This is a genomic window from Sedimentimonas flavescens, from assembly GCF_025154035.1.
In the GTDB taxonomy this organism is placed as follows: Bacteria; Pseudomonadota; Alphaproteobacteria; order Rhodobacterales; family Rhodobacteraceae; genus Rhodobacter; species Rhodobacter flavescens.
In genome coordinates, this window is record NZ_JAOALJ010000001.1 from 169917 (window position 1) to 225470 (window position 55554).

54 protein-coding genes and 1 riboswitch (1 of these 55 cut by a window edge) are annotated in these 55554 nt (G+C 63.9%); of the genes, 28 read left to right on the forward strand and 26 right to left on the reverse strand.

The genetic code is table 11. The annotated features are described in order from the left end of the window. The 4 genes in view from gyrA to gluQRS are tightly spaced (at most 51 nt apart) and all read left to right on the forward strand, a layout consistent with a single transcriptional unit that may run on beyond the window. Positions 1-589, forward strand: partial view of a DNA gyrase subunit A gene (gene gyrA, locus N3C64_RS00805; RefSeq protein ID WP_375546084.1) — the 3' end only. It extends 2147 nt beyond the left edge of the window; 589 of the gene's 2736 nt are visible here — the last part of the coding sequence; its start codon lies beyond the left edge, outside the window; its stop codon occupies positions 587-589. A 51-nt stretch (positions 590-640) separates the two neighbouring features. Further along, positions 641-1345 (forward strand): porin, encoded by a 705-nt coding sequence (locus tag N3C64_RS00810; RefSeq protein WP_260010797.1) that lies wholly within the window; start codon positions 641-643, stop codon positions 1343-1345. 42 nt (positions 1346-1387) lie between these two features. Next, the gene (gene trmFO, locus N3C64_RS00815) at positions 1388-2725 is read left to right on the forward strand and encodes a methylenetetrahydrofolate--tRNA-(uracil(54)-C(5))-methyltransferase (FADH(2)-oxidizing) TrmFO (RefSeq protein WP_260010800.1); all 1338 of its coding nucleotides are present in this window, start codon (positions 1388-1390) and stop codon (positions 2723-2725) included. 1 nt (position 2726) lies between these two features. Continuing rightward, complete coding sequence (gene gluQRS / locus N3C64_RS00820) at positions 2727-3563, forward strand: tRNA glutamyl-Q(34) synthetase GluQRS (RefSeq protein WP_260010811.1); 837 nt, start codon at positions 2727-2729, stop codon at positions 3561-3563. Here gluQRS and hisI read toward each other — a convergent pair. Continuing rightward, entirely contained in the window at positions 3560-3922 is a 363-nt protein-coding gene (gene hisI, locus N3C64_RS00825) for a phosphoribosyl-AMP cyclohydrolase (protein ID WP_218629112.1), read from the reverse strand. The two genes, gluQRS and hisI, sit on opposite strands and share 4 nt — an antisense overlap. 58 nt (positions 3923-3980) lie before the next feature. On the opposite strand from hisI, the gene N3C64_RS00830 reads away from it, so the two are divergent. Next, entirely contained in the window at positions 3981-4409 is a 429-nt protein-coding gene (locus tag N3C64_RS00830) for an iron-sulfur cluster assembly scaffold protein (RefSeq protein ID WP_218629113.1), read from the forward strand. A gap of 131 nt (positions 4410-4540) precedes the next feature. On the opposite strand, the gene N3C64_RS00835 is transcribed toward N3C64_RS00830, so the two are convergent. The 5 genes from N3C64_RS00835 to sciP all read right to left on the reverse strand — a co-directional run bounded on the left by N3C64_RS00835 (position 4541) and on the right by sciP (position 10116). Then, positions 4541-4663: a hypothetical protein gene (locus N3C64_RS00835; RefSeq protein ID WP_260010821.1), complete on the reverse strand. Its 123-nt coding sequence runs from the start codon at positions 4661-4663 to the stop codon at positions 4541-4543. Between the two features lie 79 nt (positions 4664-4742). Then, positions 4743-6833 (reverse strand): ATP-dependent DNA helicase RecG, encoded by a 2091-nt coding sequence (gene recG / locus N3C64_RS00840; protein WP_260010823.1) that lies wholly within the window; start codon positions 6831-6833, stop codon positions 4743-4745. Next, the gene (gene ligA / locus N3C64_RS00845; protein ID WP_260010824.1) at positions 6830-8959 is read right to left on the reverse strand and encodes an NAD-dependent DNA ligase LigA; all 2130 of its coding nucleotides are present in this window, start codon (positions 8957-8959) and stop codon (positions 6830-6832) included. Before ligA ends, recG begins: the two co-directional genes overlap by 4 nt. Positions 8960-9028: 69 nt before the next feature. Then, positions 9029-9742 carry a response regulator transcription factor CtrA gene (ctrA, locus tag N3C64_RS00850; RefSeq protein WP_218629116.1) on the reverse strand — a complete coding sequence of 238 codons (714 nt, stop codon included), beginning with the start codon at positions 9740-9742 and terminating at the stop codon, positions 9029-9031. Positions 9743-9837: 95 nt separating this feature from the next. Next, positions 9838-10116, reverse strand: a complete 279-nt coding sequence (gene sciP / locus N3C64_RS00855; protein ID WP_218629117.1) for a CtrA inhibitor SciP — start codon at positions 10114-10116, stop codon at positions 9838-9840. A 125-nt stretch (positions 10117-10241) separates the two neighbouring features. Between sciP and mnmA the strand changes: the two genes are divergently transcribed. Further along, positions 10242-11381 (forward strand): tRNA 2-thiouridine(34) synthase MnmA, encoded by a 1140-nt coding sequence (gene mnmA / locus N3C64_RS00860; RefSeq protein ID WP_260010825.1) that lies wholly within the window; start codon positions 10242-10244, stop codon positions 11379-11381. 29 nt (positions 11382-11410) lie between these two features. On the opposite strand, the gene N3C64_RS00865 is transcribed toward mnmA, so the two are convergent. The 3 genes from N3C64_RS00865 to bluB all read right to left on the reverse strand — a co-directional run bounded on the left by N3C64_RS00865 (position 11411) and on the right by bluB (position 14665). Continuing rightward, a complete protein-coding gene (locus tag N3C64_RS00865; protein ID WP_260010826.1) occupies positions 11411-13168 on the reverse strand; it encodes a PHA/PHB synthase family protein in 1758 nt (585 codons plus the stop codon). 221 nt (positions 13169-13389) lie between these two features. Further along, the gene (locus tag N3C64_RS00870) at positions 13390-13761 is read right to left on the reverse strand and encodes a phasin family protein (RefSeq protein WP_260010827.1); all 372 of its coding nucleotides are present in this window, start codon (positions 13759-13761) and stop codon (positions 13390-13392) included. A 184-nt stretch (positions 13762-13945) separates the two neighbouring features. Further along, a complete protein-coding gene (bluB, locus tag N3C64_RS00875) occupies positions 13946-14665 on the reverse strand; it encodes a 5,6-dimethylbenzimidazole synthase (protein WP_260010828.1) in 720 nt (239 codons plus the stop codon). 48 nt (positions 14666-14713) lie between these two features. After that, a riboswitch (cobalamin riboswitch) is annotated at positions 14714-14893 on the reverse strand. Positions 14894-15195: 302 nt separating this feature from the next. Here bluB and thiC point away from each other — a divergent pair. The 7 genes from thiC to thiD are packed head-to-tail and all read left to right on the forward strand — an operon-like array spanning position 15196 to position 21160. Continuing rightward, a complete protein-coding gene (thiC, locus tag N3C64_RS00880) occupies positions 15196-16986 on the forward strand; it encodes a phosphomethylpyrimidine synthase ThiC (RefSeq protein WP_260010831.1) in 1791 nt (596 codons plus the stop codon). Next, positions 16983-17930 (forward strand): glycine oxidase ThiO, encoded by a 948-nt coding sequence (gene thiO, locus N3C64_RS00885; protein ID WP_311201854.1) that lies wholly within the window; start codon positions 16983-16985, stop codon positions 17928-17930. The genes thiC and thiO overlap by 4 nt, the downstream gene beginning before the upstream one ends. After that, a complete protein-coding gene (thiS, locus tag N3C64_RS00890) occupies positions 17920-18117 on the forward strand; it encodes a sulfur carrier protein ThiS (protein WP_260010834.1) in 198 nt (65 codons plus the stop codon). Before thiO ends, thiS begins: the two co-directional genes overlap by 11 nt. Before the next feature lies 1 nt (position 18118). Further along, a complete protein-coding gene (locus N3C64_RS00895; RefSeq protein WP_260010835.1) occupies positions 18119-18877 on the forward strand; it encodes a thiazole synthase in 759 nt (252 codons plus the stop codon). Then, the gene (locus N3C64_RS00900; protein ID WP_260011783.1) at positions 18877-19467 is read left to right on the forward strand and encodes a thiamine phosphate synthase; all 591 of its coding nucleotides are present in this window, start codon (positions 18877-18879) and stop codon (positions 19465-19467) included. Before N3C64_RS00895 ends, N3C64_RS00900 begins: the two co-directional genes overlap by 1 nt. Next, entirely contained in the window at positions 19464-20426 is a 963-nt protein-coding gene (locus N3C64_RS00905) for a ThiF family adenylyltransferase (protein ID WP_260010836.1), read from the forward strand. The genes N3C64_RS00900 and N3C64_RS00905 overlap by 4 nt, the downstream gene beginning before the upstream one ends. Further along, positions 20423-21160: a bifunctional hydroxymethylpyrimidine kinase/phosphomethylpyrimidine kinase gene (gene thiD, locus N3C64_RS00910; RefSeq protein WP_260010837.1), complete on the forward strand. Its 738-nt coding sequence runs from the start codon at positions 20423-20425 to the stop codon at positions 21158-21160. The genes N3C64_RS00905 and thiD overlap by 4 nt, the downstream gene beginning before the upstream one ends. Before the next feature lie 3 nt (positions 21161-21163). On the opposite strand, the gene N3C64_RS00915 is transcribed toward thiD, so the two are convergent. The 7 genes from N3C64_RS00915 to recA all read right to left on the reverse strand — a co-directional run bounded on the left by N3C64_RS00915 (position 21164) and on the right by recA (position 30224). Continuing rightward, on the reverse strand, positions 21164-21934 hold the full coding sequence (locus tag N3C64_RS00915; RefSeq protein ID WP_260010838.1) for a squalene/phytoene synthase family protein: 771 nt from the start codon (positions 21932-21934) through the stop codon (positions 21164-21166). Continuing rightward, a complete protein-coding gene (gene cimA / locus N3C64_RS00920; RefSeq protein ID WP_260010839.1) occupies positions 21931-23553 on the reverse strand; it encodes a citramalate synthase in 1623 nt (540 codons plus the stop codon). The genes N3C64_RS00915 and cimA overlap by 4 nt, the downstream gene beginning before the upstream one ends. 14 nt (positions 23554-23567) lie before the next feature. Continuing rightward, positions 23568-24956 carry a cysteine--tRNA ligase gene (cysS, locus tag N3C64_RS00925; protein ID WP_260010841.1) on the reverse strand — a complete coding sequence of 463 codons (1389 nt, stop codon included), beginning with the start codon at positions 24954-24956 and terminating at the stop codon, positions 23568-23570. 166 nt (positions 24957-25122) lie between these two features. Continuing rightward, on the reverse strand, positions 25123-25917 hold the full coding sequence (locus N3C64_RS00930) for a class II glutamine amidotransferase (RefSeq protein WP_260010843.1): 795 nt from the start codon (positions 25915-25917) through the stop codon (positions 25123-25125). 81 nt (positions 25918-25998) lie between these two features. Continuing rightward, complete coding sequence (locus N3C64_RS00935) at positions 25999-26289, reverse strand: DUF1330 domain-containing protein (protein ID WP_218629132.1); 291 nt, start codon at positions 26287-26289, stop codon at positions 25999-26001. Next, on the reverse strand, positions 26289-28943 hold the full coding sequence (alaS, locus tag N3C64_RS00940; RefSeq protein ID WP_260010844.1) for an alanine--tRNA ligase: 2655 nt from the start codon (positions 28941-28943) through the stop codon (positions 26289-26291). Before alaS ends, N3C64_RS00935 begins: the two co-directional genes overlap by 1 nt. Before the next feature lie 222 nt (positions 28944-29165). After that, positions 29166-30224: a recombinase RecA gene (gene recA, locus N3C64_RS00945; protein WP_218629134.1), complete on the reverse strand. Its 1059-nt coding sequence runs from the start codon at positions 30222-30224 to the stop codon at positions 29166-29168. 211 nt (positions 30225-30435) lie between these two features. Between recA and N3C64_RS00950 the strand changes: the two genes are divergently transcribed. Beyond that, complete coding sequence (locus N3C64_RS00950; protein ID WP_260010845.1) at positions 30436-31029, forward strand: sulfotransferase family protein; 594 nt, start codon at positions 30436-30438, stop codon at positions 31027-31029. A gap of 6 nt (positions 31030-31035) precedes the next feature. Here N3C64_RS00950 and N3C64_RS00955 read toward each other — a convergent pair whose 3' ends face one another. Together N3C64_RS00955 and N3C64_RS00960 are read right to left on the reverse strand one after the other, a co-directional pair. Continuing rightward, a complete protein-coding gene (locus tag N3C64_RS00955) occupies positions 31036-33348 on the reverse strand; it encodes a hybrid sensor histidine kinase/response regulator (protein WP_311201855.1) in 2313 nt (770 codons plus the stop codon). A gap of 101 nt (positions 33349-33449) precedes the next feature. Next, positions 33450-34604, reverse strand: coding sequence for an RsmB/NOP family class I SAM-dependent RNA methyltransferase (locus N3C64_RS00960; RefSeq protein ID WP_260010847.1), 1155 nt, complete (start codon positions 34602-34604; stop codon positions 33450-33452). A gap of 280 nt (positions 34605-34884) precedes the next feature. Between N3C64_RS00960 and N3C64_RS00965 the strand changes: the two genes are divergently transcribed. Together N3C64_RS00965 and N3C64_RS00970 are read left to right on the forward strand one after the other, a co-directional pair. Next, on the forward strand, positions 34885-35283 hold the full coding sequence (locus tag N3C64_RS00965) for a TadE/TadG family type IV pilus assembly protein (protein WP_218629137.1): 399 nt from the start codon (positions 34885-34887) through the stop codon (positions 35281-35283). 3 nt (positions 35284-35286) lie between these two features. Further along, entirely contained in the window at positions 35287-36579 is a 1293-nt protein-coding gene (locus N3C64_RS00970) for a TadE/TadG family type IV pilus assembly protein (RefSeq protein ID WP_218629138.1), read from the forward strand. A gap of 191 nt (positions 36580-36770) precedes the next feature. Here N3C64_RS00970 and guaB read toward each other — a convergent pair whose 3' ends face one another. Beyond that, positions 36771-38219, reverse strand: coding sequence for an IMP dehydrogenase (gene guaB, locus N3C64_RS00975; RefSeq protein WP_260010855.1), 1449 nt, complete (start codon positions 38217-38219; stop codon positions 36771-36773). A 69-nt stretch (positions 38220-38288) separates the two neighbouring features. Next, positions 38289-39254, reverse strand: coding sequence for a TDT family transporter (locus N3C64_RS00980; RefSeq protein ID WP_260010857.1), 966 nt, complete (start codon positions 39252-39254; stop codon positions 38289-38291). 105 nt (positions 39255-39359) lie between these two features. Here N3C64_RS00980 and speB (N3C64_RS00985) point away from each other — a divergent pair, with 105 nt between their 5' ends. After that, positions 39360-40334 carry an agmatinase gene (speB, locus tag N3C64_RS00985; RefSeq protein ID WP_218629141.1) on the forward strand — a complete coding sequence of 325 codons (975 nt, stop codon included), beginning with the start codon at positions 39360-39362 and terminating at the stop codon, positions 40332-40334. Here speB (N3C64_RS00985) and N3C64_RS00990 read toward each other — a convergent pair. Beyond that, positions 40310-41206 (reverse strand): GNAT family N-acetyltransferase, encoded by an 897-nt coding sequence (locus tag N3C64_RS00990; RefSeq protein WP_260010860.1) that lies wholly within the window; start codon positions 41204-41206, stop codon positions 40310-40312. The two genes, speB (N3C64_RS00985) and N3C64_RS00990, sit on opposite strands and share 25 nt — an antisense overlap. Positions 41207-41268: 62 nt before the next feature. Between N3C64_RS00990 and N3C64_RS00995 the strand changes: the two genes are divergently transcribed. From N3C64_RS00995 to N3C64_RS01015, 5 genes are all read left to right on the forward strand, one after another. Then, positions 41269-41394, forward strand: coding sequence for a hypothetical protein (locus N3C64_RS00995; protein ID WP_260010863.1), 126 nt, complete (start codon positions 41269-41271; stop codon positions 41392-41394). 168 nt (positions 41395-41562) lie between these two features. Beyond that, the gene (locus N3C64_RS01000; RefSeq protein ID WP_375546085.1) at positions 41563-42708 is read left to right on the forward strand and encodes an outer membrane protein transport protein; all 1146 of its coding nucleotides are present in this window, start codon (positions 41563-41565) and stop codon (positions 42706-42708) included. Between the two features lie 105 nt (positions 42709-42813). Then, on the forward strand, positions 42814-43716 hold the full coding sequence (locus N3C64_RS01005) for a DMT family transporter (protein ID WP_260010869.1): 903 nt from the start codon (positions 42814-42816) through the stop codon (positions 43714-43716). A 47-nt stretch (positions 43717-43763) separates the two neighbouring features. Beyond that, entirely contained in the window at positions 43764-44618 is an 855-nt protein-coding gene (locus N3C64_RS01010) for an ATPase (protein ID WP_218629145.1), read from the forward strand. Between the two features lie 56 nt (positions 44619-44674). Beyond that, a complete protein-coding gene (locus tag N3C64_RS01015; protein WP_260010871.1) occupies positions 44675-45595 on the forward strand; it encodes a homoserine O-succinyltransferase in 921 nt (306 codons plus the stop codon). A gap of 233 nt (positions 45596-45828) precedes the next feature. Here N3C64_RS01015 and N3C64_RS01020 read toward each other — a convergent pair whose 3' ends face one another. From N3C64_RS01020 to speB (N3C64_RS01035), 4 genes are all read right to left on the reverse strand, one after another. Next, positions 45829-47442 (reverse strand): FMN-binding glutamate synthase family protein, encoded by a 1614-nt coding sequence (locus N3C64_RS01020; protein WP_260010874.1) that lies wholly within the window; start codon positions 47440-47442, stop codon positions 45829-45831. Between the two features lie 153 nt (positions 47443-47595). Continuing rightward, positions 47596-48630 (reverse strand): DUF475 domain-containing protein, encoded by a 1035-nt coding sequence (locus N3C64_RS01025; protein WP_218629148.1) that lies wholly within the window; start codon positions 48628-48630, stop codon positions 47596-47598. A 99-nt stretch (positions 48631-48729) separates the two neighbouring features. After that, complete coding sequence (locus tag N3C64_RS01030) at positions 48730-49152, reverse strand: DUF1499 domain-containing protein (RefSeq protein ID WP_260010876.1); 423 nt, start codon at positions 49150-49152, stop codon at positions 48730-48732. After that, on the reverse strand, positions 49149-50117 hold the full coding sequence (speB, locus tag N3C64_RS01035; protein ID WP_260010878.1) for an agmatinase: 969 nt from the start codon (positions 50115-50117) through the stop codon (positions 49149-49151). Before speB (N3C64_RS01035) ends, N3C64_RS01030 begins: the two co-directional genes overlap by 4 nt. A gap of 197 nt (positions 50118-50314) precedes the next feature. Between speB (N3C64_RS01035) and N3C64_RS01040 the strand changes: the two genes are divergently transcribed. The 3 genes from N3C64_RS01040 to N3C64_RS01050 all read left to right on the forward strand — a co-directional run bounded on the left by N3C64_RS01040 (position 50315) and on the right by N3C64_RS01050 (position 51533). After that, positions 50315-50827: an RrF2 family transcriptional regulator gene (locus tag N3C64_RS01040; protein WP_260010880.1), complete on the forward strand. Its 513-nt coding sequence runs from the start codon at positions 50315-50317 to the stop codon at positions 50825-50827. A 162-nt stretch (positions 50828-50989) separates the two neighbouring features. Further along, positions 50990-51124: a hypothetical protein gene (locus N3C64_RS01045; protein ID WP_255697076.1), complete on the forward strand. Its 135-nt coding sequence runs from the start codon at positions 50990-50992 to the stop codon at positions 51122-51124. Positions 51125-51185: 61 nt separating this feature from the next. Next, complete coding sequence (locus N3C64_RS01050) at positions 51186-51533, forward strand: TfoX/Sxy family DNA transformation protein (RefSeq protein ID WP_260010882.1); 348 nt, start codon at positions 51186-51188, stop codon at positions 51531-51533. Here the strand turns inward: N3C64_RS01050 and ndk are convergent. Next, complete coding sequence (gene ndk / locus N3C64_RS01055; protein ID WP_218629153.1) at positions 51530-51952, reverse strand: nucleoside-diphosphate kinase; 423 nt, start codon at positions 51950-51952, stop codon at positions 51530-51532. The genes N3C64_RS01050 and ndk overlap by 4 nt on opposite strands. 247 nt (positions 51953-52199) lie before the next feature. On the opposite strand from ndk, the gene N3C64_RS01060 reads away from it, so the two are divergent. From N3C64_RS01060 to N3C64_RS01070, 3 genes are all read left to right on the forward strand, one after another. Continuing rightward, entirely contained in the window at positions 52200-52496 is a 297-nt protein-coding gene (locus tag N3C64_RS01060) for a hypothetical protein (RefSeq protein ID WP_260010883.1), read from the forward strand. 41 nt (positions 52497-52537) lie between these two features. Then, the gene (locus N3C64_RS01065) at positions 52538-54391 is read left to right on the forward strand and encodes an ABC-F family ATP-binding cassette domain-containing protein (protein ID WP_260010885.1); all 1854 of its coding nucleotides are present in this window, start codon (positions 52538-52540) and stop codon (positions 54389-54391) included. Between the two features lie 138 nt (positions 54392-54529). Further along, entirely contained in the window at positions 54530-55534 is a 1005-nt protein-coding gene (locus N3C64_RS01070) for a Fe(3+) ABC transporter substrate-binding protein (protein ID WP_260010887.1), read from the forward strand. The last annotated feature ends 20 nt before the right edge of the window (positions 55535-55554 follow it).

Genomic DNA, 55554 nt, shown 5'->3' on the forward strand with positions numbered 1-55554 from the left:
GACCGAGGTGCGCGTCTTCAAGGGCCGTGACTCGACCGGTGTGCGCGGTGTGCGTCTGGCCAGCGGCGACACGGTCGTGTCGATGTCGGTCATCCGCCACTTCGAGGCCGAACCCTGGGAACGCGCCGCGTTCATCAAGCGCTTCCGCGCCGAGATGGGTGGCGAGGAAGAGGCGGAGATCGAAACCGATGACGAGGCTGAAGAGGTTTCGGCCGAAGGCTCGCTGAGCGAGGAGCGTTACGCCGAGATGCTGGCCGCGCAGGACCTGATCCTGACGATCACCACAAAGGGCCTCGGCAAGACCTCATCGAGCCACGACTACCCCGTGCGCGGACGTGGCGGCCAGGGTGTCGGCGCCTTCAAGATGACCGATCGGGGCGGCGCCCTTGTGGCCTCCTTCCCCGTTGAGACCAGCGATCAGGTGATGCTGGCCACCTCGACGGGCCAGTCGATCCGCTGCCCGGTCGCGGGGATCTCGTTCCGTTCGCGCTCGGCGGGCGGAGTGAAGGTGTTCAACACGGGCACCGATGAAGAAGTCGTCTCGGTCGCGCGGGTCGCCGACCAGGGCGATGAAGAAGCAGAGCAATAAAAAACGATAACTCCGCGCATTCCGCGCGGAGAAAAAACCTGAGGCAATACGATGCAGAAACTCCTGCTCCTCTCGATCGGGGCGGCGCTTGCGCTGCCGCAAACCGGTCTGGCGACCGAAGTGACCGGCGCCGAGATCGGCCTGTCCTACTCGACGCTGGCGGACGGCAATGCCCGCGACGTCAACAAGACCACCCTCGGAGGCGCGATCGAGCTGGGCTTCGGCCCGCAGTTCTCGGTCCAAGGCGATATCGCCACGCGCTACTTCGACGGGATCGACGAAACCGGCAAGAACGCGACCGCGCACGCGATCTACCACCTGCCGGGCGACATGGCGGTTGGTGCCTTCATCGGCAAGGACTGGCTCGATGGCCAGTCGGTCGAATACACTGGGCTTGAGACCGCGGGCGCCATGGGCCAGATCAGCTACGAGGCCGCCTTCACCCATATGGATGCGGACGGCGCGCATGGCAATCAGCTGGGCCTTCAGGCGAATTACGCGCTGAACCCGCAGCTTGACCTTGGCGGGCGCTTCGACACGCTGCACGCCGAAGGCGACGACATGAGCCGCCTGAGCGCGACGGCGGGCTACCGCATCAACCCGGGCACCATGCTGACGGGCGAGCTTGGCTTCGTCGATGGCGACGGCATGGATGCCGAAAGCTTCGTCGGCATCGGCCTCAAGGCCACCTTCGGCGCAACCGGCGGCGTGACCTTCGGCGGCCGTGGCCTGCAAGAGTTCCTCCCAGGCCTCTGAGGCGGATTGCAACAATCCGGGCGCGGCGTTAAACCCGCGCCCATGGAAACGCTACACATCATTGGCGGCGGCATGGCCGGATCCGAGGCTGCCTGGCAGGCGGCTGAGGCAGGCGTGCCCGTCGTGCTTCACGAAATGCGCCCCCACGTGGGCACCTTCGCGCACCGCACCGGCGACTTCGCCGAGATGGTGTGCTCAAACTCGTTCCGTTCGGACGATCATGAGCGCAACGCCGTTGGCCTGCTGCATTGGGAAATGCGCGCGGCTGGTGGGCTGATCATGCAAATGGCCGAACAGCACCGTCTTCCGGCCGGTGGCGCGCTTGCCGTTGATCGCGATGCATTCTCGGGTGCAGTGACTGCGGAATTGCGCGCGCATCCTCTGATTTCCTTTAGTGAAGAGGAAGTTACAGAACTTCCTTCAACCGGCCATTGGATCGTGGCAACCGGGCCGCTGACCTCTGGGTCTCTGGCCGAAAGCATCCGCGCCGCGACCGGCGCCGAGAGCCTCGCCTTTTTCGACGCGATCGCTCCGATTGTCTATGCCGACACGATCGACATGGATGTGGCCTGGCGCCAGAGCCGCTATGACAAGGGCGAGACCGAGGAAGAGCAGAAGGCCTACATAAACTGCCCAATGAACCGCGAGCAGTATGAGACCTTCATCGACGCGCTTCTGGCGGCAGAGAAGACCCAGTTCCACGAGGGTGAGACCGCCGGCTATTTCGACGGTTGCCTGCCGATCGAAGTGATGGCGGAACGTGGCCGCGAAACCCTGCGCCACGGGCCGATGAAGCCTGTCGGGCTGACGAATTCGCATAAGCCCGAGGAAAAAGCCTACGCCGTCGTGCAGCTGCGCCGCGATAACGCGCTTGGCACGCTCTATAATATCGTGGGTTTCCAGACCAAGATGAAATACGGCGCGCAAACTGCTGTTTTCAAGATGATTCCTGGCCTCGAACAAGCGAGCTTCGCGCGTCTTGGCGGAATCCATCGCAACACGTTCATCAACTCACCCACGCTGCTCGACACGCAAATGCGGATGAAGTCGCGTCCCAATATTCGGTTCGCGGGGCAGATTACCGGCGTGGAAGGCTATGTTGAAAGCGCCTCGATGGGTTTGCTGGCGGGCCGAATGGCGGCGGCGGAGATCAAGGGGGGGGCGTTGCCGCCCCCGGGCATCGAGACGGCCATGGGTAGCCTGGTCAATCACATCACCGGCGGTGCCGAGGCCAAGACCTTCCAGCCGATGAATGTGAACTTCGGGCTCTTCCCGCCGATTGACGCGAAAGGCGGGCGGCGCGGCCGCAAGGACCGCTACAAGGCCTATACAGATCGCGCGAAAGAGTCGTTTACTCAATGGCTTGCGGATCATAGCTAAGATGATCACCCGGTTCGCGCCATCGCCCACCGGGCCGCTCCACCTTGGCCATGCCTATAGCGCGATCCTGGCGCATGATATGGCGCGCGCGGCGAGCGGACGCTTTCTGCTGCGTATTGAGGATATCGACCGGCAACGCTCCCGCCCGGAATGGGAGGCGCAAATCTACGATGACCTCGCCTGGCTTGGCCTGACATGGAAAGAACCCGTCATGCGTCAGTCAGATCGCCTGAATATCTACCGCCAAACGCTTGCGAAGCTTTGGGAAAGTGATCTTCTCTATCGCTGCACCTGCACCCGCCGCGATATCGAAGCGGCAACCTCCGCCCCGCAGGAAGGCGTCAGCCTTGGGCCAGATGGCCTCATCTATCCCGGCACCTGCCGCGAGTCCGGCGCGCGTACGGCGGGAGAGCCTCTGCCCGACGCAGTGCTGCGGCTTTATATGGATCGCGCGGCAGCCCATTGTTCATTCGATGAGATTGGCGAGGCACACTGCGGTACGCACAGCATCACGCCCGAACAGATGATCCAGAACGTCGGCGATATCGTCCTTGCCCGGCGCGATATGGGAACCTCTTACCACCTGTCGGTAGTGCTAGACGACGCGGCGCAGGGCATCACGCATGTCGTGCGCGGCGAGGATCTGTTTGACGCCACTCAGATCCACGTCACGCTTCAGAAATTACTGAAGCTTTCAACGCCAACCTATTGTCATCACAATCTTATTCGAGACAAGAACGGCAAGCGCCTTGCAAAACGCGATGACGCCCGTGCGATCGCGAAATACCGCGCCGAAGGGGCTACACCCGCCGATATCCGTCGCCTCGTCGGGCTTTAATCCGCCATCGGCACGAGGATCTCGACCTCTTCGCCACTCCGCACCGCCGTGTAGAAACAGCTGCGGCGGTTGGTGTGACAGGCCGGACCGATCTGATCCACAAGCATCAACAGGCAGTCGCGATCGCAATCGACGCGCAACTCGACCAGTTTCTGCACATGCCCCGAGCTTTCACCCTTCGCCCAGAAGCTCTGGCGGGAGCGCGACCAGTAGGTGACCTGTCCAGTCTCGAGCGTGCGCGAAAGGCTTTCGGCGTTCATCCAGGCCATCATCAGAACCTCACCCGTCTTGTGATCCTGCGCGATCGCGGGGATCAGGCCGTTCGCGTCGTATTTGAGCGTGCTGGGATCGAAGGTCATGACTTTTCTCCTTGGGCGTAAGGCACTATCTATCGCGGGACGCCTGCGGGGGAAAGCCATGAGCGATACCGACCTGTTCAAACTCTATTCGTCGCGCATCCTCGCGCTGGCGGCGGATATCCCGCATACCGAACCCCTGCCCGCGCCCACCCACAAGGCCAACCGCCGCGCGCCGCTTTGCGGCTCGACGGTCACGGTGGAGCTGACTTTCGACGGCACCCGCATCACCGGATACAGCCAGCAGGTTCACGCCTGCGCACTTGGGCAGGCCTCGGCCTCGATCTTTGGTGCCAATGTCATCGGGCGCTCGCCGGCCGAGGTTGAGCGCCTGCGCGATGAGTTGGCAGCGATGCTCAAGGGTGGCCCGGTGCCCTCCGCCCCCTTCGCCGATTACGAAGTTCTGCTTGCGGCGCGCGATTACTCCAATCGCCACGCGTCGATCCTGCTTGCTCCGCAGGCAACGCTCGACGCGCTGAACGCAGGCTAAAAAAAACGCCGCCATCCGGGGATGGCGGCGCGAGGAAGCGCTTTCCGGGCGAAATTGCCCGTATCGACAGGCAGGCCGCGTGTTTGGGGACAGGGCGGCAGCGAAAAGCGCGAGGCAGTAGCGATTGGGCCTCAGAACAGACCCGGAATGAAGAGAACGCCAAGGAACGTGATGCAAAGCGACATCGCGCCCAGTGCATCATGCAGAAGGCCGTTCGAATGACGTTTGAGAATTGCTTGAACTTCGCGGCGCATTCGGAACCTCCTTCTCCGGTGTTGCTATTTTGTTCTCATTTTTTCGGCGCGAAGTAAAGAACTTTTTAAGAACATCCGGTCAACCAACGTCGATAAGGCGAATTGCGCGGTCCTGTTCCATCAGCCAGAGCAGCACCCGCGCCGCCTGCCCGCGCGCGGTCTGCAGCTCGGGGTCCTGGGTCAACAGGTTACGCGCATCGCTTTGGGCAACGGCCATCAGGCCCGCCTGCCGTTCAAGATCGGCAATGCGGAAGCGCGGCACACCCGATTGCGCGGTGCCGATCACATCGCCAGCGCCACGCATGGCGAGGTCTTCCTCGGCGATGCGGAAACCATCCTCGCTTTCGCGCAGGATCTGCAATCGCCGCTCGCCCGAGTCGCTCAGCGGGGCCTGATACAGCATCAGGCAGGTGGATTCGGCCGACCCGCGCCCGACGCGCCCGCGCAACTGGTGCAGCTGCGCGAGGCCAAAGCTTTCGGCGCGCTCAATCACCATGATCGAGGCATTGGGCACATTCACCCCCACCTCGATCACGGTCGTGGCCACCAGAACACGCGTCCGCCCCGACGTGAAATCGGCCATCGCGGCATCCTTGTCGGCCACCGCCATCTGCCCGTGGACAAGGCCCACGACGCCCTCGCCCAAGGCCGCGCGAAGGAAGCGGAAACGATCCTCGGCCGAGGTCAGATCGACGCGCTCGCTTTCCTCGACCAGCGGGCACACCCAGTAGCACTGGCGCCCCTCGGCCACCGCGCGGCGCAGATGCGCAACCACCTCATCGAGCCGCGCGGTCGACATCAGCGCGGTCTTGACCGGTTTGCGCCCCGACGGCTTCTCGTCCAGCACGCTCACATCCATGTCGCCATATTGCGCCAGCGCGAGCGAGCGCGGAATTGGCGTCGCGGTCATCACCAGAACGTCGGCAGCCTCACCCTTGGCACCCAACTCCATGCGCTGCGAAACGCCAAAGCGATGCTGCTCATCTATCACGACAAGCCGCAGATCGTTGAATTCGACGTCTTTCTGGAAGACCGAATGGGTTCCGACCAGAATGTGAATGCGCCCCTCGGCCAGATCCGTCAGCTTCGCGACGCGCTCGGCGCCCTTGTCGCGCCCGGTCAGGATCTCGACCCGCACGCCCGCCGAGGCCGCAAGCGGCGCAAGCCCATCGAGATGCTGGCGCGCAAGGATCTCGGTCGGGGCCATCATCACGCCCTGCCCGCCCGCCTCGACCGCCGCAAGAAGCGCCAGAAAGGCCACCAGCGTTTTGCCCGAACCCACATCGCCCTGAAGCAGCCGGTTCATCCGGCGCGGGCCCGCCATGTCGGCAGTGATCTCCTCCACCGCACGGCTTTGCGCGTCGGTCATCTCATAGGGCAGCGCGCGCAGAACCTTGCCTGACAGCGCACCGGTTCCCTTGGTCTCGCGCCCGCGCAAACGGCGTTGCTGGCGCCGCGCCAGCGCCAGCGTCAGTTGGTGCGCGAAGAATTCATCATAGGCCAGGCGCTGCCGCGCGGGGGCAGCTTGCGCTGTGTCGGCGAGCGCCTGAGGCGCATGGGCTGCGTGCAGGGCTGCGTTCCACGCAGGCCAGCCCTCGCGCGCCAAGAGCGAGGGGTCGATCCATTCGGCAAGATCAGGCAGCCGCGCAAGCGCCCCCGCCGCCGCCTTCGCCATCACCTTTTGCGTAACCCCTGCGGTCAAAGGATAGACAGGCTCAAACCGCGGCAGCTCGCCTACGGCATCGGGCGGCAGGATGTAATCCGGGTGAACGACCTGCGCGACCCCGTCGAAAACCTCAAGCTTGCCCGAGATCAGCCGCTTTTCGCCCGGCGGCAGTTGCTTTTGCAGGTAATCGCCGCGCGCATGGAAGAACACCAGCTGGAATTCGGCGGCCTTGTCGCGCATCAAAATCCGCGTCGGCCCGCCCTTCCGGCGCGATGGGATATGCGTCCCAACCTCGGCGACGACACTAACGACGCAGGGGGCCGCGACACCGCGGATCGTCTCGACCGGACGGCGGTCAATCACCGAATGGGGTAGCGTGAAGGCCATGTCGCGCGGACGCGCGATCCCGGTTTGGGCAAGTAGCTGCGCGGTTTTCGAGCCCACACCCGGCAGCGTCTCGATCTCCGCGAACAGCGGAAAAAGGATCGGCGGGCGTCCGGTCATGAGGCCCCCGCCAGCGTCAGCCATTCGTCTTCATCGATCACCTTGATGCCCAGTTCGGCCGCTTTCTTGGCCTTTGAGCCCGCCCCCGGCCCCGCCACCAGCAGATCGGTCTTGGCCGATACCGAGCCTGCGACCTTGGCGCCCATCTGCTCGGCCCGCGCCTTGGCCTCGGCGCGGGTCATGCGTTCGAGCGTCCCGGTAAAGACAACAGTCTGCCCCGCAATCGGGCTGCCCGAGGTATCGTGGCGCACCGCATCCTCTACCGTCAGTTCGGTGATCAGACGGTCGATCAGGGCGCGCTCAGCCTCCTGATGGAAGCTGCTGACGACTGAGGTTGCAAGCGTCGTGCCGACCCCGTCGATGGACATCAACTCATCCCACTCGGCTCCCTCGCCGATCTGCGCGCCGGTCATCGCGGCCTCGAACTCGGCCCAGCTTCCGTAGTGATTGGCCAGCAGCGCGGCGCTGGTTTCGCCGACATGGCGAACGCCAAGCGCGAAAATCAGACGGGCCAGCGGGATGCGCCGCCGCTCGTCGATCGCGGCAAAGAGCTTGTCGGCGGATTTCTCACCCCACCCCTCGCGCTTGCGCAGCTGACGCAGGCTGTTCGGGCCATAGTTGCGTTTCAGTTGGAAGATATCGGCGGGTTCGCGGATCCAATCGTCTTCGTAGAACGCCTCAACCTGCTTTGCCCCCAGGCCCTCGATGTCGAACGCAGAACGCGAGACGAAATGTTTCAGTTTTTCCACGGCTTGCGCCGGGCAAATCATGCCGCCGGTGCAGCGGCGCACCGCATCGCCCTCTTCCCGGATCGCGTCGGATCCGCATTCCGGACAGTGCTGCGGGAAGACATAGGGCACCGCATCCGCCGGGCGGCGCGACAGGTCCACATCGGCGACCTTGGGGATCACGTCGCCCGCGCGGTAAACCTGTACCCAGTCCCCCTCGCGGATATCCTTGCCGCCGCGGATCTCTTGCCCCTTCGAGTCACGCCCGGCGATGTAGTCCTCATTATGCAGGGTCGCGTTCGAGACAACAACGCCGCCCACAGTCACGGGGCTGAGCCGCGCAACCGGGCTGAGCGCGCCCGTGCGCCCGACCTGAATCTCGATCTTCTCAAGCCGGGTCCAGGCCAGCTCGGCGGGGAATTTATGCGCAATGGCCCAACGCGGCGTGGTCGAGCGGAACCCGAGCCGGCGTTGCAGGCCCAAATCGTTCACCTTGTAGACCACCCCGTCGATATCATAGCCCAAGCTGGCCCGCTGCGCCTCGATCCCACGGTAATGCGCCAGCATGTCCTGCGGCCCGTTGCAAAGCTCGGTCAGCGGGTTGGTCTGAAAACCCAATGCCTTCAGGCGTGCAATCGCGTCGATCTGCGTCAACGCCAGCGGTTCGGACAAGGCACCCCAGGCATAGGCAAAGAACCGCAGCGGCCGCGCGGCCGTGATCCGCGCGTCAAGCTGGCGTAGGGATCCGGCGGCGGCGTTGCGCGGGTTGGCGAACGGCTTATCGCCCCGCTCGGCCTGCCGGGCGTTGAGCGCCGCGAAATCGGCGTGGCTCATGTAGACCTCGCCGCGCACCTCAAGCACATCGGGCGCACCGGGCAAGAGTTGCGGGATATCGGTGATCGTGCGCGCATTCTCGGTGACGTTCTCGCCGACCTCACCATCGCCGCGCGTCGCTGCCTGCACCAGCCGCCCACCTTCATAGCGCAGCGACAGCGACAGACCGTCGATCTTGGGCTCTGCCGTGTAAGCCAGCACCTCTGCCTCGGCGATGCCAAGGTAGGATTTCACGCGGGCATCAAAGTCGAGCACGTCTTCATCGGAAAAGCCGTTTTCGAGGCTCAGCATCCGAACCTCATGCGCGACCTTGCCGAAGCCCTCGGCGACAGGCGCGCCCACTTGAAGGGTCGGGCTGTCAGGGCGCGCCAGATCCGGGAAACGGGCCTCAATCTCGGTCAAACGCCGCTTGAGCGCATCATATTCGGCGTCAGAAATCTCGGGCGCATCGTGCGTATGATAGGCGGAATTCGCCGCGTCGATTGCGGCAATCAGCCCCGGCAGTTCGGCCTCTGCCTCGGCACGGGTCAGCGCACCAACTGCAATCTTGTCCGTCACGGTCATCCTCTTCCCCCTCGGCCACCCTAATGGTTTAGGGTCAGCCGGGAGGAGCGTCCAGAGGGTGAGCGTATCTCAGGCGCCCACAGCCAATCGCTGAGCCATGATCGCCGGCGCCGGATCGCGCAGCACGTAGCCGCGGCCCCAGACCGTCTCGATGTAGTTCTCGCCACCCGTCACCTCAGCCAGTTTCTTGCGCAGCTTGCAGATGAACACATCGATGATCTTCAGTTCCGGCTCATCCATGCCGCCGTAGAGATGGTTGAGAAACATCTCCTTGGTCAGAGTCGTGCCCTTACGCAGGCTGAGCAGCTCCAACATCTGATATTCCTTGCCGGTCAGGTGGACGGGCTTGCCCTCCCCCTCGACCGTCTTCGCGTCAAGGTTCACCGCGATCTTGCCCGTGCGGATGATTGACTGCGAATGGCCCTTGGAGCGGCGAATGATCGCATGGATTCGCGCGATCAGTTCTTCGCGATGGAACGGCTTGGTCATGTAATCGTCGGCGCCGAAGCCAAAACCCTTGATCTTGCTGTCGGTGTCATCCGCCCCGCTCAGGATCAGGATTGGCGTATCCACGCGGGCCAAACGCAGCTGGCGCAACACCTCATGCCCGTTCATGTCGGGCAGATTGAGATCGAGCAGGATCAGGTCGTAATCATAGAGCTTCGCCAGATCGATCCCTTCTTCACCCAGGTCGGTGCAGTAGACGTTTAGATTGGCATGGGTCAGCATCAACTCGATACTACGCGAGGTTGTAGGATCATCCTCGACCAACAAAATGCGCATCCTGGGTTCTCCGTATTAAATCCCCGATAATGTTCGAGGCTTGCACCGATTGGTTAACACCCAGTTAGTCTGGCAATATTCTTAATGATTGCAACCTAAAGTTGTTTCCATTTTTGGATCGCGGTCACTTTCAACCCGTCCACCCCGTGTTTCGACACCCCCTCGATCCACAGATCCAGCTCTTCTTCCGACAAATCGTAGCGATCCAGCGCCTCGGCGCGCGGAATCAGCCCATGCGTCACGGCCTGCACCAGCGTCGCTTTGCGACTGGCAACCCATCGCGTCGTATCGGGCGGCGGCAGATCCGCCCGCGTCAGAATCGAGCCATCGGGCAAGGTCACCGAACGCGGCCCATCCACTTTCTTGAGATACATCTGCTCCCCCTTCCGCTTTCCTGGCCTGAAAATGACCGCTTCGCCTTAACGACGGGTGAAACGCGGGGTTGAGACTAGTTCGCATTTTCCTATATTCCTGCGGGTCTGATCAAAGGACCCCTTTCATGAGCAAGGATCTGCCCCTCAATTCGCTGGGACTGCCCAAGCCCCCGGCCGAAACCCGCGTTGTCGTCGCCATGTCTGGCGGCGTCGATAGCTCGGTCGTGGCCGCGCAACTGGCCGAGGAAGGCTATGATGTCGTGGGCGTGACCTTGCAGCTGTATGACCACGGCGCGGCGCTCGCCAAGAAGGGCGCCTGCTGCGCGGGTCAGGATATCCACGACGCGCGCCGCGTGGCCGAGACGATGGGATTTCCGCATTACGTGCTCGACTACGAGAACACGTTCCGCGAGGCCGTGATCGACGAGTTCGCCGACGCCTATCTGGCGGGCGCGACGCCGGTGCCCTGCATTCGCTGCAATGAGCGGGTGAAGTTCAAGGACCTGCTGGAAACCGCCAAGGATCTCGACGCTGACTGCATGGCGACCGGGCATTACATCCAGCGCAAGATGGGCCCGCATGGCCCCGAGTTGCACAGCGCAGCCGATCCGAACCGCGACCAGAGCTATTTCCTGTTCTCGACCACGCCCGAGCAACTCTCCTACCTACGCTTTCCGCTTGGGCATCTGGCCTCGAAGGCCGAGACGCGGGCACTGGCGGCGAAATATGGCCTGCCGGTGGCCGACAAGCCCGACAGCCAGGACATCTGCTTTGTGCCGAACGGAAACTATGCCTCGGTCATCGAGAAGCTCCGCCCCGGTGCGGCGGACCCCGGCGAGATCGTCGATATGGAGGGCAATGTCCTCGGCCAGCACAAGGGTGTCATCCATTACACGATCGGTCAGCGCCGTGGTCTTGGCATCGGCGGGCTTGGCGATCCGCTTTACGTCGTCCGGCTGGACCCCGACACGCGGCGCGTGATCGTCGGCCCGAAAGAGGCGCTCTCGACCCGGATCATCCCGGTGCGCGAGATCAACTGGCTTGGGGATGAGCCCTTCACCGCCCGCCCTGAATGGCATCTGAGCGTCAAGGTCCGCTCAACCCGCCCGCCGCGTGAGGCCATTGTCCGCCCGATCAGCGCGACCGAGGCCGAGGTTGAGTTGCTAAACCCGGAAGAAGGCGTAAGCCCCGGACAGGCCTGCGTTTTCTACGAAACCGGCGGAACGCGGATCTATGGCGGCGGTTGGATCTGGCGCGGACGGTAGATGAAAAGGGCGCCTTTCGGCGCCCTTTCTTATTGTTTCAGCACGTAGCGGCCGGGCGCGTTTTGCAGCGGCTTGTAGCCCGCATCCGCATTGCCCATAGGCGGCGGCGCCTGGTCCGGGCCGGCAACGGCACCCCCGGTCACGCGCAGCCAATCGGCCCAGGGCTCCCACCACGAGCCCTGCACTTTCGGCACGCTCTTGGCCCAGTCCTCCGGCGCGGGATGGTTGTGGCCAGGCACATGCGTCATGATCCGATGCTTGGCGCGCGCGCTGCCGGGCGGCGCCACGATGCCCGTGTTATGCCCGCCCGAGACCAGTGCGAAGGTCACATCGCCATGCATCAGGTACGTCAGCTTGAAGACCGAGTTCCACGGCGCGATGTGGTCGTGCTCGGTCGCGACGGCGAAGACCGGCGCCTTGATGTCCTGAAGGTAGATGTGGCCTTCCCCCGCGGTCATCCGGCCATCCGCCAGATCGTTGTTGAGGAACAGCTTACGCAGATACTCCGAATGCATCTTGTAGGGCATCCGCGTCGCGTCATGACTCCAGGCACCAAGTGCCGAGGGCGCCTCGCGCTCACCCAGCATGTATTCGCGCACCATCTTCGACCAGACGAGGTCCTGCGACTTGAGCATCGAGAAGGTGCCCGCCATCGCCTCCTTGTCCAGATAGCCCTCTTCCCACATCATGTCTTCCAGCAGCGACAGCTGGCTTTCATTGGTGAAAAGCGAAAGCTCACCGGCTTCGGTGAAATCAACCTGCGCGGCCAGCATAGTCATCGAGGCAAGCCGCTCATCCCCGTCGCGCGCCATTGCAGCGGCGGTCACCGAGAGAAGCGTCCCACCGAGACAATAGCCCAGACCGTGCACTTTCTCGGCCCCGGTGATCGCGCTGATCGCGTCGATCGCGGCCATCACGCCAAGCTCGCGGTAGTCATCGAAGCCAAGCTCGCGGTCTTCCTCGTCGGGGTTTTTCCAGCTGATGCAGAACACCGAAAAACCCTGATCGACCAGCCACTTGATCATCGACTGGGGCGGCGTCAGATCGAGGATGTAGTATTTCATGATCCAGGCCGGGACGATCAGCAACGGCACCGAATGCACCGTGGGCGTCGTCGGAGCGTATTGGATAAGCTCGATCAGGCGGTTGCGGAAAACGACCTTGCCCGGCGTTATCGCAACCTCATGACCCGGCGTGAACTCCGGCGGATCCTCAGGCTGACCGGTCATCCGTTTCATCATGTCTTCGTAGAAGAACTGTGCACCGCGCGTCAGATTGCGGCCGCCCTCCTCGACGGTGCGCTGGATCAGATGCGGGTTGGTCAGCAGGAAGTTCGAAGGCGAGAACATATCGAGGAACTGGCGCCCGTAGAACTCGACCACTTTCTCGTGCCTCTCCTCCACCCCGTGCACTTCGGAGGTGGCGTTATGCCACCACTGCTGCGTCAGCAGGAAGCTTTGGGAATAGAGCGAGAAGGGAAACTTCAGCCATTCGGGCCCGGCGAATCGGCGGTCTTGCTTGAGCGGCTCAACGCAGACCTCGCCGTTGCCACCGGCCGCCTGACACAGGATCTCGGCCGCCAGACGCTGCGCCTTGCGCGCCGATTTCCAGACCAACTCAGCCCGCTTGCCGGGGCTGATTGCCAGATGCGCCGCCCAATCGCCCCAGGCGAGCGCCAGCGAGATCGGCGAGATGCTCGCTCCGAGCTTGCCGAACTGCGCATGGACCAAACGGTCGAGTCTGACGAATGCCTCTTCAGCGGCCAGCTTTTCGGGCGTGTCGGTCAACAGGACCTCGGCCAGCCGAGCCGGAAGATTCGGGATAGGCTCTGCCTTGTCTGCCTTGGGCGCAAGCGCTTCGGGCCTTTCGGCAACCACAGTCCCAGAGATAGCTTGGGCGGCCGATTCCACGGCCGCCTCAGCCTTGACGCGCGACCGGCGCGCCTTCGGAGCAGATGTCGTCATCTCTCAACCTAGTTACGGCGGGCGGCCCATCCGCCCGTCCTTCGTCAGTCTTTCTTGCCCGTCGCCGAAATGATGGCGTTGCCTTCCTCGGTCGCGGTACGCACCGCTTGCTCGGCGATTTCCGTCACCGACGCGGCAAGCTTGTTCGTTTCGGTCGAATAATCGCTCAGCATCCGTTGCCAGAAGGTCGTCCAGAGCGCCATCGCTTCGTTCGGATCCTTCGCATCGGCCAGGTCGGCCAGCATGCTGCGGTCCCGCTCGAAACGGGTTTTCAGGAAGTCGAGCGTCTCGATGTTCTGCTTGAGCAGCGCCTCGGCCATCCGGGCCTGCGGGCGCAGGAACATCGACATATCAACCGACGGGGTCGGCATACAACCGGCCATCACGCCGAACGGGTTCTGTTTCTTACTTGCCATGTCTGTCCTCCTTCAGTCTCAGCCAAGCTCAAGGAGTCTATCATTCTTCGCACACGCAGAAATTGATCTGCCGCAATACCTGCCAAGATTAACGCGCATTGTAAAAGTCACGTTAAATTATTAGCCGCAGATCTCTTTTTAGAACATTTTTCGGGCATTTTGCAGACGCAGCATAAAGCGCAGATCAGAGCGACGGGATTTCGCGTAAGTCGGACGATTCCCCGCTCTCGCGCTGACCCCAAGCATTGTGAAAGATCAGCTCTTCCAACGGCATCCGCTGCGCCCATCCGCGTTGCTGCAACTCAGGTTCCGAATGCAGTTCGCGCACATGCCCGAGGCACAGATAGGCCACCGGCACCACATGCTCGGGCAGCCCGAGGATCTCGCGCAGGTCGGCGTCATTGAAGATGCTGACCCAGCCAACGCCAATGCCCTCGGCGCGGGCGGCAAGCCAGAGGTTCTGCACCGCGCAGACCGTCGAATACAGATCCGTGTCGCGGTTGTGAGTCCGCCCCAGCACGACCGGCCCACCCCGCTCGCGGTCGCAGGTGATACACAGGTTTACCGGGGCATCGGTAATCCCCTCCAGCTTGATCGCCGAATAAAGCGCCTTGCGCGCATCGCCGAACATCGCGGCGGCCTCGTCATTGGCGCGCGAAAAAGCCTGTTTAACCCGCGCCTTGGTCGCGGGATCGCTCAGCAGCAGAAAGTTCCAGGGCTGCATGAAGCCCACCGAGGGCGCGTGATGCGCTGCCAACAAGAGGCGCTCCAGCACCTCGGGCGCGATCGGGTCGGGTTGGAACTGGCTGCGCACATCGCGCCGCGTGTGAATCGCACGATAGACCGCATCGCGCTCGGCGTCTGAAAAAGGCCCCGCGGGCACGAGGTGAACGGATTGCGGCATGACACATCCCCTGTCTGGCAACCATGGCCGCCCCCGCCGTCCGCGCGAGGGGGCCTATCCTGTCCGGCCGGTCTTCTGACTTCGGCTTCGCGCGGTGCAGCGCCTTCCCGGCCTTGGCCAGTGGCTCCAGCTGCACCATCCACCTTACAGCGTTGGGCACGTCGCGGAGTTGCACCGCGTTCCCGATTATCCCGACCGCAGCCGGGCACCAGACCCGCGCAAGCTAGCCAAACACGCCCGCCGCCGCAAGCCGCACAACTCCCATTGACAGTGCCCCCGCCCCTGCGTCATCTTCCGCCCCACGTCAGGGGAGTCCCGCCTAGGGGACTGAGAGGCTGACAGGGGGAAACCCCGGTGAAGCGACCCTTTGAACCTGACCCAGTTGATACTGGCGTAGGAAGACCGAAGGGCGCCCTCCCGACATATGACTGGGGCGGTCCTTTCGGGCCGTAGCGGCCCTTTCGCTTGGGGCCAGCGGCCCCTTCTTGCCTCACGTGTTGCTTGGGTCTCATCGCAAGAGGAGACCAACTATGAACAAGCCCACCCCCCGGATCACCACCGGTGCCCTGCCCGCGTCGTGCAAGGTTTTCATCCCCGGCCAGTTGCACCAGATCGCGGTGCCGATGCGCTCGATCCACGTTTCGAACGAGACGCCGGTCAGCGTCTATGACAGTTCGGGCCCTTACACCGACCCGGCGGCCAGCACCGACATCCGCCAGGGCCTTGCCGGAACGCGCGGAGACTGGCTGCGCGCACGCGGTGACATCGAGGAATACGAGGGACGCGCTGTCACCTCGGCCGATAACGGCTTTGCCGAGGGCGACCGCCTCGTGCCGGAATTCCCGAAGCTGCGCCGCCCCTTCCGCGCCACCGGCAGCCGCGCCGTGACGCAGATGGCCTATGCGAAAGCCGGCATCATCACCCCCGAGATGGAATATGTCGCCATCCGCGAGAACCTCGGTCGCACCGAAGCCTGGGCCGAGGCCCGCGACGGCGAGGACTTCGGCGCCGCGATCCCCGACCTCGTGACGCCCGAATTCGTGCGTCAGGAAATCGCGGCAGGCCGCGCCATCATCCCCGCCAACATCAACCACCCCGAGCTGGAGCCGATGATCATCGGCCGCAACTTCCTGGTGAAGATCAACGCCAATATCGGCAACTCGGCCGTGACCTCCTCGATGGAGGAGGAGGTCGAGAAGATGGTCTGGGCAATTCGCTGGGGCGCCGACACGGTGATGGACCTTTCGACGGGCCGCAACATCCACAACATCCGCGAATGGATCATCCGCAACGCCCCCGTGCCGATCGGGACCGTGCCGCTTTACCAGGCGCTTGAGAAGGTCGGCGGCGTGGCCGAAGACCTGACCTGGGAGATTTTCCGCGACACGCTGATCGAGCAGGCCGAGCAGGGCGTGGATTATTTCACCATCCACGCGGGCGTGCGCCTGCACATGATCCCGATGACGGTCAAGCGCGTGACCGGCATCGTCTCGCGCGGCGGCTCGATCATGGCCAAGTGGTGCCTGCATCATCACCGCGAAAGCTTCCTCTACGAGCATTTCGACGAGATCTGCGACATCATGCGGGCCTATGATGTCTCCTTCTCGCTCGGTGACGGGCTGCGCCCCGGCTCGATTGCCGACGCCAACGACCAGGCGCAATTTGCCGAGCTTGAGACCCTGGGAGAGCTGACCAAGATCGCCTGGGCCAAGGATTGCCAGGTCATGATCGAGGGTCCCGGCCACGTCGCGATGCACAAGATCAAGGCCAATATGGACAAGCAACTGGCCCATTGCCATGAAGCGCCGTTCTACACGCTCGGGCCGCTGACGACCGATATCGCGCCGGGTTACGACCATATCACCTCGGCCATCGGTGCGGCGATGATCGGCTGGTTCGGCACGGCGATGCTGTGCTACGTGACGCCCAAGGAACACCTCGGCCTGCCCGACCGGGACGACGTGAAAACCGGGGTCATCACCTACAAGCTGGCTGCCCATGCCGCCGACCTCGCCAAGGGGCACCCCGGCGCGCAACTGCGCGATGACGCGCTGTCGCGCGCGCGGTTCGAGTTCCGTTGGGAGGATCAGTTCAACCTCTCGCTCGACCCCGACACCGCGCGTGAATTCCACGACGAGACCATGCCGAAAGAGGCCCACAAGCTCGCGCATTTCTGCTCGATGTGCGGGCCCAAGTTCTGCTCGATGCGGATCTCGCACGACATCCGGGTCGAGGCGCAGAAGCAGGAAGGCATGGCCCAGATGGCGGAGAAATTCCGTGAGGGCGGCGCGCTTTATCTCCCGGCGGAGAAGGCGCAATGATCTTCTCCGTCCTTGGGGCGGGCGTGGCGGGGCTGTGCGCCGCCACAGCCCTTGCCGAACGGGGCGCACGGGTCGAGGTGATCGACCCCTCCCCCGACCCCACCGGCGCATCCTGGTATGCGGGCGGGATGCTCGCGCCTTATTGCGAGGCCGAGGCCGCACCCGAAGAGGTCTTCTTCATGGGCCGCGACGCGGTGCGCTGGTGGGCCGAGCGCGTACCGGGCGTGCTGCAAAATGGCACGCTCGTCGTCGCCCCGGCCCGCGACACGGCCGAATTGGACCGCTTTGCCCGTGCGACCCGCGGGCATGCATGGGTCGATCCCGGCGTCATCGAGCCCGACCTTCAAGGCCGCTTCGCGCGCGGCCTCTACTATGCCGAAGAGGCGCATCTCGACCCGCGCGCGGCCACCCGCGCGCTGCGTGATAGGCTGATCGCCCTTGGGGCCGAGTTGCACTTTGGCACCTGCGCCGCCCCGCGCGGCCAGATCATCGACTGTCGCGGCCTTACCAGCCGCGACCACTTGCCCGAGCTGCGCGCCGTGCGTGGCGAGATGCTGCTGGTCGAAACACCCGAGATCACCCTCTCGCGCCCCGTTCGACTGCTGCATCCGCGCTTCCCCTGCTACATCGTCCCGCGCGGCGAAAACCGCTTCATGATCGGCGCGACGATGGTGGAGAGCGACGACGACCGCCCCGTCACCTCCCGCGCGGCGATGGAGTTGCTGTCCGCCGCTTACGCCCTGCACCCCGCCTTTGCCGAGGCCGCCATCGTCGAGATGGGGGCGGGCCTGCGCCCCTCGCTGCCCGACAATGTGCCGCGTGTGCTGCACCGAGGGGAGCGTAGCCATGTGAACGGCCTCTACCGCCACGGCTTCCTCACCGCCCCCGCACTGGCCGAGGAACTGGCCCAAACCCTGTTTCAGGAGCACCGCCATGCAAGTTGATGTGAACGGCACGCCGCACGAGGTTCAGGCCGAAACCCTCTCTGCGCTGCTCGATGAGTTGGGCTTCGAGGCCCCCTGCGTCGCGACCGCCGTTGATGGCACATTCGTGCCGCGCACCCTGCGCGACGCCCACCCCCTTACCCCCGGCGCGCGGATCGAGATCCTCGCCCCCATGCAGGGAGGCTGAGATGTTCTACGGAACGGAACTATCCTCGCGCCTCTTTCTCGGGACGGCGCAATACCCCTCGCCCGCGATCCTGGCTGAAGCGATCCGCGCCTCGGGCACCGAGATCATCACCGTCAGCCTGCGCCGCGAGGGGTCGGGCGGCGGCGGCTTCCGCGATCTGATCGCCGCGACCGGCTGCCGGGTGCTGCCCAACACCGCCGGATGCCACACCGCGCGCGAGGCGATCACCACCGCCCACATGGCGCGCGAGGTCTTCGGCACCAACTGGATCAAGCTTGAGGTCATCGGCCACGCCGACACACTTCAGCCCGACCCTTTCGCGCTGCTCGAGGCCGCGCGGGTGCTGTGCGCCGAGGGCTTCGAGGTCTTCCCCTACACCACCGAAGACCTGATCCTCGGAGAAAAGCTGATCGAGGCCGGTTGCCGCGTTCTGATGCCTTGGGGGGCGCCCATCGGCTCGGGCCAAGGCCTGCGCAATATCGATGGGCTGCGCTCGATGCGCGCCCATTTCCCCGACATTCCCCTCGTCATCGACGCGGGTATCGGCGCGCCCTCGCAAGCCGCGCAAGCGATGGAGATGGGCTTCGACGCGGTGCTTCTGAACACCGCCGTTGCCAAGGCACTGGACCCGGTCGGCATGGCGCGCGCCTTCGGGCAGGCAGTCGAGGCAGGGCTGGCGGCGCATCGCGCGGGGCTGATGCCCCGGCGCGATATGGCCTCGGCCTCCACCCCAATCTTTGGCATGGCGGCATTGGCATGATGGACCGGTTCTACTTGATCTCTGGCACGGCCGAACGGCTCGAACGCCTTGTCCCCCTTGGCGTAAAGCTGGTGCAGTTGCGCACCAAGGACCTGCCGCCGGACCTGTTGCGCGCCGAGGCGCTGCGCGCACAGGCCGTTTGCGCGGCCCATGGGGCGCAGTTGATCCTGAACGATTACTGGGAACTGGCTTTCGATCTGGGCATCGACTTCGTCCACCTTGGGCAGGAAGACCTCGACGCGGCCGATCTTGGGGCGCTGCGCCGCGCAGGGGTTCGCTTTGGCCTATCAACCCATGATGAAGCAGAACTTGAGCGCGCCCTTGCCTGCGATCCGGCCTATGTCGCGCTTGGCCCGATCTTTCCGACGCTGCTCAAGCAGATGAAATGGGCACCGCAGGGCCATGCCCGGATCCGCGCCTGGAAAGACCGCGCAGGCTCGGTGCCGCTGGTCGCCATCGGCGGGCTGACACCTGAACGCCTGCCCGAGGTCTTCGCGGCAGGCGCCGACTGTGCCGCCGTCGTGACCGACATTCAACAGGCCGCCGACCCCGTCGCCCGCACCCGCACTTGGATCGAGGCCACAAGATGAGCCGCTACCTGCGCCAAACCGCCCTGCCCGAGATCGGCCCCGAAGGACAGGCCCGCCTTGCCCGCGCCCACGTCGCCATCATCGGCGCCGGGGGCCTAGGCTGCGGCGTTATCCCCGCGCTGGCCGGCGCAGGTGTTGGGCAACTCACTATCCTCGACCCCGACCACGTAGAAGAAAGCAACCTGCACCGCCAGACGCTTTACCGGATGACCGACATCGGCCAGCCGAAAGCCCTCTGCGCCGCGCGCGAGGTCGTCGCCCTCAACCCCGGCATCCGCGCCGAGGGGCAGGTTATGCGCCTTGTGCCGTCGAACATGGCCACCGTGCTTGAGGGCGCCGACCTGATCATCGATGCAGCCGACAGTTTCGCCGTCAGCTACATGCTCTCGGATTACTGCCACCCACGTGGGATCCCGCTGGTTTCCGCTGCGGTGCTGGCGCGGCAGGGCTATGTGGGCGCGTTCTGTGGCGGCGGGCCGAGCTATCGCGCCGTCTTCCCCGACGTTCCGGAGCATATGGCCAGCTGCAATGAGACCGGCGTCATGGGGCCGGTTGTGGCGGCCATTGCGGCACTTCAGGCGCAAATGACACTGTCGGTCCTGATCGGGCACCAGCCCTCGCCCATCGGCCAGTTGCTCCATCTGGACCTTGCGAACTGGCGCATTTCGGCGATGCGTTTCGATGGCGCGCCCGAGCCTGCCACCCGCTATCCTTTCATTTCGCCGACACAGATCGACCCTGCCGATCTGGTCATCGACCTGCGCCCCGAGGCCGAGGCGGCCGAGCCCGCCCACCCGTCCGCACGGCGCGTCGCCCCCGCCGAACTAAGCGCCCTTTCAGCGCCCGCCGAGCAACGGCTGGTGCTGTGCTGTCGCTCGGGCCTGCGCGCAATGCGCGCGGCGCGCAAACTTACCGACATGGGCCACCGGAGCATCGCGTTGCTGGCGGTCGGTCCATGAGCGGTCAGCGGTCAAAAAGCGTGTTGCTGATCGGCGGGATGGATTCCAGTGGCGGCGCGGGTTTGCTGCGCGATGCTCAGGCGCTAGAGCAGGCAGGCTGCCACGCTCGGGTCGCCGTCACCGCGGTGACCGCCCAAACCGATCGCGGATTGCTCGCGAGTCAACCCATGGCGCCGGAAATGGTCGCAGCACAGATCCGCGCGGCACTTGTCTGCGGACCCATCGGCGCGGTTAAGATCGGGATGCTCGGCACGGCAAGCATCGTCGCGGCCGTGGCCGAAGAACTGCCGGATCTGCCCATCATCCTCGATCCGGTGCTGGCGACCAGCTCGGGCGGTGCACTTCTCGACTACGCCGGGCTTTCCGCGATGATCGCCTTCTTACCGCGCGTCCTGCTGCTGACTCCGAACCTGCCCGAGCTTGCGGTGATCGCGGCTCATCTTGGCCCCGAAACCGGGACGATCGAGGCCAGCGCGCGCAAGCTGCTCGCCCACGGAGCGCAGCATGTCTTGGTCAAGGGCGGCCATGCCGAGGAGATCGCGGCCACCGACCTTCTGTTCTCAGCCGATGCGCAGCCCGTGCCCTTCACCGCGCCGCGCATTCCCAAGTCACTGCGCGGAACCGGCTGCTATCTCGCCAGTGCCATCGCCGCGCGCCTTGCCCAAGGCGCTCCGATTGAAACCGCCTGCGCCGAGGCCAAGGCCGCGTTGCACAGCCTTTTCACCGAAAGCTAGCCCTTACCCGGTGCGGAACGCACGCCACAGAAGGCCCGCACGACGTCCGAACTCAGACCCGGCAAGCGCGCCTTCCGCGACCAGCGCGGGGTTCTGGATCGCGCGCTTCAACTGCCCCGCAGCCTGCCATCCCGGCAGGCAGGCGATGCGGGCCGCTGCGCCTTGGGCCTGCGCCTCGCCAGCATTCAGCCGGGCAAGGCCCTTGGCCGCCAGCGCGCGGATCGCTTCGGGGCGGCCATCGACCAGCGGGTAACGCCCGCGCGCTTCCAGCGCCGGAACCGCAACCAACCAAGATGCAAGGCCCGCGCCATAGGCAAAATCGCGAATCGCAGGCTCTGCAGCGGGATCCGCCCCCAAGGCACGTGCCGCAGCCCAACAGAGATTTCCCGCCGTGCCATCGAGATAGCTATCGAAAGCGGCCTCATCCTCGAAGGGCTCGTGCCAGCAATCCCACCGGCGCGCCTCTGCGACTTCGCGCAGAAGCCCCGCCTGACCCTGAAGCATCACGAGGGCCGGGCCGATCTCATGCGCGGGTTCGCGCCCGGTCTCGGCCAGATCCTCCAGCGCATCGACCCACCATTGCAGGCGCATCTCCGCCACCATCGGTTCGGCCGAAGCCCAGGGTGCGCGGGCAATCTCGAGGTTGGCGGCATAAAGCGGCCAGAGCCGGTCACGCAGATCGGTACGGGTCGCCATCGTGGCAAGAAACCGATCCGGATCGCCCGCCTCGACGCGCTCGGCTGCCGCGCGCAAACTGGCGCTCAGCGCGGTCATACCGGCTGCGCCCCGTCGCGCAGAAGCTTCCACATGATCGCCTCAAGCAGCGCCTCGAACGAGGCATCGACTATGTTCGGCGAGACGCCAACCGTGGACCAACGCTGCCCCTGACCGTCCTCGCTATCGATGATGACGCGGGTGACCGCCTCGGTGCCGCCCTGCGTGATACGCACACGGAAATCGACCAGCTTCATGTCGTCGATCATGCACTGGTAAGGACCAAGATCCTTCGCCAAAGCTTTCGAGAGCGCGTTGACCGGGCCGCCATCGGTGCCATCGGCCACTATGCCTTCCGACACACTCAGCGTCCGCTCGCCGCCAATGTTCACGACGACGACCGCCTCGGACAGATGTGCCATCTTGCCCCGCGCATCGCGCCGCCGCTCGACCGTCACGCGATAGCGCTCGACTTCGAAGAACTTCGGCAAGAGCCCAAGCGCCCGCCGCGCCACCAGCTCGAACGAGGCCTGCGCGCCGTCATAGGCATAGCCCTGATCCTCGCGCAGCTTGATCTCATCGAGGATCTGCACGAGGCGCGGATCTTTCGGGTCCACCTCGATCCCCATCGACACAAGCCGCGCGCGCAGGTTCGACTGCCCCGCCTGGTTCGACATCGGGATCAGGCGCGCGTTGCCCACCGTCGCCGGGTCCACATGCTCGTAGGTCGAGGGGTCCTTGAGGATCGCCGAGGCATGCAGCCCCGCCTTATGCGCGAAAGCCGAGGCCCCGACATAGGGCGCCGAGCGCAGTGGCACGCGATTCAGAATATCGTCAAGCTTGCGCGACAGCTTCGTCAGCCCGCGCAGAGCGTCGCGCGATACGCCGATATCGAACTGGCTGCGGAAAGGCTCCTTGAGCAGCAGCGTCGGGATCAGAGAGGTCAGGTTCGCGTTGCCGCAGCGCTCGCCAAGCCCGTTCAGCGTGCCCTGGATCTGGCGGCATCCCGCCAGAACGGCCGCCAGCGAGGCCGCCACCGCCTGCCCGGTGTCGTCATGGCAATGAATACCCAGCCGGTCGCCTGGGATGCCCGCATCGATCACCGCACGGACGATCTCACTGACCTCATGGGGCAGCGCGCCGCCGTTGGTGTCGCACAGCACGACCCACCGCGCCCCGGCCCGATAGGCCGCGAGCACGCAATCGAGCGCATAGGGCGCATTGGCCTTGTAGCCGTCAAAGAAATGTTCGGCGTCGAACAGCGCCTCGCGCCCCTCGGCGACCATATGCGCGACCGAGGCCGAGATATTCTCAAGGTTCTCGTCCAGCGTGATGCCAAGCGCCGTGGTGACATGGTAGTCATGCGTCTTGCCGACCAGACAGACCGCTGGCGTCGCGGCGTTCATCACGCCCGCCAGCACCTCGTCATTCGCGGCCGAACGCCCTGCCCGCTTGGTCATCCCAAAGGCCGTGAACGTCGCGCGGGTCTGCGGACGCTCGGCGAAGAAATCGCTGTCGGTCGGGTTCGCACCGGGCCAGCCGCCCTCGATATAGTCGATCCCGATCTGGTCGAGCGCATTCGCCAGCGCGACCTTCTCGCCCACCGAGAATTGCACACCCTGCGTCTGCTGCCCATCGCGCAGCGTCGTGTCGTATAGATAGAGGCGTTCCTTGCCCATCTGCTCCCCCCGCCTCAAACGTCCGGCAATTTCGATGCGTCGAAACCCGCGCCGGGCAAAAGTTCGACCCCGGCCTTCGACATGCGCACCTCGACCCCGGCAGCCATGAGCGCCGATTTGAGCGCATCCACCGCCGAGAAGTCTTTGGTTTCCATGGCTTTCGCACGAATATTGCTCAGAGCAACCGCATGGGCGGACAGATCCACCTGCGGCGCCTCGGCCCATGCGCCCATGACATCCTCCAAAAGCCCGAGCAGGGCCGCAGAGGCTTTCAACAGCGCCGGATCCCCGGCCATCTGATGTAGCTCCGCAATGGCGCCCGCTGTGTTGAGGTCATCAGCCAGCGCCGCGACAACCGAGGGAGCCGGGCTCGGCGCGGGCTCGATGCCCGCGACGAGACCACGCCATCTACGCAACGTAGCCTCCGCCTGCGCGGCCTTTTCGGCCGTCCAGTCCATCGGCTTGCCGTAATGCGTCTGGAGGAAGACGAAGCGGATCACCTCGCCCGGGATGCCCTGATCCAGCAGGTCGCGCACGGTGAAGAAGTTGCCGAGCGACTTGGACATCTTCTTGCCCTCGACCTGCAACATCTCGTTGTGCAGCCAAAAGCGTGCAAAGCCTCCGTCAGGATGGGCGCAGCAGCTTTGCGCGATCTCGTTCTCATGGTGCGGGAATTGCAGGTCGATCCCGCCCGCATGGATGTCAAAGCTCGCGCCAAGCAGCTCGTAGCTCATGGCCGAGCATTCGATATGCCAGCCCGGACGGCCACGACCCCAGGGGCTGTCCCAGCCCGGAAGCTCGTCATCCGAAGGCTTCCAGAGCACAAAATCCATCGGGTCTTCCTTGAAGGGCGCCACCTCGACCCGCGCGCCCGCGATCATGTCATCGACCGACCGCCCCGAGAGCGCGCCGTAATTCTGATACGAGCGCACGCGGAACAGCACATGGCCATCCTTGGCGTAGGCATGCCCCTTCTCGATCAGGTCCGCGATCATGGCGATCATCGCGCCGATATAGTCGGTCGCGCGCGGCTCGAAATTCGGACGCAGGGCGCCAAGCGCATCCATATCGGCGTGATACCAGCCGATGGTCTCTTCGGTCCGCTCGCGGATCAGATCTTCGAGCGTGCCCTCGGCCCCGGCTTCCTTGCGTGCCAGCGCGGTCGCGTTGATCTTGTCATCCACGTCGGTGAAGTTGCGCACATAGGTCACGTGATCCGCGCCGTAGACCTGCCGCAGCAGCCGGTAGAGCACGTCAAACACCACGACGGGCCGCGCATTGCCCAGATGCGCGCGGTCATAGACCGTGGGGCCACACAGATACATCCGCACATTCTGCGGATCGAGCGGCTCGAACACCTCCTTGCGACGGGTTTTCGTATTGTGCAGGCGGATCTCGGTCATAAGTCCTCGCAGGTCTTTCCCGGCGCGGGCTTAGCAGGTTCAACACTCGTTTGGAATGAGAAGAACGGCCCGCGTGACGTGTGTCAGCGGCAAATAATGCAAATGATGGTGGCACGGTTCTTCATGGCATCTTGTTAGCGCGCCGAAACGCGCTTGCCAAGCGATCTCAGGCAGCTGCGGCGCGCGCAACGGGGCGGAAAGGCTCGATCGTGACGGATTTGCCTTCGAAGGTGCAGAAGGAACCGGGCGGGATCTCTTCCCAATCCGACTGATCCTCTTCAAGCGGCTCCGAGACCACTGCGCGCCCGCGCCGCGTATCAGACCATTTGTGATAGAGCGTCGGCGCCGCGTCGTCGCTGGCGTAGCGCACGGCATAAAGCCGAACGCCGTCGGAAAAGGCCGCCGTCAACCGCATATGCGGTGCCCCGCCGCGTTCACGCGCAAGCGCCTCAAACCGCGCGGCCGCCCGTTCGAGCGCGCGCTTGGGGTCGGCCTCCAGCCCCTCGCCGAGGGCCACAAGGAACAGCGCCTCGCTGTCGGTCGCACCCTTGCGTTGCGCGTAGAGACTGTCGGGGATCATCATCTCGGCCGCGCGGCGGAAGGCATCGTAACCGCCGATCTGGCCGTTGTGCATGAAGCTCCAATGCCCCACGACGAACGGATGGCAGTTGTTGCGCGAGGTCGCCGTGCCGGTCGAGGCACGCACATGCGCCAGAAACAGCGCCGATTTCACCGTGGCCGTCAGCGAGCGCAGGTTCGGGTCGGACCAGGCCGGCATCACGTCGCGGTAGAGGCCCGGTTGCGTCGGTTCACCATACCAAGCGACGCCAAAACCATCCGCGTTGATCGCCGTGTGGCACTGGGTCGCGCAATGACTTTGATGGATCAGCGAATGGCCCGGCCTGCTGATGATTTCATCCAGAAAAATCGGTTGCCCGACATAGGCCGCCCAACGGCACATGCTCTGCCTCTCGCCCGGCGGTTTACCCGCCTGAATGGTTCGCTCGGCCGTACTGTAACCGAATTACGGCCGAGCCAAAAGTCACTCGATCGCTTCGACGATCACGAGATCGCGCTCGGAGGCGCCTTTCGCATGGGCCAGCGCCGCCTGGTATTCCGGCCCGCGATAGCAGGCTTCGGCAGCCTCAAGGCTGGGGAACCACGCCACGACATTGCGCGCGCGGTCATTGCCCTCAAGCTGAACATAGCGCGCGCCGCGGGCAAGGAACTTGCCCCCGGCATTAGCGATGGCCACCGTCGCCCCGGCTGCATATTTCGCGTAGGCCTCGGGGTTCGTCACTTTCACATGGGCGATCCAGTAGGCTCCGGGCATCAGACTTCTCCTGCAATGACGGCCTTGACGGCGGCGATGGCCTCATCGGCTTTCGAGGCATCCGCACCCCCTGCCTGCGCCATGTCGGGGCGGCCACCGCCGCCCTTGCCACCAAGCGCAGCCGCCGCAGCCTTGACCATATCGACAGCGCTGATCACGTCCGTCTTGTCGGCGGTCACGCCGGCTGCCACGGCTGCCTTGCCGCCGGTGTCGGCCACAACCAGCACCGCGCCCGAGCCGATCTTGTCCTTCAACCCATCGACCAGCGCCGGAAGATCCTTACCGGAAACCCCCGAAACCACCTGAGCAATGAACTTCAACCCATTGATGTCAATTGCTTCCGGGCCACCAGAGGCACCGCCGCCCATGGCCAGTTCGCGGCGCAACTGCGCCACTTCGTTGGCCAGCGACTTGCGCTCTTCGGCCAGTGCCTTGACACGCTCGACCAGATCCAAGGGCGAGGTTTTCAGCGCCGCTGCGGCCTCGGCCAGACGATCATTCTGCACCTTGAGGTGATCGAGCGCCGCCTGCCCGGTCAGCGCCTCGAACCGGCGCACACCGGCCGAGGACGCGCTGTCACCGAGCGCGACGAAAGCACCGATGTCGCCGGTGCGCCGCACATGGGTGCCGCCGCAAAGCTCCAGCGAGTAGGTCTTGCCATCCGCACCCTTGCCCGAGCCGAGCAGCTCACCCATCGACACAACGCGCACTTCGTCGCCGTATTTTTCGCCAAACAGCGCCTGCGCCCCAATGCCACGCGCGTCATCGGGCGTCATGATCCGCGTCTCGACGGGGGTGTTCTGGCGGATGAAGGCGTTCACCTCAGCCTCGACCTGCGCGATTTCCTCGGCGCTCATCGACTTGGCATGGCTGAAGTCGAAGCGCAGACGATCCTCGGCGTTCAGCGAGCCTTTCTGCGCAACATGCTCTCCAAGTGCGCGGCGCAGGGCCTCATGCAGCAGGTGCGTGGCCGAGTGGTTCGCGCGGATGGCCGAACGGCGCGCGTGATCCACCTCAAGCTTTGCGGCCTGACCCTTGACGATCTTGCCCGAAGTGACCTCGGCCAGATGGATAAAGACGCCAGCAACCTTCTTGGTGTCGGTCACGCGGGCCTCGCCGGTTTCAGTGCGGATGATCCCCGCATCGCCGACCTGACCGCCCGATTCCGCATAGAACGGGGTCTGGTTGACGACGATCTGAACCGCGCCAGCGGCCTCGGCCACTTCGGCGCCCTCGTTCACCAGCGCGACGATCTGACCCTCGGCGGTTTCGGTGTCGTAGCCGAGGAACTCGGTCACACCCTTGGCCTCGGCAATGTCGTACCAGATGGTCGCGTCCTTCGCCTCGCCCGAGCCCGCCCGGGAAGCGCGCGCCTTGGCCTTCTGCTCATCCATCGCTGCGTTGAACCCGTCGGTATCGACCGCGCGGCCCTTTTCGCGCAGCGCGTCCTGCGTCAGGTCAAGCGGGAAGCCATAGGTATCATAAAGCTTGAACGCAGCCTCGCCCGGCAGGTTCCCACCTTCCGGCAAGCGCGAGAGTTCGTCATCGAGAAGCTTGAGGCCACGGTCGAGCGTCTGCTTGAAGCGGGTCTCTTCCAGCTTCAGCGTCTCTTCGATCAGCGCCTGCGCGCGCGTCAGTTCCGGGTAAGCGGCGCCCATCTGGCGCACCAGCGCCGGCACCAGCTTGTACATCACCGGGTCCTTGGCTCCCAGCATATGCGCGTGGCGCATGGCGCGGCGCATGATGCGGCGCAGAACATAGCCGCGGCCATCGTTCGAGGGCATCACACCGTCAGCAATCAGGAACGAGGTGGAGCGCAGGTGGTCCGCGATCACACGGTGATGCACCTTGCCCGGGCCATCGGGATCAGCCGAGGTCGCATGCGCCGAGGCCTCGATCAGGCTGCGCATCAGGTCGGTGTCGTAGTTGTCGTGCTTGCCCTGCAAGAGCGCGCCGATCCGCTCAAGCCCCATGCCGGTGTCGATCGACTGCATGTCGAGCGCGCGCATCGAGCCGTCCTCGAACTGCTCGTTCTGCATGAACACGACGTTCCAGATTTCGATGAAGCGGTCGCCATCCTCATCGGTCGAGCCGGGCGGACCGCCCCAGATGTGGTCGCCGTGGTCGTAGAAGATCTCGGTGCAGGGGCCGCAGGGGCCGGTCGGCCCCATCTGCCAGAAGTTGTCCGAGGTCGCGATGCGGATGATCCGGTCCTCGGGCACGCCGACCTTCTTCCAGATCTCGAAGGCCTCGTCATCGGTATGATAAACGGTCGTCAGCAGGCGCTTGGCGTCGATGCCGAAATCCTTGGTGATCAGCTCCCACGCAAAGGGGATCGCTTCGGTCTTGAAGTAATCGCCGAAGCTGAAATTCCCCAGCATTTCGAAGAACGTATGGTGGCGCGCGGTATAGCCCACGTTGTCGAGGTCGTTATGCTTGCCGCCCGCGCGCACGCATTTCTGCGCCGTCGTCGCGCGCACGTAATCGCGTTTCTCGAGGCCCGTGAAGCAGTTCTTGAACTGCACCATGCCGGAGTTCGTGAACATCAGCGTCGGGTCGTTGCGCGGGACCAGAGGCGAGCTTTCAACGACGCGGTGACCGTTGCGTTCGAAGTAGTTCAGGAAGGTGGAGCGGATATCGTTCAGGCTGGGCATGTCTTCGGCGCCTCATAGGGATTTTTCCCCGTTTAACCCGCGCCCTGCCCCCTGTCCAGCAAGGCAAACAGCAGATTGCCAATAAGCTCCGCAGATCGGGAACGCGGCACCGATTCAATGCGCCGCAGATCCGTTCCCACAAGATCGGATGTGAGGCGCCCCGCTAAAGCGAAAGGGCCGCACCTGATGGCGCGGCCCAATGCACGTGGGAGATCGAGGCGATCACTCCTCGGTCACCGCATCCTCATCCGAGCCGCCAAAATCGAGGCCGTGGCTCGCGCGGATCTTGTCTTCGATCTCATAGGCGATATCGGGATGGTCGCGCAGGAACTGCTTCGCGTTCTCGCGGCCCTGGCCGATGCGCTCATCGCCATAGGAATACCAGGCGCCCGACTTTTCGACGACCCCGGCCTTCACGCCCAGGTCGATCAACTCGCCAACCTTCGAAATCCCCTCGCCATACATGATGTCGAACTCGACCTGCCGGAAGGGCGGAGCCACCTTGTTCTTGACGACCTTGACGCGGGTCTGGTTACCGACCACCTCGTCACGGTCCTTGATCGCGCCGATCCGGCGAATATCGAGGCGCACCGAGGCGTAGAACTTGAGAGCGTTGCCGCCCGAGGTCGTCTCGGGGTTGCCGAACATCACGCCGATCTTCATGCGGATCTGGTTGATGAAGATCACCATGCAGTTCGAGCGCCCGATCGACGCCGTCAGCTTCCGCATCGCCTGGCTCATCAGACGGGCCTGCGCGCCCACCGTGGCATCGCCCATGTCGCCCTCGATCTCGGCCTTCGGCGTCAGTGCCGCGACAGAGTCAACCACGACCATGCTGACAGCGCCCGAGCGCACCAGCGTATCGACAATCTCAAGCGCCTGCTCACCTGTGTCGGGCTGAGAGATCAGCAGCTCATCGAGATTTACGCCGAGCTTGCGCGCATACTGCGGGTCGAGCGCATGTTCGGCATCCACAAACGCGCAAACGCCACCCTTCTTCTGCTCTTCCGCGATGGCGTGCAGCGTCAGCGTGGTCTTGCCAGAGCTTTCCGGGCCGTAAATCTCAACGATGCGGCCCTTCGGCAGGCCGCCGATCCCAAGCGCGATATCGAGGCCGAGCGAACCGGTCGAGGTCGCCTCGATCTCCGCCGCCGGGTTATCGCCCCCAAGCTTCATGATCGAGCCTTTACCAAACTGCCGCTCGATCTGCGCTAGCGCCGATTCCAGCGCCTTTTGCTTGTCCGCCTTACCCTTGTCGTTCATCTCAAACAGGCCCGCCATTGCTTCGTCCCCTTCTTATCCCACAGCGCAGACTGATCGGCAATCGAACCGAAACCGCGTGATGTTCGCCTCATGTTCTCATCTGTATGAGCACAAAATGAGAACATTTCAACATGATTCTATAAACCAATCATTCACCTTGTTGGTTAATGACCCGTTTACGCCGTCCTTCGGCACCAGTATTGAGGGTGGAAATCGCGCGCGAGGGAAAATGCTGATCTTTTGGGAGCAACGGCTGGTGTTCCTGGCCACGCCGAAGGCTGGCTCTAGCGCCGTCGAGGCGGCACTCGAGCCGCTGGCCTCGGTTGTCATGCAGCGCCCGGCGGAACTCAAGCATATGAGTGCCGTGGATTTTTACCGGCACATCGGCCCCTGCCTTTCGGAGCGCGCGGGCGCCGAATTCACAACGGTCGCCCTGATGCGCGAACCGATCGAGTGGCTGCGGTCATGGTATCGGTTCCGGCAGCGCGATGATTACGACGACCCGCAGCACCCGATGAGCGGCCTGAGCTTCGATGCCTTCGCGCGCGACTATATCTCGGCAGTGCAACCCGCCCATGCGGCCGTGGGCACTCAGTCCGAGATCCTGACGGATAGTACCGGCAAGCTGCTTGTCGATCGGGTCTTCCGATATGAGGCGATCGACCAGTTCGTCCAGTTTCTTGAGGACCGTCTCGATTGTGCGATCACGCTGCCCCGCGTGAACGTCCCGCCGGCGGTGGATGTCAAGCTCTCACCCGCGACCGAGGCCGCGTTACGGGTTGCCATGACACGTGACATCGACCTCTACCGGGTCATCGGCTGACAGCGTTCAGGCCGCCGCCATACACTTTGCGATCTGGTTCTGGACGGTGGCAGTCAGCTCGCTCAGCGAGAATGGCTTGGGCAGGAAGACCGAATTCGGGATCGGCGCGCGGCCCTCGGTAAAGACATCCTCGGCATAGCCGGACATGAAGACGACGGGCGTGCCGGCTCGGGCGCCGAGTGCCTGCGCCACCCAGCTTGGTCCGTCCAAGCCAGACATGACCACATCGGTTACAAAAGCATCGACTTGCAAGTCATTGTTTTCGAGCATTTTCAGCGCCTCTTCGCCACTCTCGGCCTCAAGCACCGAATAGCCCCGCAACCTGAGCGCGCGTGACGCGAACGCCCGCACCGGCGTTTCATCCTCGACCAGCAGCACCGTCGCCCCAGGTTCGACTGCTGCGGCTCTGACCGAGGAGGCCGGCGCTTCATACGCAAGTGCCTCTACCCCATGATCAAGGGCCGGAAGATAGAGGCTGAACGTCGTGCCCGCCCCCGGAACGGAGTCGCAAAAGATATAACCGCCGGTCTGCTTCACGATCCCATATGCGGTCGATAGCCCCAGCCCCGTCCCCTCGCCCGTCCGCTTGGTCGTGTAAAACGGCTCGAAGACCTTGCTGAGATTCTCGGGTGCGATGCCAATGCCCTCGTCGATGACCCGCACGACCACGTAATCGCCCTTCGGCACACAGGCGCGGTCGCGGTTGAGTTCCTCGGGCAGCTTCAGCTTCTCGGTTTCGATCCAGATCTCGCCCCCCCGAGGCATTGCGTCGCGCGCATTCACCACGAGGTTCATGATGACCTGCTCCAACTGTCGTTTGTCGGCACGGATCGGCGGCAGGCTCAGATCATGAGAAACCGTCAGCGTCACCTTCTCACCCACCAGCCGGTTCAGCAGATGCGACAGGTCAGACAGGGTGCCGCGCAGGTCGATCACCTTTGGCTTGAGCGTCTGCTTGCGCGAGAATGCCAACAATTGCCCCACCAGCGACGCCGCCCGGTTGGCGTTCTGGCTGATCTGATCGAGGTCCGCGTAGTCCGGGTCCCCCTTGTCGTGGCGCAGCATCAGCAGATCGCAATGCCCCGAAATCGCGGTCAGCAGGTTGTTGAAATCATGCGCGACGCCACCCGCAAGCTGCCCGATGGCCTGCATCTTTTGGCTCTGGACAAACTGCGCCTCAAGCGTCTTGAGCTGGGTTGCGTCCGAAATCACGCCGACCAGACCCGGCTGCCCATTCTCGACAACCCGGCTGAGCGTGATCTGCAAATATTTCTCCGGCTCGGCACGGCGCACTCGCATAACCTCGGGGCGGCGGTCAGCCCGCCCGGTTAGCGCATCGCGCACCCAATCCTCAATCGGGCGACCGAGCCCCTCGAATACATCGAAGAGCCGCGCATTCTCGGCGATCTGCCCTATGAGAGCCCGCGCAGCCAGATTCGCGGCCGAAATACGCCCCTCTGCGTCAAGGCGCATGAGCGCGACCGGGAGGCTCTCGAAGGCCGTTAGATCGTCAGTCGTGCGGGCGGATGCGACCGGCACGAGGTAGATCTCGCGCCGCCCCGCGCCAAGATCTATCTCGGCGATCACACAGCGCAAGGGGCCATCCACGGAAGGGATCACCCGCTCCTCTCCCCCAACCAGGGGCATCTCGGAGATCTGCTCAATCGTTGAATGGCGCGCGCCAATCAGGTGCCGCAGGGCCTCGTTCATGAACAGAATTGTGCCCGACCGTGAGACGGTCATCATCGGCAGCCGCGTAACCTCAGGGCCGCGTGTCCCGCCGGTCTCTGCATACTCCTCGATACGCCACAAAAGGACGTCGTCACCCGTGCAATGCACCGAGATCCGCATCAGCCCCTTGCGGGTCGCAACCTCTTCCTGAGCGGAGCCAAGCGCGTAAGCCCTGCCCTGTAGCCGCAGCAGGACCGAGCGCGGCTCGGCAAACAGCTCTCCGAGCGTGCTGGCCAGCGTCAGCTTTTCGCGTGGGCCAAAGCGCTCCATCGCGGCGCGATTTTGCATCTGCACGGCACCGCTGCGGTCGGTGGCGAAACTGGCCACCGCATCATGGGTGATAAGATCCGCAAGCCGCCGCAATTCCTGCGCCTGAATATACCGGGACAGGACGCGCGCACCGGTGACAAGCGACGCCAGAACCAGAAACGCCCCGGAGATCGATAGCATCACCGTCAGCGCGACGCGGTCGGTCACACTGAATGCAGCCACGCCGACCAAAACGCTCATGAGCAGCAGGATCGGCGCACTTGCAGCCAGCGCCTCGGCGGTTTTCAAGAGGGACTGCTGAGGCCGTTCGAGCTGCACCAACGTCTTTCCTTTCAGATTCGCTTTCCCGCATTCGGCAGCAAAACGCTTAACGCCCTGTTAAGGGCATCAAGGACACAACCTGAAGGTGCGTTAATCTGTCACTCGGCCCGACGCAAGACTGACGCAAAGAACCCGTCGGCACCATCCAGCGGGGTCAGCGCAAGCCGCGCGTCCTCGGCCCAACCGGTTTCCGCCAGGAATGCTGCCACTTGTCGTTCGTTCTCATCAGCCAGAAGCGAGCAAGTCATATAGGCCAGCGCCCCGCCAGGCGCCACGAGGGTGCGTGCGATCGACAGGATCTCTCTCTGAATCCGCGTGAGTTCTTCCAAGCGATCAGGCGTAAGCGCCCATTTCGCCTCGGGTGTCCGCCGCCATGTGCCAGAGCCCGAGCACGGCGCGTCCACCACCACAAGATCATAGGGACCGCCGGGCTGGCCCGGTTTCCGCAGACCGATCCGGGCACCCGCCCGCGCGGCCCGGGCGGGAATATCGCGCATGCGCCCCGCGTCGATATCATGCGCGAAAATGGCTACCTCGGGCGCACGCGCGGCCAGCGCAAGCGCCTTGCCCCCGCCGCCCGCGCAGTAGTCCAGCACACGCATTCCGGGAGCGATGGGCAGAACCGAGGCAATCGCCTGCGAGGCCGCATCCTGCAACTCGATGATGCCTGACTGGTAAGCACGGCTGCCGCTGATCTTGCGCTCGCCCTGCACAACCTCCAGCGCCGTGGCGGCAAGCGGATGGCTGCGCGCGACGATCCCGTCCTCAGCCAGCATGGAGATCGCCAGCGCGGGGTCCGCCTTGGCAAGGTTCACGCGCAGAAACACCGGCGCGCGGCTCTGCATCGCCGCGACGATCGGCGCGGCCTTCTCAGCCTGGCTTTCCTCAAGGGCAGGACGCAGCCAGGCGGGCCAGTCGAGCCAAGCATCAGCGGGGTCTACAGGCACGGCCTCGGACGCGGTTAACGGCGCGGGGGCGAAACGTTCGCCGGAAAAGATTCTTTTAAGATCAAGGCATTCCGCGCGTGCTAGACCGATCATCAGACCGCGTCCGCTCAGCCCACCGCCCAGATGCGCCAAAGACCCGCGGCGGCGCAAAGCCTCGTAAACGTGGTCGCGGATCGCCGCGCGGTCGCCCGAACCCGCGAACCGATGCGCGCGCGCCCAGTTGGTCAGAACCTGCTCAGCGGGAGAGCCCGCAAGCGTCTGATCCAGAATTTCGATAGCGGCCTGAATGCGAGCAGCGGGGGTCATGGCGTCTCCTTCGCGGCCCTCCTAACGCCACAACCGTTAAGGGTCGAGCGATTCGAGGCCATGTAAACGCCGGGATGCAAACGCCACATCGCCATCATTCCGCCACATTTTCGCGGTCACGAGACCGTCATATTGCCTCCGCTCGGCCCAAAATCCCGCAAAAAAATTGCTCCCGTCAAAAACGCCACTTGCTGCCCAAAATCCCGCCATCTTTTGGCCACATGTTTTCGGGAAATTTACCACACGGCACAAAGCCATCCTTATGACCTTAGGCGAATTCATGTTCAGACGCCTCAATATCCGCAGCTTCTTGCACCGTGACGAAGGCTCGGCTTCGATCGAGGCCGTCCTGTGGTTGCCGCTGTTTGTCTACATGCTCTGCCTGATCGTCGATGCTTCGATGGTATTCCATACGCACTCGCGGATTCTGGGTGTGATTCAGGACATCAATCGTTCCCTCGCGCTCGGGCGCATTACGGACATGTCTGTTGCTGAAAACACCGTAAAGGCGCGGTTGGCGAACTATGGATCGACCGTCAGCGTAACGAGCAAGGAGCAAGACGGGGTATTCAGCACGACCGTCAGCATTCCTTTCCGCAACGTTCAAGTTCTGGGCGTTCTGCCCTCATCCATTGCTCCCAACCTGACCGTAGCGGCCTATCAATATAGGGAGAAATGAGCAATGCAGCGGTTCATTGCGCAGTTCAGAAAGGAAGACGGCGCGCTGAGCTTGCTTGCCATCTTCTGGATGTCGATCTTCATTGTCGTTGGCGGCCTCAGCCTTGACGTGGCGAATGTCTATCGCGCACGAACGGTTCTTCAGGAAACTGTGGATAGCGCCGCTCTTGGCGGCCTGTACATGCGCAACACGATGGATGCACAGAGCGCGACCAACAAGGCACTGGCGATCGCAAACATGAACCTGGGTACGATGGATCCGGGCTCGGTGCTTGAGGCCGATGTCACTTTCGGCCGTTGGAACGAAGAAACGCTCGTCTTTACGCCCGATATTACCTCGCGCAGCGCGGTCCGCGTATCTGCGGGGCGGCTCAAGTCGCGCGGCAACCAACTCCCGACCTATTTGATGCGCATCATCGGCCGCAGCTATTGGGACGTGGCGACCTATGCCATTGCCGAGACCTATCGCCCGAAGTGCCTGACCGAGGGCTGGATCGCCGACGGTCAACTGGACCTGCAGTCGAACAACCTGTTCTCGAACGGCTTCTGCCTGCATTCGAACACCGGGATCTCGATCAACCAGAACAACGAATTCGAAAGCGGCACCATCGTGTCGATGCCAAGCCTTGATCTGCTCGACGGTCCGAACTCGATGTTCGAGAAGAACGAAGGCCTGGCCGAGGCCCTGCGCGAGAACTTCTACCAGATCCGCATCCTGTCCCGCATCGACGAGATCATCGCGGATATGTCGAGCGAATCCGCCGAGCGCCTGCCTGACTACATCAAGGAACCGGGCAAGAAATATCTGATCGGCAGTAATGTCCCCACAAGCACCTTCGTTGCCGGCAATGTCTACGACCTGTATTGCAGCAAGAGCAACGGGGTGAATATCGACGGCCCGCTGATCAAGGAAGTTGTCATTATCGCGCATTGCCCTGTGCAGTTCAGCTCCGGTGCCGCACTTGAAGACGTGGTTCTGGTCAACACCTCGACCGACAACCAAAGCATCTACGCCCCGTCGAATCTTCGCATTGGCAAGAAAGACGGTTGTGCTGAAGGCGGCGGCGCGCAAATCGTCACCAAGGGCGGGTTCAAGGTCGCCTCCGGTCTCTCGATGTATGGCGGCCAGATCATCGCCAAAGGTGACGTGATCTTCGAGGCCAACGAGAATGGCGTGAATGGTTCCTCGATCATCTCGGGCGGCAAGATCGACGCCACCTCGAACTCCTCTGCCGGTTACTGCGGTACGGGTATGGAAGACAATTTCGAGCTGGATTACTTCCGCCTCGTTGAGTGATCAAACCCCGAGAAAGCTATCAGGCCCCGGCGACCATGCCGGGGCCTTTTCATTTGCGACTCTCGCAAGGCAACACGCGCGCCGGTTTTCCTTCGCACGCTTGAGCGCCCTTCGGCTGGAGCGTCATCCTGACAAAAGAAAACCCCCGGCGGATCGCGCCGGGGGTTCTGGGACTTGCTTGGCGAAAACAATCAGCCGATGCGATAGTTCGGGCTTTCGCGCGTGATCTGCACATCGTGGACGTGGCTTTCCTTGAGGCCCGCGCCGGTGATCCGCACGAACTCGCAGCCGCCACGCATGCCGGCCACGGTGCCGTGCCCGGTGTAACCCATGGCTGCGCGCAGGCCGCCCACCATCTGGTGCAGAACCGCCGCGACAGAACCCTTGTAAGGCACCTGCCCCTCGATGCCCTCGGGCACCAACTTGTCCGAGGCCGCGTCCTTCTGGAAGTAGCGGTCGGCCGAGCCGCGCGCCATGGCGCCCAGGCTGCCCATGCCACGGTAGGATTTATACGAGCGACCCTGGTACAGGATCACCTCGCCCGGGCTTTCATCGGTGCCCGCGATGGCCGAGCCGACCATGGCGCAGCTAGCACCCGCCGCGATCGCCTTGGCGAAATCGCCCGAGAACTTGATGCCGCCATCCGCGATGATCGGCGTCTCGCCCGCGCCCGAGCAGGCATCCATGATCGCCGTCAGCTGCGGCACGCCCACGCCCGCCACGATCCGCGTGGTGCAGATCGAGCCGGGGCCAATGCCCACCTTGACCGCATCCGCGCCAGAACCGATCAGCGCGCGCGTGGCCTCGCCGGTGGCGACGTTGCCCGCGACGACCTGAACGGTCGAGTTGAACTTCTTCACGCGCTCGACGGCCTTGGCGACGCCTTCCGAGTGGCCATGCGCCGTGTCGATCACGATCAGGTCGCAGCCCGCCTCGATCAGGGCGCAGCTACGCTCATAGCCCGCGTCGCCCACGGTCGAGGCTGCGGCGGCGCGCAGGCGGCCCATCTCGTCTTTACAGGCGAGCGGGTGCAGCACCGACTTCTCGCTGTCTTTGAGCGTCAGAAGACCGGTCAGCTTGCCCTCAGCGTTCACCACCAGCAGCTTCTCGATCCGGCGCGCCTTCATCAGTTGCATCGCTTCCTGACGGTCGGCGGGCTCGCGCAGGATGGCCAGGTTATCGGCCGTCATCATGGCGCGCACCGGCGTACGATCATCCGAAGCAAAACGCATATCACGGTTAGTGACGATACCGACGACGCGGCCAGCAGCATCCACAACCGGGAAGCCCGAGACGTTGAAGCGCTCGACCAGCGCCTTGGCGTCGGCCAGCGTCTGATCAGGCGTCAGGGTGATCGGATTGTAGACGATACCGGATTCAAAGCGCTTCACGCGGCTGACCTCGGCGGCCTGCTGCTCGACGCTCAGGTTGCGGTGGATCACCCCCATGCCGCCCGCCTGCGCCATGGCAATCGCCATCTTGGCCTCGGTCACGGTATCCATCGCCGAGGACAGAAGCGGGATGTTCAGACGGATCGCCTTCGTCACAAATGTGGAGACATCGGCCTCCGACGGCAGCACCGAAGATGCGGCCGGAACGAGGAGCACGTCGTCAAAGGTGAGAGCCTCACGAATCTGCATGGGAAGCCTCCTTGGCAGGGCACGTTTGGCACGCCCCTGTTTCATGGCTGGCCGCGCTTTGCAAGCCCCTCAGGCGATGGCGGCGTTGGTTTTCACGGCAAGTTGCCCCTTGGCCCAGAGTTTCAGGATCTTGGCCGCGATAGGGATGATAAGCAGCGTGGCCGCGATCAGCATGAGCGCGCCGGGCAGACGCCACACACCGCCCACCGCCAGCCAGCAATTGGCCGTCGCGGCGACCGGGAAGGTCAAGGCCCCCCACATCGGCGAAAACCCGGATTCAAGCAGCCAGCGCGCCTTGACCACCATCACCGCCAGCAAAACCGCCGAAATGATCGCGAAAGCCTGCGCGAGGTTCGTAGCCCCCATGCCCGCCGCCACAGTGCCAAAGAGCGCCGCAGGCGAGAGGTGAATGGCCAGAAGCGGGCGCAGCGGCGCGGGAACGCTTTCACGCTGGAACTGGCGCGCCGAGGCCGCCCAGATCGCCACCCCGGCCACAAGTGCCACGACAAACAGCACCTTGCCAAGCTGAGGCAGGCCAAGGCTTTGCGCGACCATCGCGCCGACGATCCAACCCGTGAAGGTCAGATGCCACACCGGGCTCACACGGCGCTGCTCGGCCGGGCCTTTCGCGAAGGTCCAGATGACAGCGATATTGAACAGCAGGTGAATCCCCAACCCCAGAAGCAGGATCGGCCGCGCCTCGCTTGGCGCCAGGGGGCCGATGGCGGCGGCGAGCAGGTAAAGGCTCAGAACACCCGCAGCCAGACCGGCGCGGCCGGGCAGGATGCGCAGATCCTCCAGCACCACGGCCGGGCGGCGCGCGAACTTGACGACATAGGTCAGCACGGCGAACAACGCCAGCAGGGTGATCGCCCCGATGAACATGTCGGAAAGGCCCGTCGGCAGGGCAAACTCGCCCTCGCCCCGGCGCCACGCTAGCGCCAGCCCCAAGAGCCCCAGGACGGGCGGGAAGATCGCCGGAGGCGTGCGCCGCCAAAGACCTTTCGGTGTCGGGGTGGGTGCCTTGAATGCCATCGTTTCGTCCTCGTCCGCGAATTGACTACAGCAGGGCTAGCAGCCCCGCACGCGCCGTTGCAAGATGCTCATGCACGGCTTGGCCGGGAAATGACAGGAGACAATATGGCGCGGCATTCATACGAGACGGGGCGTCTCAACCTGCCCTTCGTCGGCATCGCAACCTTCGGCAAGCGCCCCTATGTCGAGGACTGGAGCAAGATCGATGCAGATATTGCCATCCTCGGCGCGCCCTTCGACTTTGGCACCCAGTTTCGGTCCGGGGCACGGTTCGGGCCGCGCTCGGTGCGCGAGGCCTCGACGCTGTTTTCATTTGGCCATGCAGGCGCCTATGACCATGAGGACGACGCCGTCTATCTGGGCGGCGATGTGCGCATCGTGGATATCGGCGACGCCGACATCGTCCATACTGACACCGAAACGAGCCACGCCAATATCGAGGCTGGCGTGCGCGCGATCCTCAAGGCGGGCGCCCTGCCCGTGGTGATCGGCGGCGATCACTCGATCAACATTCCGTGCATCCGGGCCTTCGACGAGACCTGTGCCAAGGACGGCCCGATCCACATCGTCCAAATCGACGCGCATCTGGATTTTGTCGATGTGCGCCACGGGGTGCGGCACGGACACGGCAACCCGATGCGCCGCGCGGCCGAGAAGGACTTCGTCTCGGGCATCACCGCGCTTGGCATCCGCAATGTCAGCTCAACCACGCAAGACGGATACGAGGCCGCCCGCGCCATGGGTGACGATATCCTCTCGGTGCGGCAGGTACGCCGTCTGGGCACCGAAGGCGTGCTGTCGCGCATCCCCAAGGGCGCGCGCATCTATGTCACCATCGACATCGACGGTTTCGACCCCTCGATCGCGCCAGGTACCGGAACGCCATCGCATGGCGGGTTCCTTTACTATGAGGTGCTGGAAATCCTGCAAGGCATCGCGCGCGAGCATGACGTCGTCGGCATTGACCTGGTCGAGGTGGCGCCTGACTACGACCCCGCCGGCTCGACCCCGATCCTGGCCGCTCAGGTGCTGCTAAACTTCCTCGGCTTCATCTTTCACGAACGCGCCAAGCGCGCCTGACCGGGCATGACAAGGCAGGTGGCGCCGAGGGCGCGCGCCACCGCCCCTGTTCCCAGCTTGAACCGCATCAGGTCTGCGCCCTCCTCAGAGTTCACATCGCCCAGATCGAGAGATTGCACACCTTGCCCGCGCAGGATCTCGGCCGCGCGCCAAAGCAGCAGGTTATGCGCGTGGTGGCTGCGCCCCTCGGGGCCAGTCCAGCCGATGTGATAGCTTGCCATCGCTCCGTGGCGCAGATAGATCATCCCGGCGATCGGCGCGCCCCGTAGCGTCGCTTTGAGCGCGAGCAGCCCACCCGTTTCGGCCCTGCCCCAGCCCTGCGCAAAATCACCTGGCAGCCCTCGGTAGCCGCGGGCGCGACGCTGAGCGGCCTCCGCTGCAATCAGCCAATCCGGCGCCCGGTCTATCTCCACCCTCAGAGCAGAGCGCTCCGCGACGGCCAAGCGGTTGCGCCACTTCCCCGCCAGCCCCGCGCGCAGAGTTCCGGCGTCTGGCACCAGATCCCAGATCGCATGGTGGCGCGGCGTGACAAGCGGGAAAAGGCCCCGGCCCTCGCAGGCAACCTCTGGCGTGGCGATCAGCGCCCCGCGTAGCGCGCGAGCCAGCACCCGGAGCACCGGCCTGACCGACGCGCCGGGCGCAAGCACGGGGCCGCGGCCGAGCAGCCAGAACCCGCCGCGCCCGATTACCTGCGCCAGCCCGATCCGTTGCGACCCAATCAACACTTCGCACCGGCGTACCCGACGCCCTTTCAGTGCCGCGATCTCTCCATAGGTCCAGTGCTGCTGCAAGGCGCCGCCGCCGAGGGCGTCTACCTCGTGGCCCCAAGCCAGCGGCCCCAGTTTCGTGTCGACGATGGCAAGATTTTCCATAGCCGCGTTAAGCCATGATTCACCTAACACGCGCTTAATGACCGAAACGAAACGGAGAGAGCATGGTCCGAAAATGCAGGCTGCCGATCCCTCGCCCACGCTACACGATCTGGGTTCCTGTGCTGCTGTCGGGCACGCTTTCGGTGCTCTGGATGGCAGGTCTGGGAATCACTTCGATGATCCGTTAAGCCGCGCCGCGCACCGAAGCGTGGCACTTGTGCCACGTGACGTCGGGGCACCCCCCGGGCACCGAAAAGTGCGACGCCACGTCACTGCCCAGACCGAAATAATTCACGTTAACGTCATGCTAGCTTCACTGAAAAAACAAGAAGCAAGCACGTAGGGAAGAGGTAGAAATGGGACGTGTCTTACTATCGGCCAGCGCCGTGGCCTTGTGCGCCAGCGCGGTCAATGCAGGGGGGATCGAGAGATCCGCACAGTCGGTGGCTCTCCTCTTTGAAGAGGGGAATTACATCGAATTCAACATGGGCCGCGTGAAGCCAGAAGTGTCGGGAACGCAGATGTTTCCGTATCCGAGCGCAGCTTTTGTTGGCGCAGATTCCGGCGACATGACGGAAAACTATAATACCTACAGCCTGGGCCTGAAGCTGAAGGTCAACGAGAAGCTCGACTTCGCCCTGATCGTGGACGAGCCGATTGGCGCCGACGTCTCCTATCCGATGACGGGTTACCTCTACGGGGGCTCGACGGCTGATGTGAACGCGCTCGCGACGACGGCGCTGCTGCGCTACAGGTTGCCGAACAACTTCAGCGTTATCGGCGGTGTACGCGCGATCAAGACCAGTGGTCGGGTCCATCTGTTCACTGGCTACGACATGCAGACCTCGAGCGAGACCGACTTCGGCTACGTTGTCGGCGTTGCATGGGAAAAGCCCGAGATCGCGGCTCGTATCGCCCTGACCTACAATTCGGCCGTCAGCCACAAGTTCGACGCGACCGAGGTCGCCGGCGGCTTCACTTTCGACACCGAGTTCGAGACCGATATCCCGCAATCGATCCTGCTTGAGGGTCAGACCGGCATCGCGAAAGACACGCTGGTGTTCGGCTCGGTTCGCTGGGTTGACTGGAGTGCCTTCGACATCTCGCCCTACATGTATACCAACGCACCTTCGAACCACTTCAAGGACGCGCTGGTATCCTACGAGGACGACACGATCACCTACACTCTGGGTGTCGGGCGCCGCTTCAACCAGAACTGGTCGGGTGCTGTCTTCGTCAGCCATGAAGCTGGCACGGGCGGATACGCAGGCAACCTTGGCCCAACCGATGGCGCAACCGCGCTTGGCCTTGCCGCCACCTACACGCGCGACAACCTCAAGATCACCGGTGGCGTGCGCTATGTCATGATCGGCGACACCAAGACCGAGGTTCCCTCGGCATTCCTTGGCGGGCAATGCCCCAACCAGGACTGCGGCACCTTCGCAGAGTTCGAGGACAACACAGCCGTCGCCTTTGGCCTTCGCGTGGGCTACTCGTTCTAAGTCGTCGCGCTTCCAAGAATCCGCAAACACCCCGCCATCGTGCGGGGTGTTTCTTTTCGCAGGTTTCGGGTGGTGAAAGCCTCTGACCAAAGGTAGCGTCGCGCCATGAACCAGAGCCTGTCCCAAACCCGTATCTCGCTGCTTGCCTGGATCCTCCTGGGGGCGCTTGCCCTGATCTGGGGGACATCGTTCCTTTCCAATCGCGCGGCACTTGCGGGCGCGGGCGTGCTGACGGTCGTCACCTTCCGGGTGGCCCTGGGGGCGGCGGTGCTATGGGCCTGGGTTCTCTATCGACGCCTGCCCGTACCGAACGACCGGCGTATCCTGACACGTTTCGTGATCATGGGGGCGTTGAACAATGCCATACCGTTCAGCCTGATCGTTTGGGGGCAAAAGCACATCGACTCGGGGCTGGCCTCGATCCTGAATGCCTCGACCGCAATCTTCGGCGTGGTGATCGCGGCGGCGGTCTTTGCGGATGAGCGACTGACCAGCGCCAGGGCCCTAGGGGCTCTGATCGGCTTCGCCGGGGTGGTTCTGGCGATCGGACCGGACGCGCTCGCGGGCTTTGACCTTGCCTCGGCGGGCCAGATGGCGGTGATCGGCGCCTCGATCGCCTACGGCTTCGCGGGCGCCTACGCGCGCCACGCCACGCGCGGACTGGCCCCCGAGGTCGCCGCAGCCGGAATGCTGAGCGGCGCGACCCTCTGGATGGTGCCCGCCATGCTGACCATTGAGGGCGTTCCGAATTTTGACTGGGCACCCTCGGTCTGGGTCGGTCTGATCTGGCTCGCGGCCGGGTGCTCGGCGCTGGCCTATATCCTCTACTACCGGATCCTCGCGCTTGCGGGATCGGGCAACCTGCTTTTGGTAACGCTGCTGATCCCGCCGGTCGCCATCGTCGCGGGCGCGCTGGTCTATGGCGAGAGGGTCGGCCTTAACGCCTTGGCCGGGTTTGGCCTGCTGGCGGTGGGGCTTGTCGTGCTCAACCGCACCAAAACCCCGTGACGGCGGCGGCGGGCCGCGCTAAACCGGGCCAAAGCAAGGGGACCGGGATGATTTATTCCAATCGCGCAGAATGGTTGGCGGCAAGCCAGAAGCGAGTGCTGCTGTTCGGCATGTCGGGTCTGGGCAAGACCTATCTCTCGGCCATGCTGCGCGGCACGGGTTGGTTCCACTACTCGGTCGATTACCGGATCGGCACGCGCTACATGGGCGAATTCATCGCCGACAACTTCAAGCGCGAGGCGATGAAAAGCCCCTTCCTGCGCGAGCTGCTGCTGACCGACAGCGTCTATATCGCCTCGAACATCACCTTCGATAATCTCGCGCCGCTGTCCACCTATCTCGGCAAGCCCGGCTCCGAGGCCAAGGGCGGATTGCCGTTCGAGGAATACATGCGTCGCCAGAACCAGCACCGTGCCGCCGAAAAGGCCGCGCTGCTCGACACGGTGCATTTCGTCCGCCGCGCCCGTGAGATCTACGGCATCACCAGTTTCGTCTGCGACTCCGGCGGCTCGATCTGCGAGGTGGTGGACCCCACCGACCCGGCCGACCCGATCCTGCGCGCCCTGTCCGAAAACTTCCTCATGGTCTGGATCGAGGGATCCGAGGCCCATACAGAGGAACTGGTGCGCCGCTTCGACCGCGCGCCGAAACCGATGTATTACCAGCCCGAATTCCTTGAGCGGAAATGGGTGCAATACCGCGTCGAGCGCGGCCTGAAGGAAGACGAGGTCAACCCCGACGATTTCGTGCGCTGGACCTATCGGCAGGCGCTCCAACACCGCCAGCCCCGCTACGCCGCCATGGCCGAGCACTGGGGCGTCAAGGTCAAGGCAGAAGACGTGGCCCTTGTCCGCGACGAGAAAGACTTTACATCGCTGATCGCAGCGGCACTTCCCGCCTAAGATCGAACGCCAACCCAAACTGACCAACCCCGGCCAGCAGGACCCCGGAGAGACCCATGCCCATCACCCTACCCGAGACGCTTCCCGCCTTCGACATCCTCTCGAAGGAAGGCGTCATGGTGATGTCGCCCGGGCGCGCGGCAATGCAGGACATCCGTCCGATCCGCATCGCGCTGCTGAACCTGATGCCCAAGAAAATCCAGACCGAGAACCAGTTCGCCCGGCTGATCGGTGCGACGCCCCTGCAGATCGACTTCCAGCTGATCCGTATGACCGAGCATCAGACCAGGAACACCGCCGCCGAGCATATGGAGGCCTTCTATCGCCCCTTCGCCGAGGTCGAGGCCTCGGGCGAGAAGTTCGACGGGCTGATCATCACCGGCGCCCCGATCGAGCACCTGCCCTTTGAGGAGGTGACCTATTGGGACGAGTTGACGCGGATCTTCGACTGGACGCAGAGCCATGTCTTTTCCACCTTCGGCGTGTGCTGGGGCGGCATGGCGATGGCGCACTACTTCCACGGCGTGCACAAGCACATCCTTGATCACAAGGCCTTCGGCTGCTTCCGGCACCGCAACCTGTCGCCCGCCTCGCCCTATCTGCGCGGATTCTCGGACGATGTGCTGATCCCGGTCAGCCGCTGGACCGAGATGCACCAGGACGAGATCGACGCTACGGGCCTCAAGACGCTGATCGCCTCGGATGAGACAGGCCCCTGCCTCGTGGAGGACAGCTGCCACCGCGCGCTCTATATCTTCAACCACCTCGAATATGACTCGGGCACGCTGAAGGAAGAGTATGACCGCGACGTCTCGGCGGGGAAACCGATCAACGTTCCGGCCAATTACTACCCGGACGATGACCCCGCGCGCGTGCCGACCAACCGGTGGCGCAGCCACGCGCATCTGCTCTATGGCAACTGGATCAATGAGATCTATCAGGGCACACCCTACGACCTCATGCAGATCGGGGCGTGAGACCACAGATTTCTGCCTTCGGGCCGCGATGAATTGTGGCAAAATTGTGAAACTGTCCTATACTGGTCAGACAGACTGCCCAGTAATGCGTTGCCGCTAACCTGGAAGCAGCCGGGTCAAGAAGCCGGGTGCTAGCTGCCCGAAGCCCCTGAACCAGGCTTCGTCACCCGGGACCACTGTGTGACCGGCTTCAGGGGCGGGCTTGACCCCACCACCAGGCCCGCCCTCTATTCTCAGACACCGCTGTCGATCGGCTCGAAGGCCGCTGCGCGCGCACGGCGCCAGCGCTTGAGGTAACCGAACCGTTCATCATCCTCGCGCAGCAGGAAGCCCTCCGGCATGTAGGGATAGACCTCGTCGGCGACGACCATCTCGCCGTCCTTTTCGCGCATCAGGAAGTGGTGCGGAAGGAAGCCACCGGGATGCTCAAGGCCAGCGGCGCCGGTCATCTCGGCCAGTGCCTTCATCGTGTTGCCGTGGAAATTGGCGACACGCTCGGCCTTGTCGGGCACAACCAGCGCCCGTGCGCGCATCTTGTCTTGCGTCGCCACGCCCACCGGGCAGCGATTGGTATGGCAAGCCTGCGCCTGGATACAGCCGATGGCGAACATGAAGCCACGAGCCGAATTCGCCCAGTCGGCCCCAAGCGCCAGCACGCGCGCGATGTCGAACGCGGTGACCAGCTTGCCGCTGGCGCCGATCTTGATGCGTTCGCGCAGGCCCGCGCCGCGCAGCGTGTTGTGGGCGAAAGTCAGCCCCTCGACCAGCGGCATCCCCATGTGGTTGGCGAATTCCAGCGGGGCAGCGCCGGTGCCGCCCTCCTTGCCGTCGACCACGATGAAATCGGGGGTGATGCCGGTTTCCAGCATCGCCTTGACCATGCACATGAACTCGCGCCGGTGGCCGATGCACAGCTTGAAGCCCACTGGTTTACCACCCGACAACTCGCGCAGTTGCGCGATGAACTGCATCATCTCGAGCGGGGTCGAGAAGGCCGAATGCGAGGCGGGCGAGATGCAATCCACCCCCATCGGCACGCCGCGGGCCTCGGCGATTTCCGGGCTGATCTTGGCGGCGGGCAGCATCCCGCCATGACCGGGCTTGGCGCCCTGGCTCAGCTTGATCTCGATCATCTTGACCTGCGGATCGGCCGCGGTCTCAGCGAACTTCTCGGGGCTGAACGCGCCCGCAGCATCACGGCAACCGAAGTAGCCCGAGCCGACCTCATAGATCAGATCGCCGCCGCCGGTGCGGTGATAGCGCGAAATACCGCCCTCGCCCGTGTCATGCGCGAATTTGCCTGCCTTGGCGCCACGGTTCAGCGCCTCGATGGCGTTCGACGAAAGTGCGCCGAAGCTCATGGCCGAGATGTTGTAGATCGAGGCCGAATAGGGCTGCTTGCAGTCCGGCCCGCCGATGGTGACGCGGAAGTTCGTGTCGGTGATGTGCTTGGGCCGCACCGAATGCGTCAGCCACTGATAGCCGGAATCGTAGACCCGCATCCGGGTGCCGAAGGGGCGCTTGTCCTCGACGTTCTTGGCGCGCTGGTAGACGATGGTGCGCAGCTCGCGCGAGAAAGGTTCTTCGTCCTGGTCGCTCTCGATCAGGTACTGGCGGATCTCGGGGCGGATACTCTCAAACATATAGCGCATGTGGCCAAGGATCGGGTAGTTACGCAGAACCGCACGGCGCGTCTGGATCAAGTCGAAGATGCCCACGACACCGAGAGCGCCGAAGATCAGCGCGGGAACCCAGAACCACGCCGAAAGCACAAGCCCGACCAGCGAAAGCGCGGCGAGCAGAAAACAAAGCCCAAGAGGGGTGAAGCGGGAATAGGGAGTGGACATGCCGTTACCTTGCCAGCGCCGTCACGCGGCGCGACCGCACGGACAGCTCGTGTTCCTGTTAAAGTCAGGATGACGCGGTAGGCGCGCCCTGTCGAGCCAGCGAAATGCTCAAATTTCGGGCAAAACCCCTCAAAACGGTGGGGTTTTCGGTGATTATCGCGCGCTGCGGCGGTTGAAGCGCAGCGAGGACAGCAACGACAGGCCGATGAAAGCTGCCCCGATCAGGCCGGTCGCGACCTCGGGAATATGCCACAGCGTCTGCGCGAACATGATCCCCGAAAGGATCAGGATCGACCAGAACGCGCCATGTTCGAGGTAGCGAAACTCCGCCAGCGTGTTCTTCTCGACCAGCATAATCGTCATCGAGCGCACATACATCGCGCCAATGCCAAGGCCGATGGCGATCAGGAAGAGGTTCTGCGTCAAGGCGAAGGCACCGATGACACCGTCGAAGCTGAACGAAGCGTCGAGTACCTCAAGGTAAAGGAAGGCGCCGATACCACCCTTCGCCGCTTCGCTGGCAAGCGAGGCGCGGTCGAGCACGTGCCCCAGCACCTCGACACCCAGGAAGGTCAAAAGCCCCGCGCAGGCGGCGAACAGAAACTCACCTTCGGTTCCGGGCGGAAGCACCCAGGTGAACAGCATGACCACGCTCAGGACGAGGCCGATTTCAAGCCCGCGGATCGAGGCACAGGCGCGCAGGCGCCGCTCCAGCGCGGCGATCCAGTCGACTTCCTTGCCTTCGTCGATGAAGTAGTTCAGCGCGACCATCATCAGGAACGCGCCGCCGAACGCAGCGATGGACACATGCGCCGAGCCGATGATGCGGGCGTATTCGGCGGGTTGCGTCGCCGCAAGCTTCACCGCCTCGATCGGGCCAATGCCGGCGGCAATCACCACGACCAGAAGCGGGAACAGGATCCGCATCCCGAAGACCGCGATCACGATACCCCAGGTCAGGAAGCGGTGCTGCCACTCGGGCGTCATCTGCTTGAGCTTGTTGGCGTTGACGATAGCGTTGTCGAAAGACAGCGAGATCTCAAGCACCGCGAGCACGGCTGCGATCACGAAGAAGGCGAACGTGCCGCTCAGCGTGCCCGAATAGGCCCAGCCGAGCCAGATCGCGAGTGCCAGGCCCAGTGCCGTGAAACCGAACGCCCAGGAAAAGTAATGTAGTGCGATGCGCATGATGTCCCCACTCGCCTCCGGGTCAGATAGGGGGTCGCAGGTTGGCCTGCAAGGTGGCGCCCCGAGGGAGTTTTGCGCGTGATTTCCGCGCAACAGATCCTAGAGCCCGGCGAGCGCAAGCCAGCCCTCGACCCGCGCGCGGTTCACGCCGAAGTCGTTCCCGCCGAACACCAGATGGGCACGCAGATGTACCCGGTCACCATCAATCCAGATGTTCGAAATATCCGGGAAACCCCAGACCGCCGAGCGTGTCACGAAGGTCAATAGGCCCTCTTCAACGCTGCCCTCCAGCAGTTCGGTGCGCGGGGTCAGTTCGGCCGCCTGGGCAAGGGCCACCAGCGCCGCGCGCGGCTCCGGCACCTGGCGCACGGCCTCGAATCCGCCGCGCATGGGCCAGTCGCCGGGTGCATTGGCGCTGTCCATCCGGTGATAGCGATCCGCCGGAAGCGGGGCCAGCCGCACCCAGACGGCAAAAGCCAGCACGGCGAGAACAAGGGCCGCCAGAACGAGGCGTAAGATCATGCCGTGCTCCGGCGCGTCCAACCGTAAAGCGCTATCAGCTCCATCGCGACATGCGCGCCCGCAATGGCGGTTGCCCCGGTCGTGTCATAGGGCGGCGAGACCTCGACGACATCGCCCCCGACCAGATTGATCCCTGCAAGCCCGCGCAAGATCGCCGCCGCCTGCCAACTCGCCAGCCCGCCCCAGACCGGCGTGCCAGTCCCCGGCGCGAAGGCCGGATCGAGGCAGTCGATATCGAAGGTCACATAGGTCGGCCGGTCACCCACGATCTCCTTGATCCGCGCGACCGTCTCATCGACGCCGCGCTGATGCACGAAGGGCGCGTCGAGAATATTCACCCCGAGCGTATCGGGATTGTCGGTGCGGATGCCAACCGAGACCGTCGTCGGCGCCTCGACGAGCCCCAGCTTGATCGCCTTGTAGAGGAACGTGCCGTGGTCGATCCGGCTCATGTCGTCATCGGCCCAGGTATCGGAATGGGCGTCGAACTGGATCAGCGCGACGGGGCCGAACTTCTCGGCATAGGCGCGCAGGATGGGCAGTGTGACGAAATGGTCGCCGCCAAGCGTCACCGTCCCCGCGCCCGCCGCCAGAATGTGCGCGATATGCGCCTGCACCCGGTCGGGGAACGAGGCCGTATGCGCGTAATCGAAGGCCACATCGCCGTAATCGACCACGCTCATCTCGCTCAGCGGATCATAGCCCCAGCCGTAAGGCGCATCGAAGGCTTGCAGGGTCGAGGCTTCGCGGATGGCGCGCGGCCCGAAGCGCGTGCCGGGGCGATGCGTGACCGCCTGATCGAAGGGCACGCCGGTAACGGCCAGATCGACCCCGGTCAGATCCTTGCTGTAACGGCGGCGCAGGAAGCTGGTCGCACCGGCGAAGGCGTTCTCATAAGCCAGCCCGCGCAGGTCCTGACGCGTGAACGCCATGTCGATCTCGTTCTTGGCATCTTCAAGCGCCATCGCACACCTCATCGTTTTGCCCTAGCTGACCCGAGCAAGCGCAAAGGTCAAGCCTTCCGCGGCGCTGTCTTAGCCACGGGCCGGTGGCGGAAAACCGCCAAGAGTCGCGTTTCATTTGGTGCATTTTCGATACCTGATCTAAGTCAAGTCCCGCGCCGCTGTTCTGTCGTAAACAGACCTATCCAGAGGACATTGCGATGCGACTGACCACACGAACGAACCTTGCCATGCGGACCCTGATGTTCTGCGCCGTGAACCCGGATCGCATCGTGCGCAAGCATGAGATCGCCGAGGCCTGCAACGCGTCCGAAAATCACCTGGCGCAGGTGGTCAATACGCTCGCTCAGCGCGGGTTCATCGAAACGCAGCGCGGCCGCTCGGGCGGGTTGCGACTGGCGCGCCCGATGGATCAGATCGGCGTGGGCGAGGTGCTGCGCGCCTTCGAGGCCACCCTGCCCTTCGCGGAATGCTTCGATCTGGAAACCAACACCTGCCCGCTGCACGAAGCCTGCATGTTCCGCGAGGCACTGCTGGAGGCACTCGAGGCATTCTATGCCACGATGGACCGCCGCACGCTCGCCGACCTGATCGAGGACAATGCGGCGTTGGAGCATCTTCTGCGCCTGCCCACGGCTCAGCCGATTTCGATTTGCGGAACGAGCCGCCGCTCGGGCGCCTCAGCCACGGCGGCTCAGGCGGCGCTCAACTAAGCGTATCGGGCATCGCGGCGTAGCAGCGCGGTCACATCCGCGCGAGGCCTTGCCAAACGCAATATCTGTTCTTGCCTAAACGAAGAACCAGTCGTATCTGGCGCCGCACTCCCGTTTTCAAACTGCCTAATAATTAGGCATGACGGGTTACTGAGGCTGATGATGCAACACGCGCAACAGATGGGCTCTGACAACCAGCAGAAGCCCGGAACCAAATCTGCCCCCCAGCAGCAGGGGCAATCCGGCACCACCGCCCAACAGGGTGGCGTGACCTTCAACGACTGGGCCTCGATCTAAGGCAGCTTGCCTGCGGGACAACAACGGGACACAGTAGCTTGTCCCCTTCGCTGATCCCGCCATGCCCAACCCTTTGACAGACATCAACGGTATCGGCCCCGCCACGGCGGAGGGTTTTCAGCGTGCGGGTATCCCCGACGCCGAGACCCTGCGCGAGATGGGCGCCGATGCCGCCTATCTGGCGTGGATGCGCGCCGGGAACCCTCCCCATTTCATCGGTTACTATGCGCTGGTCATGGCGCTTCAGGGCCGCCCCTGGAACGATTGCCGGGGCGCCGAGAAAGACGCCCTGCGCGAGCGTTTCGACGCGCTCAAGGCCGAGGCGCGCCAGCGCACCGCCGGAATTGACAAGGGCCACCTCCGGCTGGAGGCGGCCCTTGATGAGATCGGTGTGGGGTTGCGGCGTTAGCCGACCAGTTCCAGACCCGAGAAGAAGAACGCGATTTCGACCGCTGCGGTCTCCGGGGCGTCCGAACCGTGGACCGAGTTCTCGCCAACCGAGAGCGCGAATTCCTTGCGGATGGTGCCGTCAGCGGCCTGGGCCGGGTTGGTGGCGCCCATCACTTCGCGGTTCTTCGCGATCGCGCCTTCGCCTTCCAGCACCTGCACGACAACCGGCTCCGAAGCCATGAATTCGCACAGTTCGCCGTAGAAGGGGCGCTCTTTGTGGACTTCGTAGAACTTGCCGGCCTGCTCGAGGCTCAGCTTGATGCGCTTCTGCGCGACGATGCGCAGGCCCGCTTCTTCGAATTTGGCGTTGATCTTGCCGGTCAGGTTGCGGCGAGTCGCATCGGGCTTGATGATGCTGAGCGTGCGTTCGATAGCCATGAGGGGAGGCCCTTTCTGATACACTACCCGGCGAGATCACCGGGTCGGATTTTTGCTTCTGGCGCCTGCTAGCATGGGGTTTGGCGCTTGAAAACCCCCTGCCATGCGCAATTTCTATCGCCTTGATATGTCTTTTGCACGAAACCTGACCAAAATGTCGATCGGCGGAAAAAGCTGCGGCCGGATGTCGCGTTGCATATACCCGAGTTTTTAAGTCAGCTTTGCGCAAATCCTCAAGGAGCTCCCCATGAATATCCGCTTCGTGCTACCACTCGCCGCCGCCCTGATCGCCCCGCTTGCTCTGGCCGCGCAAGAGACTGTGGGGCCGAACGCCCTGCCCTTCACCTATGAGATGTTCGAGGCCTCGGTTCCCCATGTCGATATCGCGGTCTGCCCCGTTGACCTCGCCGCCGAGGGCCGCTTTTGCCGCGTCGCGCTATTCAACGACGCCTTCAATCTCTTCGTCTTCTCGGAAGAGGGCGAGCAGCCGATGGTGGGCTTCCACAGCTACGGCGCAGAACTGATGACGGGCCTGTTCGACTAACCACCGTTGACGGCGCAGTCGGGCTCGGGCATGGCTGGCCCATGCTCAAGATATCCGACATTTCCTATTCGATCGAAGGCCGCCCCCTGTTCGAGGGCGCCTCGGCCACCATTCCCGACGGCCACAAGGTGGGCCTTGTCGGCGCGAACGGCGCGGGCAAGACCACGCTTTTCCGCCTGATCCGGGGCGAGTTGGCGTTGGAGGGCGGCGAGATCTCGCTGCCCGCCCGCGCCCGCATCGGCGGCGTCGCGCAAGAGGTGCCCTCGTCCAACGTCAGCCTGATCGACACGGTGCTGGCCGCCGACACCGAACGCGCCACGCTGATGGCCGAAGCCGAGCACGCCTCAGACCCACACCGCATCGCCGAGATCCAGACCCGGCTGGCCGATATTGAAGCCTGGTCGGCCGAGGGCCGTGCCTCGGCGATCCTCAAGGGGCTTGGCTTTGACGCCGAGGCGCAGCGGCGCCCCTGCTCGGATTTCTCGGGCGGCTGGCGAATGCGCGTAGCGCTAGCGGGGGTGCTGTTCTCGCAGCCTGACCTTCTGTTGCTGGACGAACCGACGAACTACCTCGACCTCGAAGGCGCGCTCTGGCTGGAGCAATACCTTGCGCGCTATCCGCATACGGTCATTGTCATTTCGCACGACCGCGACCTTCTGAACCGGGCCGTGGGCGCGATCCTGCACCTCGAAAACCGTCGACTGACGCTTTATCAAGGCAGCTACGACACGTTTGCCCGCACCCGCGCCGAGCAGCGCGCCGTTCTGGTCGCCGAGGCGAAGAAGCAAGAGGCCCGCCGCGCCCACCTCCAAAGTTTCGTCGATCGCTTCAAGGCCAAGGCCAGCAAGGCCGTCCAGGCGCAGGCCCGCGTGAAGATGCTCGAAAAGATGGTGCCGATCACCGCGCCGGAAGAGGCCGCCAAGCAGGTCTTCACCTTCCCCACGCCCGAGCAGCTCTCGCCGCCGATCATCGCGATGGAGGGGGCGGCCGTCGGCTATGGCGGCGCGCCGATCCTGCGCCGCCTAAGCCTGCGCATCGACCAGGATGACCGGATCGCCCTGTTAGGTCGCAATGGCGAGGGCAAATCGACCCTTTCGAAACTGCTTGCGGGCAAGTTGCAGGTCGAGGAAGGCGCGATCACCCGCTCGTCCAAGCTGCGGATCGGCTATTTCGCGCAGCATCAGGTGGATGAGTTGGACCTGAACGCCACGCCGCTCTTGCATCTTCAGCGCCTGCGCCCCGAAGAGCATCAATCCAGGCTGCGCGCAAGGCTGGCGGGGTTCGGCCTTGGCGCCGATCAGGCCGAGACGAATGTCGGCAAGCTCTCGGGCGGGCAGAAGGCGCGACTGTCGCTGCTGCTCGCGACGCTCGATGCGCCGCATCTGCTGATCCTCGACGAACCGACGAACCACCTCGACATTGAAAGCCGCGAGGCGCTGGTCGAGGCACTGACCGCATATACCGGCGCCGTCATCCTTGTCAGCCACGACATGCACCTGCTCAGCCTCGTGGCGGACCGGCTGTGGCTGGTCAAGGGCGGCGCGGTTCAGCCCTATGGCGGCGATCTAGAGCAATACCGCGCCGAATTGCTGGCGGGCGACCCGGCCGAGCGGCCCGCACCGAAAGCCAAGGACAAGCCCGCCAAGCCCTCGCGCGATGCGATCCTTGCCCTGCGTTCCGAGGCGCGCAAATGCGAAGAGCGTGTGAACAAGCTGTCGGAAATGCTTGGAAAACTTGATGAAAAGCTGGCAGATGCAGGGCTTTACGAAGCCGCGCGCGCGTCCGAGCGCGACAAGTGGTTGCTCAAACACGCGGAGGCGCGCGATGCGATGGTCCGCGCCGAAGAGCTATGGATCGAGGCGTTGGAGAAGCTTGAAGCCGCCGAGGCGATCTGAGCAAAAGACGACAGAAACGGGGGCTTTGGCCCCCGTCTTTTTTTTGTCACAAGAATTTATCCGAGAACTCTACTCAGGTATTGACGAAGCGCCATGAGTTGGGTTTAAGAGGCGCAATTCTGACTAAAGGAGTCACCAATGAACACGCGCATCTTCCTGGCCCTCTCGACCGCTCTGGTCGCCGCCCCCGCTCTCGCCGACGAGGTCAATGTCTATTCGCATCGTCAGCCCGAACTGGTGCAGCCGCTGTTCGATGCCTTCACCGCCGAAACCGGCATCAATGTGAACGTCGCCTTCGTCGAAAAGGGCATGGTCGAGCGCCTGGTCGCCGAGGGCAGCCGCTCGCCCGCCGACCTCGTGATGACCGTGGATATCGCGCGCCTCCAGCAGGTCGTGGAAGCCGGCGTGATCCAGCCCGTCGAAGACCCCGCACTTGAGGCCGCGGTCCCCGCCAGCTTCCGCGATCCGGCGAACCAATGGTTTGGTCTGACCAGCCGCGCCCGCATCGTCTATGCCAGCCGCGACCGCGTGGCCGATGGCGAGGTGACCACCTACGAAGATCTGGCCGACCCGAAGTGGAAAGGCCGCATCTGCACCCGCTCCTTCACCTCGGATTACAACGTGGCGCTGACCGCCGCCTATCTGGCCCATCACGGCACCGAGGCCACCACCGCCTGGCTCGAAGGCGTCAAGGCCAACCTCGCCAAGAAGCCCGAGGGCAATGACCGCAGCCAGGTCAAGTCGATCTGGGCAGGCGAATGCGACATCTCGCTTGGCAACACCTATTACATGGGCCAGATGGTCGCCGACCCCGAGCAGAAAGCCTGGGCGGACTCGGTCCGCATCGTCTTCCCGACCTTCGAGGGTCAGGGCACTCATATGAACATCTCGGGCGTGGCAATGACCAAGGCCGCACCGAACCGCGATAACGCGCTGAAACTGATGGAATTCCTGGCTTCGGATGAAGCTCAGGCGATCTACGCCGAGACCAACCACGAGTTCCCGGTCAAGGACGGCGTCAAGCGCTCGGCGCTGGTCGAAAGCTGGGGTGACTTCACCGCCGACCCGATCAACCTTGTCGACGTCTCGAACCTGCGCCCCGAAGCGCTGAAGCTGATCGAGGCTGTGAACTTCGACGGTTAATGCCTGAAAGGCCCCGGGAA

What these genes read in the sequence shown, in the direction of transcription:
- N3C64_RS00915 (WP_260010838.1), bottom strand. Translation starts at nt 21,934, where the DNA reads ATGACCGCGCTGAGCGCCAGTTTGCGCGCGGCAGCCGAGCGCGTCGAG.
- N3C64_RS01025 (WP_218629148.1), bottom strand. Translation starts at nt 48,630, where the DNA reads ATGCGCATCGCACTACATTACTTTTCCTGGGCGTTCGGTTTCACGGCA.
- N3C64_RS01015 (WP_260010871.1), top strand. Translation starts at nt 44,675, where the DNA reads ATGCCCATCACCCTACCCGAGACGCTTCCCGCCTTCGACATCCTCTCG.
- N3C64_RS01045 (WP_255697076.1), top strand. Translation starts at nt 50,990, where the DNA reads ATGCAACACGCGCAACAGATGGGCTCTGACAACCAGCAGAAGCCCGGA.
- alaS (WP_260010844.1), bottom strand. Translation starts at nt 28,943, where the DNA reads ATGCCCAGCCTGAACGATATCCGCTCCACCTTCCTGAACTACTTCGAA.
- N3C64_RS00990 (WP_260010860.1), bottom strand. Translation starts at nt 41,206, where the DNA reads ATGGAAAATCTTGCCATCGTCGACACGAAACTGGGGCCGCTGGCTTGG.
- hisI (WP_218629112.1), bottom strand. Translation starts at nt 3,922, where the DNA reads ATGACCTTCGATCCCAGCACGCTCAAATACGACGCGAACGGCCTGATC.
- N3C64_RS01060 (WP_260010883.1), top strand. Translation starts at nt 52,200, where the DNA reads ATGAATATCCGCTTCGTGCTACCACTCGCCGCCGCCCTGATCGCCCCG.
- recG (WP_260010823.1), bottom strand. Translation starts at nt 6,833, where the DNA reads ATGACCGGACGCCCGCCGATCCTTTTTCCGCTGTTCGCGGAGATCGAG.
- N3C64_RS01030 (WP_260010876.1), bottom strand. Translation starts at nt 49,152, where the DNA reads ATGATCTTACGCCTCGTTCTGGCGGCCCTTGTTCTCGCCGTGCTGGCT.
- N3C64_RS00900 (WP_260011783.1), top strand. Translation starts at nt 18,877, where the DNA reads ATGGACCGGTTCTACTTGATCTCTGGCACGGCCGAACGGCTCGAACGC.
- ligA (WP_260010824.1), bottom strand. Translation starts at nt 8,959, where the DNA reads ATGACCGTGACGGACAAGATTGCAGTTGGTGCGCTGACCCGTGCCGAG.
- ctrA (WP_218629116.1), bottom strand. Translation starts at nt 9,742, where the DNA reads ATGCGCATTTTGTTGGTCGAGGATGATCCTACAACCTCGCGTAGTATC.
- recA (WP_218629134.1), bottom strand. Translation starts at nt 30,224, where the DNA reads ATGGCGGGCCTGTTTGAGATGAACGACAAGGGTAAGGCGGACAAGCAA.
- guaB (WP_260010855.1), bottom strand. Translation starts at nt 38,219, where the DNA reads ATGCAGATTCGTGAGGCTCTCACCTTTGACGACGTGCTCCTCGTTCCG.
- thiO (WP_311201854.1), top strand. Translation starts at nt 16,983, where the DNA reads ATGATCTTCTCCGTCCTTGGGGCGGGCGTGGCGGGGCTGTGCGCCGCC.
- N3C64_RS01005 (WP_260010869.1), top strand. Translation starts at nt 42,814, where the DNA reads ATGAACCAGAGCCTGTCCCAAACCCGTATCTCGCTGCTTGCCTGGATC.
- N3C64_RS00810 (WP_260010797.1), top strand. Translation starts at nt 641, where the DNA reads ATGCAGAAACTCCTGCTCCTCTCGATCGGGGCGGCGCTTGCGCTGCCG.
- thiD (WP_260010837.1), top strand. Translation starts at nt 20,423, where the DNA reads ATGAGCGGTCAGCGGTCAAAAAGCGTGTTGCTGATCGGCGGGATGGAT.
- N3C64_RS01050 (WP_260010882.1), top strand. Translation starts at nt 51,186, where the DNA reads ATGCCCAACCCTTTGACAGACATCAACGGTATCGGCCCCGCCACGGCG.
- N3C64_RS00830 (WP_218629113.1), top strand. Translation starts at nt 3,981, where the DNA reads ATGAGCGATACCGACCTGTTCAAACTCTATTCGTCGCGCATCCTCGCG.
- N3C64_RS00935 (WP_218629132.1), bottom strand. Translation starts at nt 26,289, where the DNA reads ATGCCCGGAGCCTACTGGATCGCCCATGTGAAAGTGACGAACCCCGAG.
- cysS (WP_260010841.1), bottom strand. Translation starts at nt 24,956, where the DNA reads ATGACCGAGATCCGCCTGCACAATACGAAAACCCGTCGCAAGGAGGTG.
- N3C64_RS00980 (WP_260010857.1), bottom strand. Translation starts at nt 39,254, where the DNA reads ATGGCATTCAAGGCACCCACCCCGACACCGAAAGGTCTTTGGCGGCGC.
- ndk (WP_218629153.1), bottom strand. Translation starts at nt 51,952, where the DNA reads ATGGCTATCGAACGCACGCTCAGCATCATCAAGCCCGATGCGACTCGC.
- N3C64_RS01010 (WP_218629145.1), top strand. Translation starts at nt 43,764, where the DNA reads ATGATTTATTCCAATCGCGCAGAATGGTTGGCGGCAAGCCAGAAGCGA.
- thiS (WP_260010834.1), top strand. Translation starts at nt 17,920, where the DNA reads ATGCAAGTTGATGTGAACGGCACGCCGCACGAGGTTCAGGCCGAAACC.
- N3C64_RS00835 (WP_260010821.1), bottom strand. Translation starts at nt 4,663, where the DNA reads ATGCGCCGCGAAGTTCAAGCAATTCTCAAACGTCATTCGAACGGCCTT.
- N3C64_RS00995 (WP_260010863.1), top strand. Translation starts at nt 41,269, where the DNA reads ATGGTCCGAAAATGCAGGCTGCCGATCCCTCGCCCACGCTACACGATC.
- thiC (WP_260010831.1), top strand. Translation starts at nt 15,196, where the DNA reads ATGAACAAGCCCACCCCCCGGATCACCACCGGTGCCCTGCCCGCGTCG.
- speB (WP_260010878.1), bottom strand. Translation starts at nt 50,117, where the DNA reads ATGGCGCTTGAAGATGCCAAGAACGAGATCGACATGGCGTTCACGCGT.
- sciP (WP_218629117.1), bottom strand. Translation starts at nt 10,116, where the DNA reads ATGTATCTCAAGAAAGTGGATGGGCCGCGTTCGGTGACCTTGCCCGAT.
- gluQRS (WP_260010811.1), top strand. Translation starts at nt 2,727, where the DNA reads ATGATCACCCGGTTCGCGCCATCGCCCACCGGGCCGCTCCACCTTGGC.
- cimA (WP_260010839.1), bottom strand. Translation starts at nt 23,553, where the DNA reads ATGGGCAAGGAACGCCTCTATCTATACGACACGACGCTGCGCGATGGG.
- N3C64_RS00950 (WP_260010845.1), top strand. Translation starts at nt 30,436, where the DNA reads ATGCTGATCTTTTGGGAGCAACGGCTGGTGTTCCTGGCCACGCCGAAG.
- N3C64_RS01000 (WP_375546085.1), top strand. Translation starts at nt 41,563, where the DNA reads ATGGGACGTGTCTTACTATCGGCCAGCGCCGTGGCCTTGTGCGCCAGC.
- speB (WP_218629141.1), top strand. Translation starts at nt 39,360, where the DNA reads ATGGCGCGGCATTCATACGAGACGGGGCGTCTCAACCTGCCCTTCGTC.
- bluB (WP_260010828.1), bottom strand. Translation starts at nt 14,665, where the DNA reads ATGCCGCAATCCGTTCACCTCGTGCCCGCGGGGCCTTTTTCAGACGCC.
- N3C64_RS00905 (WP_260010836.1), top strand. Translation starts at nt 19,464, where the DNA reads ATGAGCCGCTACCTGCGCCAAACCGCCCTGCCCGAGATCGGCCCCGAA.
- N3C64_RS01040 (WP_260010880.1), top strand. Translation starts at nt 50,315, where the DNA reads ATGCGACTGACCACACGAACGAACCTTGCCATGCGGACCCTGATGTTC.
- N3C64_RS01020 (WP_260010874.1), bottom strand. Translation starts at nt 47,442, where the DNA reads ATGTCCACTCCCTATTCCCGCTTCACCCCTCTTGGGCTTTGTTTTCTG.
- N3C64_RS01070 (WP_260010887.1), top strand. Translation starts at nt 54,530, where the DNA reads ATGAACACGCGCATCTTCCTGGCCCTCTCGACCGCTCTGGTCGCCGCC.
- N3C64_RS00895 (WP_260010835.1), top strand. Translation starts at nt 18,119, where the DNA reads ATGTTCTACGGAACGGAACTATCCTCGCGCCTCTTTCTCGGGACGGCG.
- N3C64_RS01065 (WP_260010885.1), top strand. Translation starts at nt 52,538, where the DNA reads ATGCTCAAGATATCCGACATTTCCTATTCGATCGAAGGCCGCCCCCTG.
- N3C64_RS00930 (WP_260010843.1), bottom strand. Translation starts at nt 25,917, where the DNA reads ATGTGCCGTTGGGCGGCCTATGTCGGGCAACCGATTTTTCTGGATGAA.
- trmFO (WP_260010800.1), top strand. Translation starts at nt 1,388, where the DNA reads ATGGAAACGCTACACATCATTGGCGGCGGCATGGCCGGATCCGAGGCT.
- N3C64_RS00960 (WP_260010847.1), bottom strand. Translation starts at nt 34,604, where the DNA reads ATGACCCCCGCTGCTCGCATTCAGGCCGCTATCGAAATTCTGGATCAG.
- N3C64_RS00870 (WP_260010827.1), bottom strand. Translation starts at nt 13,761, where the DNA reads ATGGCAAGTAAGAAACAGAACCCGTTCGGCGTGATGGCCGGTTGTATG.
- N3C64_RS00970 (WP_218629138.1), top strand. Translation starts at nt 35,287, where the DNA reads ATGCAGCGGTTCATTGCGCAGTTCAGAAAGGAAGACGGCGCGCTGAGC.
- N3C64_RS00965 (WP_218629137.1), top strand. Translation starts at nt 34,885, where the DNA reads ATGTTCAGACGCCTCAATATCCGCAGCTTCTTGCACCGTGACGAAGGC.
- mnmA (WP_260010825.1), top strand. Translation starts at nt 10,242, where the DNA reads ATGAGCAAGGATCTGCCCCTCAATTCGCTGGGACTGCCCAAGCCCCCG.